The following is a 55,639-nucleotide window of genomic DNA, read 5'->3' as shown; positions in this document are numbered from 1 at the left end:
TGCTGCACCTGCTGGCCGAGCGGGGCGCGCTGGATGCGGGCCAGGTGCGGGTGCGGACGCTGACGCTGCCGGACGCCTACCAGGACCACGACAGCCCCGAGAAGATGTACGCCGAGGCCGGGCTCGATGCCAAAACCATCGTCCAGACAGCCCTCGACACATTGCCGGCAGCCTCCGGCAAGGCGGAGCCGGCCAGCAACGTCGTGAGCGTGCGCCGCCGGCCGCGCTGAACCCTGCCGTTCGGCGGAGCGAAGCGCGACAGGCTCCCTCTCCCGTGCGGGAGAGGGGACCCGCGCCTCATCCTGCGCAGCCCTCAGACTGAAGCAGGGTCGCCAAAGCCGCCCCTACCCCGGCGCCTACCCCGGCGCCTATCCCAGCGCCTGCGCCACCGCCTTGCCGCAGGCCTGCGTGTCGGCGTTGCCGCCGAGGTCGCGGGTGCGCAGCGTCCGCTCGGACAGCACCCGCTCGATCCCGCCGACGATCTCGGCCGCCGCCGCGTGCTCGCCGAGATGCTCCAGCATCATCGCCCCCGACCAGATCTGGCCGATCGGATTGGCGATCCCCTGGCCGGCAATGTCCGGCGCCGAGCCGTGGACCGGCTCGAACACGGAAGGGTGCACCCGCTCCGGGTTGATGTTGCCGGACGGCGCGATGCCGATCGTGCCCGTGCAGGCGGGCCCCAGATCCGACAGGATGTCGCCGAACAGGTTGGAGGCGACCACCACGTCGAACCGGTCCGGGTTCAGGACGAAATGCGCGGTCAGGATGTCGATGTGGTACTGGTCCCACCGGACGTCCGGGTAGGATTCGGCCACCGCTTTCACCCGCTCGTCCCAGTACGGCATGGTGATCGAGATGCCGTTCGACTTCGTGGCCGAGGTCAGGTGCTTCTTCGGGCGCTTCTGGGCCAGCTCGAAGGCGAATTTGAGGATCCGGTCCGTCCCGTGCCGGGTCATGATCGTTTCCTGCAGGGCGAACTCCCGATCGGTGCCGGCGAACATCCGGCCGCCCGCGTTCGAGTACTCGCCCTCGGTGTTCTCGCGGACCACCCAGAAGTCGATGTCGCCGGGCTTGCGGTCGGCCAGCGGGCACTTCACCCCCGGCATCAGCCGCACCGGGCGCAGGTTGGCGTATTGGTCGAATTCCCGTCGGAACAGGATCAGCGAGCCCCAGAGGGAGATGTGGTCGGGCACCCGCTCGGGCATGCCGACCGCACCGAAATAGATCGCGTCGTGGGTCTCGATCCGCGCCTTCCAGTCTTCCGGCATCATCCGGCCGTGCGTCTCGTAATAGTCGCAGCTCGCGAAATCGAACCAGTCGAGCTGGAGCGAGAAGCCGTGCCGCTTGGCCGCCTGCTCCAGCACGCGCACGCCTTCGGGCACCACCTCCTTGCCGATGCCGTCGCCGGGGATCACCGCGATGCGGTAGCGGCGCTGCGGGCTGCTGGTCTGATCGGCCATGGGTCCTCTCAAGAGTGTCGGATACCGGGCCTTGCAGCAAGCTCCGGTCGTGGGCGCCAGGGTGGCGGAGAAGGGTCTCCGGTCAACAGGCCGGCCTGACAATCAGTCGGTTTCGCCGGCCATCGCCCGGCGTTGGCGGTCGAGTTCCTCGCTGTAGCGCTTGAGCGTGTGGCTCTCGGTGAGCAGGCCCAGCACCTTCCGGCTCTCGACGCTCTCGACCACCGCGAGCGCCTCGCTCTCCGTCCGGTCGAAGGCGGCGGCGGCGTCCTTGGCGTTCATGCCCGGCGTGAGGAAATCGTCCGCGTGCAGGAGCAGGTCGGCGAGCACGGGCTGCGCGTCGGCGGCGGAATCCCGGGCGGCCGCGTGCGCCTCCGGCACGTTCACGATCCCGGCATAGCGTCCGCGCCCGTCCACGACGATCACCCGGGAGGGCGAGCCGAGGGGGTGCGCGCGCAGGAAGGTGGGCAGCGGCGTGTCCAGAGCCACGGTGCCGGGATTGCGCCGCATCAGCCGGCCGACGGTGAGCGAGCGGATCCAGCCGACATCGTGGGGGCTGCGGATGCTCTCGCCGCGCAGGTGGAAGCGCCAGGTGGCGAAGGAGTAGCCGAAGGTCTTGCGCACGGTCAGCGAGGACGCGATCACCGCCGCCAGCACGACGCCGGTGATCGGCAGGCTGCCGGTGACCTCCAGCGCCAGGAACGTCATGGTGAGCGGCCCGCCGATCACCGCCACCGCCAGCGCGCTCATGCCGATCACCGCGTAGGCGAGCGGCGTGAGGCCGAAATCCGCGAGCGGCGGCACCAGCACGGGGGCGAGGGCCGCGAACAGCTTGCCGGCGATGGCGCCCAGGAACAGGGAGGCGAAGAACAGGCCGCCCCGGAAGCCCGAGCCAATCGAGATCGCCGAGGCCGTGGCCTTGGCGGCGAACAGCCCTGCCAGGACCGCGATGCCGTGCCCCTGCCCCTCGGCGGCGAAATGCATGTGCAGGGCGCCGTGGCCGCCCGAGAGCACCTGCGGCGTCGCCAGCAGCGCCAGCGCGCCGACGCACAGGCCCCCGAAGGCGGGCGCCGCCACCCGCGGGACGCCCGATGCCTGGACCAGGCGCTCGACCAGGGTGACCCCGCGCATGATCAGGATCCCGAGGCCCGCGCAGACCAGCCCGAGGGCGAGGCTCGGCAGGATCTCCAGGCTGGTGACATGCGAGGTCGTGACCGCCTGCATGTCGCCGAGGTCGACCAGGGGCTGGGCTGCGATCAGCGACCGGGAGATCAGGTTGCCGCAGAGCGCGGCGACGACGACGGGTGTCAGGGTGGCGATGGAATAGGTGCCGATGATCAGCTCGAAGGCGTAGAAGGCCCCCGCGAGCGGCGCGCCGAAACCGGCCGCGATGGCCCCGGCGGCGCCGCAGCCCACCAGGGTGCGCAGGTCGCTGCGCCGCACCTCGAAGGCGATGCCCAACCGCGAGGCGAGTCCGGAGGCGATCTGGGTGTAACCGGCTTCAAGCCCCACCGAGGCTCCGGACCCGTTCGAGATGACGTTCTGGAAGGCGAGATAGAGGCTGTCGCGCAGGGACATCCGGCCGCCATGCAGGGCGTTCGCCTCGATCGGGTCGATGGCCGGGCGCTTGCGCGGGCCGCGGATGTAATTGGCGGCGATGATCACCAGGCCGAGGACGGCGCCGCCCAGGCATGGGCCCACGAGCAGGAGCACGGGAGACACGGCATCGACCGCGCTGAGACGCGCGCCCGCGGGCAGCTGGTAGAGGATCTCGCGCAGGCTCTGGGTGATCCAGGTCATGGCGGAGACCGCCACGCCGGCGACGCAGCCCACCAGGGTCGCGAGGGCGACGAGCCCTCCTTCACTGCGGCGGACGAGGCTGCGCAGCCGTCCCGGTGCCTGGACGAGGCCGATGCCGGCCCAGCGCCGACGAGCCCGTCGGCCCGGCCGGACAGCCGCCCGAGCCGGGACATCGGCCGATCCGTCGCCGGGTGCCCTGCCCCCACCGGCGGCGCCCGCTGGCTGTCGCGCGCTCACGGTCCGCTTCTTCGCCTCCGGTCCGTCCGATGGGCCAGGCCGACGCATCGGCCTTGACGCCGCAGTTACAGCCGGGCCCGATCCCGTTGCAAACGGGGGCGTGCCCCGGGCCGCGCGTCTCCCGGGCGCAGGGGCCCGGAGGGCTCTATCCGCGGAGTCCAAATCCCGTGCACACATCGCCTTGAAAACTGCCGCGGCCCACGATACACCCCGCGCCAGTGCCGCCGTAGCTCAGTTGGTTAGAGCACCAGATTGTGGATCTGGGGGTCCCCCGTTCGAGCCGGGGCGGTGGTACCATCCATTCAGCTCGACGGCGCAAGGGGTTGGCGGATCGCCAGCCCCTTTTGCTTGCGCGGGCATGCGGCCATCGGTCGGATCGGGCCCGTGCCAGCGCGCACCGAACCCGATGACGCGGGTGCGCCGCGCCGAAGCCGAACTGGACACGGCCGGCCTCCCAAGACGTGCATGTTATAGAATCGCCCTATTTGGCCGCATACAGTCATCAATGGGAGCTAATTATCTTCGTTGGCGTGAAGACTGACATGAAGACCACGACACAGCAGGATCAGCTCGAAATCGTGAGCGCCCTTGCGGCCTCGCTGGCCGACCGGATGCTGATGGAGCGCCTGAAGCAGGGGACATTGCCGCTCGCAAATGCCGGCCGGCTCTGGACCGCCTCGCTGCTCCTGGAGGAGCATGCGCGCCCCATCCCCCGCATCGTGACGGACGTGCTGGAGCAGGTCCGGCATGGCGAAGCGAACGAGCGTGGCGAGCCGAACGATGCGAATGGGCCGGAGCCGCACACCGGCAGGACCCCGCCACGCAGGCGCCGGCTGACCCGTCTGCTCCGTCCGTTCCGGCCGGCGGCCGAAGCCTGACACCGCCATCGCGCGGGTCCCGGCCGCACCGCATGACGGCGCCGGGTGGTCGTTTCGGATCCGGAGTTTCCCGCGCGCGCCCGGGACGCTAAGACCGTCTCCGAGCGCGGCGGATACCGCCCCGCGACCGGGCTTCGGGACACGAGAGATGAGCATCCCTGAACGGCGCGTCCGAACCTTGTTCGACGAGGCGGCCATCGCCAAGCGCAACGACGAGCTCGCCCGCGAGATCCAGGCCGCGCAGCCCGAGAACCTCCTCGTCGTGGCGGTGCTCAAGGGCAGCTTCATGTTCGCAGCCGATCTGCTCCGGGCGCTGCACCGGGTCGGGCTCGCGCCGCAGGTCGAATTCGTGCACCTGTCGAGCTACCGCACGGGGACCGTCTCCAGCGGACAGGTCGAGATCCTGCGCGACGTGCAGAGCGAGGTGCGCGGGCGGGACGTGCTGCTCGTGGACGATATCCTGGAATCGGGCCGGACCGTCGTCTTCGCCAAAGACCTGCTGATGGCCCGGGGCGCCCGGCGCGTGCTCACCGCGGTGCTGCTGGAGAAGCCGGGCAAGCGCGCCGTGACGATCGACGCGGATTTCGTCGGCTTCACCTGCCCCGACGTGTTCGTCGTGGGCTACGGGATGGACGCCGCCCATGCGTTCCGCCAGCTGCCCTTCGTCGGCGTCGTCGATTACGGCGACAGCGCCCCGGATCTGTTCGACGCCTGATCGCCTTCGGCGGCGCGGCATTTTCGCCCCGCGACGCGATGCCAGGGCTATTTCGACGCGCGGCGTCTTGACAGATGGCGAGCGCGTCTGTGTCTGTCGGCGTTTGGGCGCTCGCGTCATCCCAGCGGGATGCCGCCTGATTTCGAGGACGGTTACGGAACCACATGGCGCGCATCCTCCTGGTGGATGACGAAGAGACCGTCCGGGGCTTCCTCAAGCGGGGACTCGAGATCGACGGCCACGCGGTCGTCACGGCCAACGACGGCAGCGACGGGCTCGACCGCCTCAACGAGGCCGATGGCGGCTTCGATCTGATGCTCACCGATATCCGCATGCCGCTCATGGACGGCATCGCGCTGGCCCTCGCCGCCAAGCGCGACTTCCCCGACCTGACCATCCTGCTGATGACCGGCTTCGCCGATCAGCGCGAGCGCGCGCGCGGACTCGATGCCATCGTCACCGACGTGCTGACCAAGCCCTTCTCCCTGGCGGATCTGCGCGCCACGGTGAAGCGGGCGCTCGCCGCCTGAAGCGCGGCCGCCCGTTCAGCCGAACTTAAACATTTCCCTTAGGTTGGGCTTCACGAAAGCGTGGCAGTCTCGGACTGACTTGATCAGACCGAGCACACGATCGCCATGTATCGCCGGGACCGGGACATCGACGCGGCGTATCAAGCGGACCGCTATGCCTGGGAGCCGGATGACGGGGCCTGGGACGAGGATCGGGAGACGCGGCGTCCGCGCAAGAGCGTTTTCGGACGGCTCGTCTCGCTGATGAAGCTCTCGGCCCTCGCGGTGCCGGCGGCGCTGTTCCTGTACGGCAGCTTCGCCGATTGCAGCGCCCCTCCGGCGGCAGGCTGGCTCGGGCTCGTCGGGACCGGCGCATGCGCGCGCACCGAGATGCTCGGCAACGTCCTCTCGATTCAGGAGAATCTCGCGCTCCTGAAGCGGCTTATCAATTGAGTCCCGGGCGCATCGCGCCGCGCCGATCCACCCCGAACCGTCTCCTGTGAGGCCGCCATGTCCAGCCGCCCGCTCCTCCCGGCCTCATCCAGCCGCGCGCCGGATGCCATCGAGGAGGCCCAGTTCCGCGCCCGCATGGCGCGGGTCGGTCCGGACGCGGCGAACCGGCCGGCCCGCCGGAGCCGGGCGCCCGCGCGGGTGCGCGGCTTCCGGCTCGGCTGGAAGGGTTGGCTCGTCGTCGACTGCCTGGTCGTGCTGCTGGTCGTCGCCGGGGTGGTGGCTTGGCCGCCGATCCAGTCCTGCCGGGCTCAGGATCAGACGGTCGGGTTCTACGCGGGCGATTCCGTCGGGAAGTGCATCCGGCGCGGCATCGCCGAGCGCCTCGATACCGCCGACCAGCGCCTCAAGAGCCTGATCCGCCGCTCGGGCCGGTGAAGCCGGGCCGCGCAGGTCCGGCGCCGCCCGGGTTGAGCGGAGGGCACGGCAGCCGATAGCCGGCGCGTGGCGAGCCCATGTCGCACGGCCTGCGTGCCGCAAGCGTGTCCACCGGATGCCTGTCGCGCGCATCCCCGCACCTGCCTGTTCGATCCGTGCGCGCGCCGCGGCGTGACGGCGGGTCCCGCGCTCCATCGCGGCCCTCGGTGATCGCCGTGTCCGGCCACACCTCGGGCCCCAAGCCCGGGCGGTAACGTCAACGTTTCAGGGGTGGAGGATCCCTATGCGGGCCGTCGACATCTATCGTTCGTCCGCGCGGACGCTGGCCCTGTTCTTGGGATCCTGCGGCTTCGCCGCGGCCTGCGCCTGGATCATCTTGGCTCATTCCGGCAGCGGAGATCAGGTCGCCACACGCGGCAGCTTTCGCGCGTTCGAGATGTATCTCGGCCTGGTGTTCTTCGGCTTCGGCGCGATCGTGTGGGGCTCCAGGCTGCGTCAGCGCGGACCGGTGGTGTCTGTCGGGCCCCGCGGCATCTATGATCGGCGTCTCTCAACGGACTGGATCCCCTGGACGGCAATTCGAGCCGTCAAACCGACGAGGGTCCTGACCGCCCGCTCGTACCAGTTGGAGATCGATCCTGAAGCGGATGCCGATCTCCCGTGGACGAGGCAGGCCCGGTTTGTGTCCGGGCTGAACCGGATGTTCGGGCGGCGCTACTGGATCGGCACGGCCGAACTGACCGGCGGCTTCCCGGCATTGGCAGAGGTGATCGGACGCAACCGGCCGCTTCCGTAGCGGTCAGTACCGAACGCTGCGGAAGCCGCTCTCACCGCCGCCGACGACGCTCCGGATCACCTCCTTGGTCGACGGGCTGATCCCGCCATCGCCGCGCAGACGGCGCCCGTCCGCCCGTTCGAGGCGAGCGACGTCGTCGGAGCATCGATCCAGCGCAGAGCGGATCCTGGCCGAGAGGGGAGCGCCCTGGTGCGGGCCGGCGCCGTTCATCTCGAACCGCAGGCAGGACGCCAGATAGCCTTTCAGGTCGTCGAAGGCGGCGGCTTGTGCGCTCGACGTGAGGACGATGACGAGCAGTGCGGATCGGGCGAGCATCGAGGACTCCAGGCGAAGGCGGTCCGCACCGACAACGCGCGAGCCGAGCGTTCGTCGCCAGGCGGGTGGCTGCACCGCCGGTCTCCAGGCGGCCGATTGCGCGCGCCTGAAGGTTGGTGCGGAGCCGCTGCGGCCGGAATGTGCCGAGATCGGTGCCTTGACGAAGCGCCCTCAAACGTAGTCAAAAGCGCCTCTGACGCTCCGAAACCGCGAATTTCCTCAATGGTTTCAGAGCGCCTGCCGGTGTAGCACAGCGGTAGTGCAGCGGTTTTGTAAACCGAAGGTCGGGAGTTCGATCCTCTCCACCGGCACCGCTTGACCAGCATTTTGTGTCGTTCGTGGAGGAGCTTAAGGGGCTCTGAGACGTGTCCCAGGCGTGACTTTGGGTGTCCCCTTGCTCCGAAGTTCCTCGACACCGGATGGCCGGTGGTAAAAATCCGCTCCGTCGCTGGTGTCACGGGCGATGTAACCTGACCGGTATTTTGGACCGGGCGCCCCGCGCGACGCCAGATGCCCTCATGGTGAGCTTGTCGAACCATGGGCCCGGTCCTTCGCCACCCGCCAGCCCGCTGCCTGCGGCAGCGCGGTGACACGGCGATAGTCGTAGCGCCCGTACTCGGACGCCGGGGTGATGACGGCGCGGCCTTCGTCGTCGCTTCATCCCCAGCTCCTCCGATCCAGGCTGATCCTCTCAAGCAGCCCGCTTCAAAGCCAGCCGGTCAGGCCAGCGACTTGCCCGCTGAAATGGACTTCCCGGACGGATTCTCAGAGGTGTTGAGCGGGCGGATGCCGGGGCGGCCTTGATGCCCCGCCGGGCGACGCGATCGCCGCGAGCCTCTTTGCGAGGCCGAGGGCGTCCTCTGGGCGTGACACCCCCTTAAGATGTTGGCGGGCGCGCGGGACGCGGCAGCGGGCCGCAGGATATCGGAACCACTCCGGGCTCCTCAGGGTTTGTGCCCATACGCCCGATCCAGAACCGCCCGTTGGACAGAGTGCCCATGAGTGCGCCTGTAAAGCCGTTCCTTGGCCTGATAGCCGCCTTCGCGGGTGGCGTTGCTATGACGGGCGCCTTCATGGGCCGTCCGTCCACCGCACCGGAACCAGGGGCGGCGTCTAAGCCTGCAAAGATAGCTGCGCTTGAGACCCCACCACGCCATTCTGACGAACATCCTGCGACAGGCTCGCAGCCACCTTCCGGCGCGAATGGCTGGGTCGATCCTATCAAGCGAGGCTCGGAGGCGCACCCCACACGCACATCTCTGCCTCCGCTGGTGTTTCATCTGGATGAGAAGGCGGATCACGCGAAGAGCGCCGTGTCGCAGGAGGGTGCGCAGGATGGAGCACGACAGGCTCCGCGTTCCATTGCGGCCCAGGTTTCCCCACCTCCTCGGCCGTCCCTGTCAGAGCTGAAGGCGAAGCCGGAGGCATCGAGTCGTCCCGTCCTGGCCGCAAAGCCGACTGAACGGCCTGCACCGTCGAAGCCCTCTGACGACCTCGCAGCCCGCAAGACGCAGGCTCACCAAGTCACGGCAAGGCTAAGCCATAAGCATGAGACTGCGCGCGTAGCCTCAAACGATGACGCCGAGGACGATAAGAGCCCCGCAGTGGAGCGGCAGGTTCGCCGTGTCTATGTTCCGAATCGTAGCTACGGTTATCCGGCAGAACAGCCTTATGGACGCCGCTATGTCGAACTCTCTGACCGTTATGAACGTGATATAGACGATCAGCCAAGACAGCACCGGGAGGAGATGACGTCGACTCAGACCAATGGCGTCATGCGTTGGCTTGTGGAACGTTGAAGCTCCTTAGCTCACAACGGACAGGGACTGGCATGGCAAACTTTAGGGCACTGCTGATTGGCGCGGTCGCCATTATGGCTGTTTCACCCTCATACGCCGTTAGTCCCCAGGAGATGAAAGAGCGCACCGCGTTTATCGCTGACCGATATCTCCAGATCTGGTCCTCAAGCAATGTGAGCCCGGTGGCGGGCGTGCCCTACATGTATGGGCGAACGGTCCTCTTCTATGGGAAGCCATACACCCAGGCGGACCTACAGGCGGAGAAGCAGCGCGCCATCTCGCAGTGGCCTGTCAGGCACTATGCGCACCGCCCTGGCACCCTGCGGGTGATCTGCAACACTGCTGCTCGGAAGTGTGCAGCCCGCTCCACCATCGATTTCACCGTGGCTAATCCCAAGCGCGGGACGCGAAAGAGCGGATCGGCCAAGTTTGACCTCGGGGTCAGCTTCGCGGGCCCACATCCGGTCATCCTCTACGAAGGCGGCAGCCTGAACAGGCGACGCTCCTACGAGAACGCAGAGGGCAACGGCTAGTCGCTTCAAGTGTAACGTCAGGTTTATCGCACGCCCTTGAGCGCAGACCTGCCCCACTACAGAATGGTGATCTAGGGCGTCATACCGCATCATTTGGCCACTTCCGCCGGGACCATATCGATCACTTGCCCAGCCTCGTTTTCCTCCTGGCCGCCACCTGCGTCGGCCCGCCAGGGTAATGGCCGAGGCGGTGCGCCGGGGGGCCTGTAGAAGGCACGCGTGGCCTGCCTGAGGCGTGGACATCATCCGGCAAAGCTCGCTCGCTACTGCCGAGTTTGTCGGCGGCCTAAGCCCCCGCCGGCCGTCCGCGCCCGCCCGCAGACTGCCCCTCACTGTCGGGGCGGGCGTGGATGCCGCCTCTTGCCGATGCCCCAGGAAAACGCCGGCATCGCTCGTGAGGGCATCAAATGAGAGCGAACCGCCAAGTTTCGTCGTCCTATCTTTGACGCGTCGATATCGCTCGACCTCCACGCCCACCCGCCTGGTGGGCCCCTCAAGCCGTCAACGGGCGGGCGTGGATGCCTGAATGTCCGAGCGGCTTCTCGCGTAAGTGAGAGATCGCCCGATCCGAGCCACGATAGCGTTGATGGTCGGACTTACCTCCCGACCTCCGTGCCCGCCCAATGCCCTCCTCCAGATGCGCGGGCGGGCGTGGATGGAGGGGCCAGGGCGACGCCCGCATCACCGCATCGCGGTCGGCAGCGGCAGGTCTGTCCGACCGGCCAGAGCCTCACGAAGGCGGCCGCCTAACGCAGGCCATTGATACGGAAGCGCCGCGAGCTACCCTGCCGGAGGACGCACACTGCGCGACGTGGGGCGATGATGAGACGCGCGACGGTCAGGTGGCTCATAGCGGTGCTCGCGGGATCGGTGAGCCTTCCTGCCGAGGCTCAGCGCGGTCGGGCTCATCGGGCGGCGCCGCGTGCAACGACCGAAGCCCCACCGTTCGGTTACCCGCGTCTGCCGACCACGACGCTGCGGCCTGCGGATGACGGCATCATCCATTGGAATACGCCGAACAAGGACGGCAATCTCGGCGGTCCCGGGACGGGCGGAAGTGGCGGCGGCGGAGGCTGATCGACTCCGCCTCTGCCATTGGCCGCAGGTCGTTCTGCACCAGGCGGCCGAAGAGATCCCGATGGCGGAGGGATCGGGCCCAGGAACAGGCTCGCGAGCCGCGGGGTTGCCCGGTCAGCTCATGGAGTAAGACATGCTGACTGGTAGCCTGCTGTGGCTCTTAGGGGTGCCGATCCCCGTCCTGATCCTGATCTGGTTCTTCTTCCTGCGGGGACGATAGCGCCCAGCACGGCACAGAGAAGCCCGCGCCGGCGGACCGGGCGGGCTTGCTCGGATCAGCCTGGCAGGGGAAGCGATCAGAAGCCGCCGCGACGCCCATATCCATAACCGCGACCATAACCGCGGCCATAGCCATGACCGTAACCGCGCCCATAGCCGTAGCCGCGACCATGGAAGCGGGGCCCACCATAGCCGCGGTGACCGTAACCGCGCGGCCCGAAGCGCGGTCCGCCGTAGCCATACTGGATCTCCTGCACGGCAGTCGCGGCCTCAGGAACGGCCCCGATGCCGATCTGAGCCGCGGATGCCTGGACAGGTGCGAGAAACAGGCTGGCTGCGAACAGCCCAGCCGTCAGTGTCGGTACCTTGAGCAAACGCTTTCTCCTGGCCACCTCCGCGGGCATGCGGCGCTGGCTTGGGTAAACCCGACAGCGTCTCACACCGTTCCCGTTTGCCCCGCCTTCGCCCTCTGCCGGCCACGGTTCTTCAGGAGGGCGCGGAAGAGGTTGCCGCGGACCGATGTGGGCCCTCGATCCCGGGTAATTCAGTAAATTGCTGCGCCGCTCTGTCACGATGACAGTCTTTTCCCCTTCCGGCTGGCACGGAGCCGGAGCAAGATGCGTCCGCAAGCAGATTTGCCGGAGCCGCTGAAGCGGTCGTGATTGGCTGTGACTTGCGGTGCGCGGATGGCTTCGATCTCCGGCGCGCGAGGGGAGGGAGCGCATGTTAAGCAGGAGAATCTTCACCGGCTGCGCGATCTGCGCGGCGATTGGCTTGGTGGCAGATGACGCGGCGGCACAGACGCCGAGCGGCATCAAGCGAACGATCACCTCACGGATCGACGGCCCGGTCCCGGGCTACGAGACCCTTCAAGTGATCGTCGATGTGGAGCCGAACGTCGTCATCGATTGGCACACCCATCCCGGCACCGAGGCGGGCTACGCGCTGGAAGGCGTGAGCGAGCTGCAGGTCAAGGACAGGGCGACGCAGATGTTGAAGCCCGGCGCCTCCTGGGTGACCGCGCCGGAAACCCCGCACGCGCTCAAGAACGGTGCGCAGGCGACCAAGCTATTCGTCACCTTCACGGTGCAGAAGGGGAAGCCCCTCGCAACACCGGTTGCGGCGCCGACATAAGCCTCGCTGCTCGTCGCTGTTGCCGGAGGCGGAGGTTCATTCCGCCGTCGCCCTCTGCCGCCCGCGATTCCGTCGGACGTTGCGGACGCGGTTGCTGGCGGCCGAGGCCGCGAGTCGGCGCGCGCACTTACCAGTCGTTCCGGGCGCCGGGCTCGGCGACGGCGAACCTGTCGCCGCCTTGTCGCCAGTCGTCCGCGGACCGACCGGTGATTTTCGCGACGTAGGCTCTGGTCTCCTGCGGCAGCGCTGAGCGCCCCGCGAGCCAGTTCCGCACGCGCTGCGGGCCTGCATTGTAGGCGGCGGCTGCCAAGCCCAAGCTACCGAAGACGGCCCGCTGTTCGCACAGATACTCTGCGGCCTTCGGTATGGCCTCAAACGGATCGAAGGGATCGACCAAGCCGCGTTCCGTCGCGGTTGCCGGCATGAACTGCGCGACGCCCTGTGCTCCCGTACGGCTGACGGCGCGGTGATCGAGTCCACTCTCCTGCTGGAGGAGACGCAGAAAGAAGTCGATCGGCAGGCCGCGGGCGTCGGCTGTGTGCGCGATGAAATCCCGCAACCTCTGCTTGTCACCGTAGAAGGTCTTCAGCCAAGTGTCCTGGAGCGTGCCGAGAAGCGGAGGAAGCCCTTCTGCCTCGCGCGTGGCTCTCAGGTTGTTCCGGATGAGATTGGCGGTCGCGCCTTCGAGAGCCATGAGCGTCACCATGCTCGGAGCCCGTGACGCCAGACCGGAATTGGCAAGGCCTGACGAGACCATCTCGGGTTCGGGCCGCGACGGAACAATCGCACCGGTGGCGCCGAGAACGAGGGCACTCAGCAGGACGGACGATCTGGTGCTGGCCCGGACCAATCTGCGCGCGTTCCGACGAAAGGCGCTGCGGTGAGCCCGAGCCCGGAATGCATGCACGCTGATCGTCGACAGGTCCTGCATTCTGCCCTGATGCGCGTGCTCCCGGGACCTGTCCACGGCCCTGCCGCTCTGGAACAGGTTGATTTATCGCATTTCAGAGCATGAAAACAATTTTCGTGCAAGATTGACCCGAGGGCCTGTCTGCGAATCCTGTTATCTTCGGTGAAATGATGCGTGCGTGTCGGGCCTGCCAGAAACGCTTTACCCTCCCTCCGCCCCGGCCATCATCCGTTCCCTCCGAAGCACGACAGTCTTGACGTGATTGCCGGCCGCCAGGGTGCGGCTGTTCATGTCTGGACCCGGCGTCTGCACGGCGACGCGCACCGAGCCGGTGTTCTCGACACGCGGGCCGCCCACGAGACCGGCTTTCCCATCGCGGCCGGAACCGATCCGCCGCTCGCGTGTCTACCGGATATCCCCATCCAGAAGACACCTATGCCCGCCCGGCCCCACGCCGCAGCGGGCGTTTTGCCTTGGGTCGATCAGGAATACCGTTTTGGCACGTTTTACAGTTTCATACGCAATCAGAGCGGGTGAAATCACCACAAAACACGAAACCACAAGGTCTGCCTTGGAAGAAGCGCGCGAATATCTTCGAAAGGGCTACCACGACGTCTCTCTGACAGACCTCGGAACGGGAAGGCGCAGCAGCGCGCGCGAGATCAAGAAGAGCCTTGATCGTGTTGATGAGTTCTACCGTGATGGCTGGTGACCCCGGTGCCCGGGCGCCCTCGCACCATTCTGGATCGGCACGGGCTTCGCGCGTGCGTCGACGGCATCCGTCGCCCTGTTCGGGGACGTGTCGCTGAACGGGGTGCGGATGACGGCTCTCGGTTTCGGGGAACAGGCCACGGACTCGTGGGTCTACGAAACAGATCCTGTCGCGCGGCCTATTTCCCGCACGCTCGGTTCGCTCGGGGGCCTATTGGCAGCGGAGCCTCCAGTTATGGAAGCGTATTCGTGGACTGACAGCCCACATATCTCCGAGATGTTGAGGCTTTTCAGCGATCCTCCATGCCTGCCCGGATTGAGGCAGGAGGAGGCCCTCTTCCAGAGACTTATTGCGCTCGAAGAAGAAGCGGCACGCGCGGATGTGCCGGAGGCCACGCGCAAACTGATTGCAAATGTCCGGCGCACGGCCGGTAAAGCGGCGCTTGCCCTGGGGCCGCCTGTTGCTAAGTGCATTCGCGGTGACTGACGGCCCGGATGCCCCGGGACGGGTTTCCGACACATCCTCAGCCCGCCCGGCTCGACGCCGGAACGGGCTCCTCTTGAGCCGACATACGCCTGGCCCATCCGCGCGATCCAGGGCGTGCGGTCGTCCTGGCGGGCGATCTTCGCACTGATCTTCGCCATGCCTCGGAGCGTCGATAGCGCCGCTCTCAGGCCCCGGTACGGTTCCGGCTCTCTCGTCACCGGGAGGATTGTTGCGGCTGGAAAACGTCACGTCCGCGCAGTGCCGCATTCTCCCGCGCGCCACGCGGGAGCGGGCCGATATCCGCGGGACCGCCTCAGGCCCGGACCGTTCGGCGGAGCCCTGAATGATGATGGACGGGCGCCCGGGCACGCCGGATCGGTCGCCATCCGCGATGGCGCGGTCGCGCGGCTGACGAAGGTCGAGCAATCCGCCGTCGCTATCCGCGCCCGGTTGGAGGGCACGCACCGATGCCGGCCGCCTGTTCATGGTTTGACATGGGATATACCCAGCCGAAGGCGGGTTGACCCTACGCGATGACAGCGGTTGGGCCACTATGGATTTAGATCTTGCCAATATCCTGAAGGTGATCGGGCCAGCGGCCTCGATTATTTTTGCCGCATGGATCTTCATGGGATTTCTGCAGACCCGCTACGATTCTGCGATCGATCGCTATCGCGACCTGATCGACAGATACCGGACTTCCGAACTGTCCGGAAGCCGCAAGGCGAACATGAGAGATCAAATCATCTGCTACAAGCAACGTTGCGAATTGATGGGTCGAGCAAATACCCTCGGGCTCATATCCGCGATCCTGTTGATATTGACGCTGATTGCAGGCGAGATGGCGCTTGCCCTGCCGGGGGTCCCGGTCTTGAAATTTGCCAGTGCCGGTTTCGCGTTACTGGGCTTTTTTCTTGTCATCGCCGCCACGATTGTCGTGATTCTGGAGGGACGGATCACGCACCGGCAAATTTACAGCGAGTTGCTGGACGTTCCGGATCTGGCACAGGGCATAGGTCAGGAGGCCGGGGATATCGGCGACCCGAAGCGCGGCAGCCGTTCCCCTCCGAGGTAGAAGGCCGACACACAGTTCCACGCAGAACCGGCGAGGCTCGCGACCCGTCGATTGCTTGGCGCCCCCGCTGCGACGTCATTCACCCAGCAGCGTTTCGCTGCGGGCGGCGGGAGCGGTATTCCTCCGCGCCCGGTGAGCCACGCCTGCGGCTACAGAAATAATGTTCATGAGAAATCCGGCAATAATCTGATGGTTATGGCAGAACATATCTGAACGACTAGCCTATTTCGGCCGTGCCTCACCGTCCCGCCAGTCTTTGTAGGTCAATATACCACCGAACAAGATAGAAATGCTAAAGTACAAGTGTAGGCACATAGATCGAAGAGGAAGCTCGTCGCCCCGGCCTCCGTTGGAAGCGGCGCAACGTGCGGCCGGGTTCGGAGGGGGCGGGAAGCTTGGAAATCCGCAGCCGAGACGGGTCGGCAGGAGGACCGGCCTCCGCGGGACCGTGCCGTTCGGCTCCCATGGTCCTGCGGGTTCGGTCGCCCACCGTGTTGGACTGAGGCCAGGATCCCGGCCGCCCCAATGATGCGGCCGGTCAGCTCGATATTCTGGCCGCGGAAGTTCGGTTTCGCACAGAACTCACAAGACAAAGACGGGTTGTCTCATTGTATCCGTCAGATCGTTTTCGGGCGCGATCGCCATCGCAACCGTTTCGGGTGCGTATTCTCCAGATCAAGAAAGCTAACATGCGCTATCTAACAACGGCCTTTGTCGCACTGATACCGCTGTCGCTCATGAGCAGCGCGTTCGCTCAGTCGCCGGCCATGCTCGGGCCGGACGGCGAGGCTCCGGGCACCACCGGCACCATCATCCAAGGCCAGCCCAACACGACAGGCAACGTTCGTGACGTGATCATCGCACCGGGCGCCACCGGAGCTGAAACCATCACCACGAACTCTGCGGCCGGCGGCAATGCCAGTCACCCCGAGCGGGCGGTGCCGAATGGCAGTGCTGGCGGCGGTAACGCGACCCAGGGCGGCGGCTAGGACCAACGCGCCCGCTCGAGCCGGTCGGCAACGCGCGGGGAGAGCTCCGCACAGTCAATGTCGGGGCCGCCGTGCGCAGCATCCTTCGGCAGACCAAGCGGGATATCTTGGTCTGCCGCATCGCCAGGGAGGCTCTGACGGGGGGCGTAGGGCCCTTGCCCGGGATCGCCGATCCAGGAGCCGCTGCCTGCATCGGTGCGGATCCCGTCCAGCAAAGACGGCGGCCCTCCATGCTTCTGCGTGGCGCGAAGGTATGCCGGCCAGAAGCGACTTCAGCGGAGTTGTCCCAAGACCTCGGCAGGTTGTGACAAACGCAGGTCCGGCACCGCCAATGCGGACCTGACCTGCGTTTCCGGCTGCGGCGCAACATCCGAGCGTACAGGCCGTTGGCGGGAGAAGGTCTCGCACGGCTCGGCGAGGGATGGCTCGGGTCGTTCGCTCGTCGAGCGGGCCCCGGCTCGTCTCGGGCTACCTCTGCGATCCGACACAAACCCTCGTTGGCTCCGCGAATGCGGGATCGACCCACGCCTGGGGCGAGGTTTACCTGCCCGGGGGCGGCTGGATCACCTTCGACCCCACCAGCCGCCGAATGGGTAGCGCGCACCTGATCCCGCTCGTGGTCGTGAGAGACCTGCGGCAGGCTATGCCCGTGGTTGGTAGCTTCACCGGACCAACCGGCAGCAATCGGAACATGACGGTCGAGGTTCGGGTCACCGCGACCTGAGGCAGAGGCGAAAGGCAGCGAGAGGCTGTGGCGTCCTGTCCAACCGGAGCCCAACCCCGACCGCACACGCGAAGGCATGAAACAGCCGGGACGTCCCGGCCTGATGCTCAGATCTGTCCGTGAACGAGGTCATGGATGAAGCCGAGCTTCCGGATGACGCGCGGCGAAAGCACGAACGGGTAGAGGTCGCGATTGCCCATGGCACGGTTGACGCTGTTCATCGCGAAGACGAAAGGCAGCCATGCGTCGATGATGGGCTGGATGCCCGCCGCCCCATAGGGATCGAAATCCACGCGGACCGCCAGGTCCTGGCTGCCGCCGAGGCGCGGCTTCACCTCAAGCCCGAACGCGCTTGCCATCTCCAGCGTGTCGACGATGTGCAGGTAATGAGCCCAGGTCTCGGCGAAATCCTCCCACGGATGCGCGGTGGCGTAGGTGGAGACGAAGTGCTCCTGCCAGTCCGGTGGTGCGCCTTCTGCGTAGTGCCGCTGGAGTGCCGTCCCATAATCCTGATCGTCGTCGCCGAACACGGCGCGGCACGCATCGAGCTTGCCGCCGTCCCGCACGAGGACGTCCCAGTAATGGTGGCCGATTTCATGACGGAAGTGCCCGATCAGCGTGCGATAAGGTTCGCCCATACCCTTGCGTCGCTTCTCGCGTTCGACATCGTCGGCTTCCACGAGGGCGATGGTGATCAGACCGTTATCGTGTCCGGTCAGGACCTTCGGGCCCTGTGTCTCCGGCGGATCGGACAGGAAGTCGAAGAGGAGGCCGTGTGCGGGATCCTCGGTGCGGGTCTTGAGCGGCAGGTTCCAGCGCAGGAGCGTGTAGAACAGGCGATGCTTGGCCACTTCGATCTGCTGCCAAGCCGCACGCTGGGGCGGATCGGAGACGTTCGGGATGGTGCCGTTATGCCGACATGCGACGCAGAACGTCTGCTCTGAGCCCGGTGCCACAAGCCAGTTGCAGGCCTCATAATCCGCATTGGCGCAGAGGCGGCCCGGGCGATCCGGCGCGGCCAGCGCTGTCCACGTGTCGCCGGCGGCGGGTTCAAGGGCCGAGAGGGTGCCGAGTTCGGGCACGTACGCGAGCCGGTGCTTGCAGCGCTCGCAGGTGCGGTTCTCGAAATAGAGGACGTTGTCGCAGACCTGACATTGGAACAGCTTCATCGAAGATCCTGGCCGAAGATCCTGGCCCGAGAGGCCGCGCTTGCATGGGGCGCTCGATGATGAAGGACCTCGTTTCTGCGCGATAGTTCCGGGGATCCGGGAAAAAGCTTTCTGGAAACGGCGACACACCCGCAGAGCGGCTGCAGGCGCCCGAGACTTGGGTGCGACACCACACCGAAACCGTCGCACGCCGCAGCGGTTGTCGGGATAGGAGCCGTTCCCGGAGACGCTGGTGCCGCGCTACTATTTCGACGTTCAGAACGGCGACATGGTGTGCGACGACAGAGGCACCGAATGTCCGGACCTGAACGGTGTCAAGCGACATATGAAAGAGCTCATTGCAAGTTTGATTTGGAATACTATTCAATCGCACAGGGATCAGCTGGTCTGCAGGATCCTTGTTCGCGACCAGAATGGCAATGTCATCTATATGAGCGCCGTTTCCTACAACGGCGCCTGGGTCGATTTCAGCACACGGGCCGCATAACGCGCGAGCCCTGGGTAACATTCGAGCAGCCCAATACCGCGCCCGACGCCGGCGCGATCCGAGACGCGCCATCAGGTGCTTGGTCAAGCGCGCCACAGGTGAGGACTTCATGAACCGGGACACCCTATCGGCCCTATCGGCGGACGTTCGCGACAAACCTGAAGAGGCCATCGCGGCGGCATCTCCGTCATTGCGGGACCTGCATGACGCGATAGTAGATTTGCAGAAGCGAATGCTTCGGCTTGAGGGGCGCCGACCCGACACGGAGGGCCGCCTTCTGATGCAAGCCGTGACCGCGGATCAGGCCCAGAAACAGATCTTCCCGTCGGGCCGCTGAGGCGCCTCCGCCGGGATTGGATCCGGTCGCCATGTCTACATCCGACATCACGCGCCAAATGCCTCGGCGATCGAGTCCGACGGCAGGTCCATACAGAGCGTGCCCGATACGAAGAAGTACCGACAACCTGCGTGGAAACACGATGCGGATAACGGAACATCCAGATCAAGAGGCGGACCCCGCCCGCGTCAGACGGCGAGATTCCGATATCTGCCTGCATAGAGCGTCACAAGTTCGGAGGGCGGCCAGTCTGGCCCGCAAGCGCGGCGCAGACATCGAGGCGGCCGTCCAAGTCGCACACGAGTGCCTGCGACGCTCGAGGCACTACAACTTGGCTGCGCGTCATCTGGGATGGCGCCTTCCGGACTGACAGGCTGAGTGTCCGATCCCTCCGCGGGATCGATGCGCCCCTGTGCGCTTGCGGCCGAGGCTCATCCGCGTTGCATCCTGCGCGCGAGGGACCCTTTCGACACTTCGCGTTCGATCGGCATCTTGTTGCGAACGCGTCGCGTCTTGTTGGACCGAAGGTAAATCCTGAATGCGTCTCGAATCGATGGCGTTCCTAGAAGCCCTTGCGAACGTGCCGTCACCCAGCGGCTACGAGCAGCGCGCGGCAAAGCTCTACCGGGAGTATACGCAATCCTTCGCCGATCAGGTGAGCACCGACGTTCATGGCAACGTGGTGGCCGTGCTGAACGCCGGAGCGCCGATGAAGATCATGCTCACGGCCCACATGGATGAGATCGGGTTCATCGTGCACTACATCGATGAGGCGGGCCTTCTCTACATCAGCGGCATCGGCGGGCACGACAGTGTCATCCCGTTGGGCCAAAGGGTTTGGGTTCATGGAACGGAGCGGGTTCCTGGTGTCGTCGGCAGCAAGGCCATCCACCTGCTCGATGAAGACGAGCGGAAGAAGAAGCCGAAACTGACGGATCTGTGGGTGGATGTCGGCGCGACGTCGCGCCAGCAGGCCGAGGCGGTCATCCAGCTGGGCGATGTGATCACGTACCAGTACGAGTTCCAGACGTTGATGGGCGATCGGGCGACGGCGCGCGGGTTCGACAACAAGGCCGGCCTGTTCATCGTCGCAGAGGCCTTGCGCAACCTCAGCCAGGAAGGTGGCCTCGAGGCAGGCGTCGGCGTGTATGCGGTGGCCTCGGTGCAAGAAGAGATCGGCTCGCGCGGCGCGCGGACCGCTGCCTTTCGCATCGCGCCCCAGACGGGGCTTGCCGTCGATGTCGGTCACGCCATCGACTATCCCGGCGTCACCAAGGAGCGATACGGCCGGCTCGACATCGGCAAGGGCCCGAGCATCGCGCGCGGCCCAAACACCAATCCCAAGGTGTTTGCGCTCCTGACCGAGGCGGCCCGAGCGGAAGGGATCCCGGTCCAGGTGAGCGTCTTCCCCAGCGCGACACCGACGGACGCCAATGCGATGCAGCTCAACAGGGACGGAATGGCCGTCGGCCTGCTGGGTGTTGCAATCCGGTATATGCACACCCCCTGCGAATTGCTGAGTCTGGAGGACTTGCAGCACTGTGCCCGCCTGATGGCGGCCTATTGCCGGCGCGTGACCGTCGACACGGATTTCACCCCTCAACTCGACTTTGGCCGATCGGTTTGATCCCGGGGTCTGATGGTATCGCTTTCCGCCGATACACCCTGCTGCCGCTCGACGAGTGTCTAGATGCCCTCCAGGCCGCCATCCGCGTCCAGGCCTCATCCGAGAGCCAGGACAGCCCGGCCATCGCAAACCTCCTGAGCCGGAAACCTCGAACGCAGCAAGAAGACTCAGGCGACGGAAGATGGCGGTGCGAGCCCCCTGGCTAGGGATTCCGGTCCTCGGCGAGCCGAAGCAATTCCTCGACCTTCGCGACATTGCGCTCCGCCAGAGCGAGAATCTTTTCGGCCGCGGACAGGACCTCGGGTTCGGCAGCCAGCCTTTCGTCCGGCGCTTCCAGCACACGCCTGAGGCCGCCGGCCAACGCCCGCATCGCCGCCGCGCTCTGACGGATCTGCGCGACCCGGGGGCCGATATCCTCGCCTGCGTCGAGGCGCTGCCGCAGGTCGAGCAGCATCGAACGGGCATCCGCCGCGCCCGGGACGGCGCCGAGTGGGATGATGTCGGCCATGGCGGTCATGCCTGTCCGACCGGGAGCGGCCCGCCGCGCCGGTGACCCGGCACGGCCTGTTCCGGGCGCCCCGCCCTGGACGGGATGCCGGCCGGGCAACGAGCCCGCGCGATCACGCCGGTCCCGGTTGCGAGGACCGTGACGCCGAGGCTCGCCAGCGTGGGCCGCCCCACGGCGCGGGCCAGCCTCATGGCGTTGGTGTCCGCCTTCCCCTTCATCAGGGACTCCTCAGGCCGCCCGCACGGTGGCGAGGAAGCGGGTCATCTCCGCCGAGAGTTGCTCGGCGTGCCGCGACAACTCACCGGACGACGACAGGACCTGGGTCGCCGCGGCGCCGGTGTCCTCCGAGGCTTGCGCGACGCCGGCGATGTTGCTCGTCACCTCCGCGGTGCCCGTGGCCGCCTGCGCGACGTTGCGCACGATCTCCTGGGTCGCCGCGCCCTGCTGCTCGACGGCGGCGGCGATGCTGGCGGCTACCGTATTGATCTCGCGGATGCGCCCCGTGATCGAGCCGATGGCCGAGACCGCTTGGCCCGTCACGCCCTGGATGCGGCCGATCTGGCCGCCGATCTCGTCCGTGGCCCGGGCCGTCTGGGATGCGAGTTCCTTGACCTCGGCGGCGACCACCGCGAAGCCCTTGCCGGCCTCGCCGGCCCGCGCCGCCTCGATGGTCGCGTTCAGCGCCAGCAGGTTGGTCTGGCCGGCAATGGCCGAGATCATCGCGACGACGTCGCCGATCTTCGCCACGGCGGCGGTGAGTTCCTCGACGAGCCGTGCCGTCTGGTCAGCCTCGCCGACCGCGGCCTGCGCGAGGGAGGCCGATCCCTGCACCTGACGGCCGATCTCCTGAACCGAACTCCCCAGTTCTTCCGAAGCCGCCGCGACGGTGCCGACGTTGGAAGCCGCCTGCTCGGCGGCCGCCGCCACGGTCGTGGATTGCGTGGCCGTCTCGGTCGCCGTTGCCGTCATCGTCGCGGCGGTGGCTTGCAGCTCCGTCGCGGAGGCCGAGACCATGCCGACGATGCCGCCGACGGCGCGCTCGAAGCCGTCCGCGAGATCGACCATGGTGCGGCGGCGTTCGGCCACGGCCGCCTCGTCGGCGGCGCGCTTGGTCTGTGCTTCCTCGGCGGCCTTCCGGGCGACCATGGCCTTGATGCCCTCCACCGCCTTGCCGACCTGGCCGATCTCGTCGCGCCGGGCCGCTTCCGCGATGTCGGCGTCGATGTCGCCCTTGGCCATGCGCTGCAGGACGGAGACCAGGTTCTTCAAGGGCCGTGCGAGGCCGAAGTGGACGATGGCGAACGCGCCGGCCAACGCCGCGAGCAAGCCGGCGACCGCGGCCGTGACGAGGACAGTCGTCGCCCGCTCGGCGCTCGCCTGGGCCTCGCTCTTCGCCCTGGCGAGCTCGGCCGTCAGGTTGTCGATGCGCGGCTGGACGAACTCGCGCACCTTGTTGCGGGCGGCAAGACCTTCGACAAGGACGATCTTTCTTGCCCCCTCGGCATCCTGGTTGAGGCTCGCCGCGTTCGCGCGGTCTACGACGCTGAAATAGGCTTCGACGATCTCGCGCAGCTTCTGATTGATCGCGCGCCGTTCGGGCGAGTTCGACAGCGCGATCAGGTTGTCGACCGCGCTGTAGGCCTTCTTCACGGCGTCATCATAGCGTGTCTTGAAGTTGGCTCGTTCCGAAGCGCGGTCATCGATCAGGATGTTGCGGTTCTGAACCGTCGCCTCGGTCACGTTGATGCGGACATTGAGGATGTTCTCAAGCCGCGCGGATTGTACGTCGACGATGTGCTGGGTCTTCTCGCTCAGCTCGTCGAACACGCCATGCGCGCGATACACGAGCCAACCTGCCACGGCCGCCACCAGCAGCAGAGGTATTGTGATCTTTGTAACGATCTTGAGATCGGAAAGGCGCGTCATTTATTGCTCCCCGCACTGTTTTAAACCTCTGCCGCCGCGCCATTTAAACATCCGTTGCTTGGGAATTGAATTTCCGCTGCATCTTTCTAGGATAAGACGGGTTATCTGTCTTTCGGCGGTGAGACGGTGCGCGTCGCCGGCCCGTCGCGAGGCGCGTGCCGGCGGCAGGGCCGGGTTCTCCTCGGTTCTGTCCCGGTTGGATGCGCGTTCCCGGCTGCCGGAATCTCAAGCCGATTGTTGAAAGACGGGTACGATCGCGGGGTTCTCGATCGTATTTCATGTCTTTCCGGCGCTCAGTCCTCGAAGCTCGATCGCAGTGGAATGCTTTGTTTCATTCCCTGTGCCGCCGGCACAGGCATGGGCCCCGCCGTTACCGAAACCGGAACTCGGCCGTCGCGCGAATCGCGTGCAGGCACGGACACCGCGTCCTGGCCGCATCATCGGCACTTCGTAACTGACAAAGATCGGCGAATGTCAGTCAAATTGGTGCAGATTCTGTCTCCTTAACGCTTGCGGCACCACGATGATGGCATGCCGTCTACCACTCCATTCGGCGCTGGCGACGGAGGGCGAGGCGATGCCGACACGTGCACTGATGCGTCCGCAGGCGCAGGCGGAGGTCGCCGCCGCCCCGCGCGGTTTTTCTTCGCGCCACTATCTGAAGCTGGTCGAGGATACGGGAAAGATCGGCTTCTGGTCGGCCGACCTCCGCTCCGAGCGGCTGGACGCGTCGCCGGGCCTGTACCGGATCCTGGGCCTCGACCCGGCCTCCGAGATGACCTTCGGCTTCGGGCTCGACATGATCCATCCGGAGGACCAAGCCGCGCACGGTGACCAGATCGCCGTGCTGCGCGCCGGTCAGCCGATCAGCCGGGAGTTCCGCATCATCCGGCCGGACCGAACCCAGCGCTGGGTTCTGCACCATGCCGAGGTGATGATCGGCGCGGATGGGCGTCCGAACCAGGGCATGGGCGTCGTGTTCGACGTCACGGCGCAGCACGAGACCAAGAACGCCCTCATGCAGCGGCATGACCGTCTGAACGCGCTGATCGCCGCGACAGCCTCGGTCTTCTGGGTCAACAAGGCCAACGGCGAGCCCAGCGAGATGCCGCAGTGGATGGCGCTGACCGGCCAATCCTACGCGCAGATGCAGGGTCTGGGCTGGCTTGACGCCGTCCATCCGGAGGACCGCTCCCGCACGCTCGCGGCTTGGACCACGGCGGTTGAGCACACCGCGCCCTACAACACCGATTATCGCGTCCTGTGCGCGGACGGGATCTACCGCTGGTTCAACGCGCGCGGCGCGCCGGTGCTGAACAAGGACGGCTCAGTCCGCGAATGGGTCGGGGTCTGCCTTAACGTGCCGGGACGGACCCGTTACGGGACCCCGCCGCCCGAGGCCGCGATGCCGCAGGTGGCCGCGAAGGCGATGCCTGCCGAGGAGTCCCTGATCCCGAGCCAGATCCGGGCGGCCCGCGCCATCACCGGGTTGTCGAAGGAGGAACTCGCCGCGTTGGCCAACGTCTCGGTCTCGACCCTCAACCGGCTGGAGGATCCCGATTCGGCGGTCCGGTCGCGGTCGGAAACGCTGCTCGCCGTGCGCCGTGCCCTGGAGGAAGCGGGAGTCGAGTTCACCTTCGAGGCCGGCAAGAAGCCCGGTATCCGCGAGGCGTGACGGCGCCCACCATGCGCTCTGCGTGCGGCGGCACCTCGGCCGCTTCTCCGGCCGAGAGCCTGCCGTCTCCATTTGCACCGCCGCCCGCGGGCGCTTCACCCCCTTGTCCGGGATGAGTCTCGGGAACATCATGCTGCCGGTTCAGGCGCGCCCTGCCCAGATCTGGCCAGATCTGGTTGCCGGACGGGCCAGAGACCGTGAGCCCCGGTGTTTGACGCGTTGAGCCACTTCTCGGAGACGGTCTGACGGCGTCGTGCGACGCCTGCCACACGGCCGGCGGCGTCTCCGCCATACCATCCGGACGCCCGCCCACCGGCCCTTCACGAACCGGCTTTTCCAAGTCAGCGCGCAGGAATAGCGCCAGCCGGCGAGTGCGGTGCGATACGGCCCGGTCGTCTCCGACGGCGCGGCGGCCGGCGCAATCCGGATCCGCCGTCGATCAGGGCACGATCTCCGGCGGCATTCCGCCCGGGATGCCGAGCGGCTCGTTCGGGGGGGGAACGTCGTCCGGCTCGGTTGCGGGCACGCCCATGGGCTCCGGGAGCGGGGTCTGCGCCGGCTCCGGCGTCCACGCGGGTGAGGGGAGCGGGAAGCCTTGGTCAGGATCGCCGGGGTTGCCTGGATTGGCCATCGATATCCCTCCCGTCAGTGGCTCATCAGGCTGCAGACCGATGCTTCGGCGAGGAGGTCACGGGTCACCCCGCCGAAGAACCATTCCCGCAGGCGACTGTAGCCATAGGCGCCGGTCACGATCAGGTCCGCATCGGCCTCGACCGCCGCCCTCTGGAGTGCCGCGGCGGCCGTCCAGCCCGAGGGCGCGATCCGGCGGGGTGTCGCTTTCACATCGTGGAGGGCGAGATACCGGGCAACGTCCTCGATCTCGGCCTGGTCCTCGTCCTCGGTCACGCGCAGCACCTGGACCGTCTCCGCGCGCCTGAGCAGCGGCATCGCGTCGGACACTGCCCGGCGCGTCTGCGGCGTGTTCTTCCACCCGATGACGACCCGTTTCGCCTCGACGCGCTCGACGCCGGGCGGAACGACCAGCACCGGACGGCCCAGCCGCATCAGCGCGTCGCCGAGGTCGACCGCCGCGCCGAGGGACACGCCCTCGTTCTTGGCGTAGCGACCGACGACGACGAGGTCTGCGGCCCGCGCCTGCTGCTCCAGGAATCGCACGGGATGGTCGAGGTCCGACCGCCACTCGACGCGGTCGCATCGGCTCGCAGCCTCGCGGAACACCTGCTCGAAATCTCCGAGCGTCGCGAGGGCGACCTGACGGATGTCCTCGATGGCCGTCCCCATGGGCACGGCCGTCTCGCCGTATCCCCGGGGATAGTCCGGCTGGCATGCGGCGGCGCCGACGAGCCGCGTGCCGAGGCGATGCGCGAGGTCCGCGGCGAGCCGCACCCGCTGTGCGGCGTGCAGCCCGTCGTCGACTGCGACCATGATGCTGGCATAAGACATGGGAAGGTCCTGCGACGGAGAACGATGAACCCTGTCCACCGTGCGTCCGCCGTGGGTGCTCGACCTTGATCCATCTCAAGTCCAGGACAGAGCCGTGAGCGAGCGATGCTTGCGGCGTTCCCCTTCCGAACCGCAGATCAGCTCATCGGGACGAGGTTCGGAGAGGACGGTCGGCCTGGATACGCCGAGGATGCGGCATGCCGCCCCTCCCGGCACGGTGCGAGCGTCACTGTGCAGCACCTGCCTGCGGGCGTGGATCTTCGGAAGTCTCGTGCGCGACGTCCTCGACCGCGCACTCTGGAGCCTGGTGTGCCGCCGACGGGTCGGCGGCGACTCCCTGCCGGAATGGCGATCGGCATGAGCCTGCCATCCCGCAACGTCACAGGCTCGGGTGTCCGCGCGGCCGCCCCGGCTGTCACGCGGTCAGTCCGGGGCTAGAGCCGGATGCGCGCAGCGCCGCCTCCCGGTTGATCTAGCGCAAGGCATACCGAGCCTCCCTGCAACACCGTTCCGATGACAAGGGCGCCGCTCGCGCCGCGCCGGTGGAGAGAGCGCAGGATGCGCACCATCGACAATCAGCCGGAGGACTTCCTCCTCAACGGGTGGAGCCTCCTGCTCGGCGCCGGCCTGATCGCGGCGCCCTGGGCGCTCGGTTTTCAGCAATCCGCCGGGGCGAGGGGGTCGCATGTGAGCGTCGGCGCCGCGCCGATCAGCGCGGCGCGTTCCGAACTCTGGCGCCTGAGCGGATCTCCGTCGGCCCATGAGGTCTGAACGGTTTCGCGCGCCCAGCCGGCACGCCGCGAAGATCGCGGTGGGCATGGATTCAACGGTGCCCGGAGCGGGCTCAGGATCGAGGTCCGGATGATCGTCGCGCCGTCCGAGCTTCCTCCGTCGCCGTCATGGACGCAGCGTCTGCGTTGGCCGCTTCGTCCGGCGCGTTCCAGTCCGCATCCCATCCCAGCCCAGGTCCCGGATTTCTGGACAGCGACCCCTGAGGCCCTGGCCGCGACGCTCGGCTGCGCAACCGGCGGCCTCTCGACCGCGGAGGCCGATCACCGCCTGGTCCGATATGGCGCGAATGTCGACGCGCCTGACGCCGCCGTGACCCGTCTCGGGGCGATCCTGCGGCGGATCCTCGAGCCCCTCTCGTTGATCCTGCTGGTGGCCGCGCTGGTCTCGGCCGTGTCCGGAGACTGGATTGGCGGCGCGATCATCGCGTCCATCCTCGCGCTGTCCATCGGACTCGATACCGTTCAGGAGGGGCACGCGCTCAGGGCCGCGGAGGCCCTGCGCCGCTCGGTCGCCCTCAAGGCGGAGGTCCGCCGCGACGGCGTCTATACGACGATCCCGGTGGAGGACGTCGTGCCGGGCGACCTCATCCGCGTCAGGGCCGGCGACATCGTCCCGGCCGACGCCCTCATCGTCGAGAGCAACGCCTTCACGGCCGCGGAAGCGGCGCTGACCGGCGAGCCCTATCCGGTGGAGAAGCGGCCTGGCGCCATCGCCGCCGCGAACCCTGCCGAGGCCTCCAACGCCTTGTTCCGCGGTGCGGTGGCGCAGACCGGGGAGGCCGTCGCGCTGGTCGCCGCCACGGGCCGGGCCACGATGTTCGGCGCGGCCGCTGCGGCCCTTGGGGCGGAGCCGGAAGCGTCGCCGTTCCAGAGGGACCTGCGCGCGTTCGGTCTGGTGGTCGCCCGGATGACGATCGCCCTCGTCGTCGCGGTCCTGGCCTTCCGGGTCGCCTTCGGCCGTCCCGTCCTCGATTCGCTGCTCTTCGCAGTGGCCCTGGCGGTCGGGCTCACCCCCGAACTTCTGCCGATGATCACCACCGTGACCCTGTCCCGCGGCGCGCTGCGCATGGCCAAGCGCAAGGTGATCGTGAAGCGGCTCGCGGCCATCCACGATCTCGGCGCAATGACGATCCTGTGCACCGACAAGACCGGCACCCTGACCGCCGCGGAGATCGCCCTGACCCAGAGCCTCGACGGGGCCGGCCGCGACGATCCGCGGGCCGCCCGGCTCGCCGCCATCGCGGCCGATCTCGGCGGCGACCGCGGTTCGCTCGATGCTGCCCTCGTCGGTGCCGCTCCGGGCGCTGCCGCCGGCTGGCGGCTCACAGGCCGCCGCGCCTTCGACTTCGCCCGGCGCTCCGGCTCGGTCCGAGTGGACGGTCCGGAGGGCCCGCTCCTGATCGTGAAGGGTGCACCGGAGGCGGTGCTGGCGCTCTGCATGCACCGACGTGCGGGTGACGCCCAACGGCCGATGACGGAGGCGGAGCGCGCGGAAGCGCTCGACCGCGTCCGGGCGCTCGCCGGGGACGGCTTGCGCAGCATCGCGGTGGCCTCGCGCACCGGCTCGACCGGCGCCGCGGAGACGGACGAGAGGGATCTGGTCCTGGAAGGTTTCTGCGCCTTCGCGGATCCGCCCAAGGCGACCGCCGCGGCCGCCGTCGCCCGCCTCGCGGCGGCGGGCGTGCGCGTGAAGATCCTGTCCGGGGACGATCCGGTCGTGGTGCACCGCCTTGCCGGCCTCGTCGGCCTCGCGGGCGAGACCACCCTGTCCGGGGCCGAGGTCGCCGCGCTCAGCGACGAGGCCCTCGCCGTGCGCGTGCGCGCGGTCGATGCGTTCGGGCGCCTCACCCCCGACCAGAAAGTGCGCGTGGTGCGCGCGCTCAAGGCCGACGGCGCCGTGGTGGGGTTCCTCGGCGATGGCATCAACGATGCGCCCGCCCTCCGGCAGGCGGATATCGGCTTGTCGGTGGAGGGCGCCACCGGCGTCGCCCAGGCGGCGGCCGACATGATCCTGCTCGCCCCCGATCTGGAGGTCGTGGCCGACGGCGTGGCGGAGGGACGCCGGACCTTCGCCAACGTCCTGAAATACGTCCGCATGGGCGCGAGCTCGAATTTCGGCAACATGCTGTCCATGGCCGCAGCCTCGGTGGCCCTGCCGTTCCTGCCGATGCTCCCGACTCAGATCCTCTTGAACAACCTGCTCTACGACCTCTCCGAGGTCGGCATCCCCTTCGACGGGGTGCGGCCGCAGGCCAGTGCCCAGCCGCAGATCTGGGACATGGGACGCCTCGTGCGTTTCGCCTCCGTGATGGGCCCTCTGTCGTCCGTGTTCGACCTCCTGACCTTCGCGCTCCTGCTGGTCGTCTTCGGCGCGGCGCCGGAGACATTCCGCACGGCCTGGTTCCTGGAATCGATGGCGACGCAGATCCTCGTGATCTTCGTCATCCGCACCAACGGGCGGCCCTGGCGCGACCGGCCCAGCGCCGCGCTCGCGGTGTCCTCGCTCGCCGCCCTCACGGTCGCCCTCGCGCTGCCGTTCACGCCCGTGGGACACTGGTTCGGATTCACGCCGCCGCCGGGCCCCGTCCTCCTGGCGATGCTGGCGATCACGGTGACCTATCTGGTCCTGGCCGAGCTGGTGAAGCCCTTCGCGCTCGGCGGCCGCGCCGCGCCCGGCCGGGGTCCCATCCTGCCGATGTCGCGGCGTCGATCCAGACTGGCATGACCCAACAGGGGATCGCTCCGATGCCGTACGAAGACCAGAACGCGGTCGTGACGTTCCTGAAGCGGGCGCTGGCGGAGGCGGGGCCGGTTGAGACCGTAACCACCCACATTTCCCGCCTCTTCCTGGCGGGGGATCGCGTGCTCAAGCTGAAGCGTGCGGTGCGCTTCCCCTATCTCGATTTCTCGACCCCCGCGCGGCGCCTCGCCGCCTGCACGGCCGAGGTTGCGCTCAACAGCCGGACCGCGCCGGCGCTCTACCGCGGCGCGCGCCGGATCACCCGCGAACCGAATGGCGCCCTGACCTTCGACGGGGCCGGAGACCTCGTGGACGCCGTCGTGGAGATGCGCCGCTTTCCGGAAGCCGACCTGTTCGACGCGATGGCGCGGGACGGGCGCCTCGGGCCGAGCCACATCGTGGATCTGGCGCAGGCCCTGGCGGCCTTCCATGCCGGAGCGGAGATCCACCGCGCGCATGGCGGAGCCGCCGCCATGGCGGCGCTCGTGGAGATGAACGACGCCGCGCTCCGGGCGACCGGCCTCGTCCCGGCGAACATCGCGGAAGCCCTCGCGGTCCGGTTCCGGGCCATCCTGGCGCGGCACGTCCCACTGCTCGACGCCCGCCGCGCCGCCGGCAAGGTCCGCCGCTGCCACGGCGATCTGACGCTGCGCAACATCTGCCTGTTCGAGGGCCGGCCGACGCCGTTCGACGGGATCGAGTTCAGCGAGTCCATCGCGACGATCGACGTGCTCTACGACCTCGCCTTCGTGCTGATGGATCTCTGGCACCGCGACCGCCCCGACCTCGCCAACCTCCTGTTGAACCGCTACCTCGACGCGGCGGACGAGACCGAGGGGATCGGCCTGCTGCCGTTCCTGATGGCGACGCGCGCCGTGATCCGCGCCCACGTCACGGCGGCCCAGGCCGAGGGTGCCGAGGACGCGGCTGCCAGGACCGCGGAGGCGCGGGCCTATCTCGACCTCGCCTGCAATCTGCTCGCGGATGCCGATGCAGGCCTGCTGGCGGTCGGCGGCTTCAGCGGTTCGGGCAAGTCGAGCGTCGCCGCGGCGGCCGCGCCCTGGATTGGGCCGGCACCCGGCGCCCGCATCCTGTCGAGCGACCGGATCCGCAAGCGCCTGCACGGGGTCGGCGCCCTCACGCGCCTGCCGGACTCCGCCTACGATGCCGCAGCGTCCGAGCGCGTCTACGCGACCCTGCGGCAGGAGGCGGGCCGTGTCCTGGCCGCGGGCCACGCTGCGGTCGCGGATGCCGTGTTCGACCGTCCCGCGGAACGGGCGGCGATCGAGGCGGTGGCGCGGACATGCGGCGTGCCGTTCTGCGGCGTCTGGCTGGAGGCCCCGGCCGCGACCCTCGCGCGCCGGATCGAGGCGCGCACGGGCGACCCCTCGGACGCCACCGCCGCCATCCTGGCCGCCCAGGTCGCGCGGGGCTGCGGTCCGCTCGCATGGCAGCGCCTCGCGGCCGACCGGCCGCTGCCGGCCCTGCGCGCGGATATCCTGTCCCTCTTCAACCGCCGCGGAGCGACCGGGATGCCGGCTCCCGCGATCAGACCGGCTCCGGCAAGCCGGGCACCAAGCGATTGACCGCCCGGGCGATCGGTGCCTCCTCGTCGGCCGGAACGACGTAGACGGCGACCGCGGATTCCGCCCGGCTGATCCGCCCGCGCCCGGCGGCGTTGCAACTCTCGTCGAGGACGACCCCCGCCCAGGCCAGCCCGGCGCAGATCGCCGCCCGGACCGCGGGCGCGTTCTCGCCGATCCCGGCCGTGAACACGAGCGCGTCGAGTCCGCCGAGCGCGGCCATGAGCGATCCGGCCTCCCGCACCGCCCGGTAGGCGAACAGGGCCAGCGCTTCCGCGGCGCGCGGATCGGCGCTCGCCTGGAGCACCCGCACGTCGTCGCTGAGGCCGGAGACGCCCAGCAGCCCGGATTCCGCGTTCAGGAGGTGCGCCACGGCGTCCGGGTCCAGGCCGCGCTCGCGGATGAGGTGGAGCACCAGCCCGGGATCGACCGCGCCGGAGCGCGTGCCCATCATCAGCCCGTCGAGGGCCGTGAAGCCCATCGTGGTCGCGATGCTGCGGCGGTCCTTCAGGGCGCAGAGGCTGGCGCCGTGCCCGAGATGGGCGACGATCACCCGGCCGTCCGCCCTGTCGCCCGCGATCCGCGGCAGGGTCTCGGCGATGTGCTGGTAGGACAGGCCGTGGAAGCCGTAGCGGACGAGTCCTGCATCGGCGAGGGCATGCGGGATCGGGAAGAGCTGCGCGAGCCGAGCTTGCGTGCGGTGGAACGCTGTGTCGAAGCAGGCCACCTGGGGCAGGCTGGGCCAAGCCCGCGTCACCGCCCGGATCGCCGCGAGGTTGTGCGGCTGGTGGGCCGGCGCCAGCGGCGTGAGGCGATCGAGCGCGGCCAGCACCGCGTCGTCCACGCGGACCGGCTCCGCGAAATCCGGTCCGCCATGGACCACCCGGTGCCCGGCGGCCGTCAAGGTCAGGTCGGGCGCATCGTCCAACGCGTCGAGAAGCCAGGCCACGCTCGTCTCGTGGTCGGCATGGGCGATCGCAGGAGTCGCGGCGAGGAAGGATGTGTGGGTTCCGGAGGCGTCGATCTTCGCCTCGCCGCCGATGCCCGAGACGCCGCCTCGGCACAGGGGCGTCTCGGTGCCCGCCGCGTAGAGGGCGAATTTGAGGCTCGATGAGCCGGCGTTCAGCACGAGGATCGTCGGCGTCATCAGGGTGTCCCGGCGCGATGGGCGAGGAGCTGCGCGAGAGCGCAGGAGGCCGAGCATGGCGGCGGGCTGTCGGCCCGGCTCGTCAGGATGATCGAGACGCGCGCGCCGAGCAGGATGCCGGCTGCATCGGCGCCCGCGAGATGGATCAGCTGCTCGGCGAGCATGGTGCCCGGCAGCTCTGCCGGGTCTCTCACATCCGCGTCGAGCATGCCCGATCTCCTGCGATGCCGCGGAGCTTACGGCAGGGGCGGCCGCAGGCCCCTGATCCAGATCAAAGCCTGGCTACGGCCGAAGCACCTGGACCGGATGACCCGCCTGCCACGTCATCGGTCAATGGGCAAGAAACAGCGGGACCGGGCTTCGGGTCAGGAGCGACTGGGTTACGCCGCCGAGAAACCATTCCTGCAGGCGTGAATGCCGGTAGGCGCCCATGACCAGCATGTCCGCGCGGAACAGTCCGACCTGGGTCCTGAGCGTCTCCGCGACGTCCTCGACAACCGGCAGGACGTTCACCGACACGTTGACGCCATGGCGCGCGAGGTGCGGGGCGAATTCGGCGCCGGCCACCGAGGCCGGCCAGTCCTTCTCGCCGACGACGGACACGATCTCGACCGCCTCGGCCGCGCGCAGGAACGGCAGCGCGTCGTTTGCAGCCCGCGCAGCCTGGGCGCTGCCGTCCCAGGCGATGACGATCCGACCTGCGCGGCATGCGGAGCGTCCCGCCGGTACCACGATGAGCGGGCGACCGCTCCCGAACAGGACCCCGTCGATCAGATCGCGATCGAGATCGATCTCCCGCATCTCCGCATCCAGGACAGTCAGGTCGGCGAGCCGGGCGCGGGCCGTGATCCGCGCGACCAGATCCGGGTAGGCAAGGGCGGGAGCCTCGGTCGTACAGATCACGCCCGCCGTCGCGGCGTCGCCGGCGATGCGTTCGGCAAGCGCCTGCGCGAGGCTGCGCAGGCGCCGGTTCTCATCCGCGACGAGGTCGTTGACGAATCCCAATCCCGCCCCTCCGACCATGGTCAGCCGGCGGGCGGCGGATTGCACGGTCAGGTGAGCGCCCGCCGCGGCGGCGAGCACGAGGCCATAGGCCAGCCCTGTCTCGGGCTCGTCGCCACGGCCCTCCTCGGTAACGGCAACCAGGATATCGCGGAAAGCGGCGAGGGGAGAGGAGGATGGAAGGGACATGAGGGCTCCGGGCTGGCGTCCGCCCGAATCTCGACCCACGCAGCCGGCCCGCCTTGATCCAGCGCAACGTCGCGCCGTTCGACATGCGCGCTCCGTCACCCGCGCCCGGACCGGTCATGACTTGCGGAAGCGGGACAGGAAACGCTCGATCGCGCGAGCCGCCGCTTCAAGTCGCGGCTTCAGCGCCGGGATGTCCTCGCTCAAGAGGGCGAGACCAAGGGGCAGCATCCAGAGGCCGAGAACCGGCAGGAACGAGAGCAGGCCGCCCCCGATCAGGGCAAGGGCCGCCGCCAGACGCGCCGGACGCCGAGAGGGCTTTCTCAGCCACGTGACCGTATCGCGCAGGTGCACGGGAAGGCGGCCGGTCAGCCGCTCGACCCGTTCGTCCCAATCCGCTGCAGTCGGGGCCATCGCTCTCCTGTCCGAGGTTGGACGCTTGCAGGGATGCTCGCATCGTCCGAGCGGCGGAGCCGCCGGACTTCACGTGGGGCAGCCACCGGATATCGAGGGCCTGAAGGCGCCGGCGGCCAGGGTTCCGAGTTGGACCACCAAGAGTGGTGCGAGACTCGCCGAGAGAACAAGGGCCCAACTGGTCCTATCAAGTGGGACGAGACCGAGCACGGCACCAATCGGAGGAAGGTGGGCCGGGCCGACGAGCAGCGCCGTGCACACGAGCAGGGCCGCCCAGACCCAGGCGTTGCCCGTGACCTCGTTGCGGAAGGGCTTCGATCCGGAGGCCCGCATGTTGAAGATCTGCCAGAGCTGCGCGAAGGCGAGCGTCAGGAAGGTGACCGTGACGACCGACGCGCGGTCGAGCGTGAGCCAGAATTCGGCAACGGCTAGGCTTCCGAAGGTCGTCGCCGTCATGAGGCCGGCATGCAGGGCGATCCGCATCCATTGCGCGCGTCCGAGGATGGGCTCCTTCGGGTTCCGCGGGGGGCGCCGGAGGATGTCGTCCTGCCCGTCTCCCATAGCCAGCGCGAAGGCTGGAAGGACGTCGGTGACGAGGTTCAGGTAGAGGATCTGCAACGGCAGGATCGGCAGCGGCAGCGTCGACATGACGGCGAGCCCGACGACCATCACTTCGCTCAGGTTGCAGGCCAGGAGGTAGGTGACGAACCGGCGGATATTGTCGAAGATAACCCGCCCCTCGCGGATCGCGCCGACGATCGTCGGGAAAGCATCGTCCAGGAGGATCATGGCCGCGGCCTCGCGCGCCACATCTGTTCCCCGCCGGCCCATCGCGATGCCGATGTCGGCCTGCTTCAAGGCCGGGGCGTCATTGACGCCGTCGCCGGTCATCGCGACGACCTCGCCCTTCTCCTGGTACGCGCGGACGAGCGCCAGCTTCTCGGCCGGGCTCACGCGGGCAAAGACGGCGACATTCTCCAATCCATCCGCCAGGCCGGTAGCGGGTATGCCCTCCGCGACGCGTAGCTCCGGGCCGGCCAGGCCGACCGCGAGGGCGATGCTTCGGGCGGTCACCGCGTGGTCGCCGGTGACCATGACCGCGCGGATGCCTGCGCCGCGGCAGGCCGCAACCGCCTCTGGCACGTCCTTGCGGGCGGGGTCCTCCAAACCGACCAAGCCGAGGAAGGCAAGCTGCTCGAAGGGAGGGGATCCCGGATCCGCCACCATCCGCTCGGCACAGGCTATGACCCGCAGGCCCCGCGCGCACAGATCCTCGACGCGGCGCCGCCACAGCTCTCGGGCAGCCTCGTCGAGCGGACGGTCGCGCGCGCCATCGCTGGCGCGCCGCGAGGCGGCGAGCACCGCCTCCGGCGCGCCCTTGATCGCCACCATGTGGCGCGGCCCGACCGCGTGGACCGTGGCCATCATGCGAGTCGCCGCCTCGAAGGCATGTTTCCGCACGAGCGGCTGATCGCGAAGGAGGGCCGCACGGTCCAACCCGACGGACCGGCCCGCCCGCAGCAGCGCCTGTTCCATCGGATCGCCGCTGCCGAGGTCAGGCCCCGGTCCGAGCGATGCGTCGTTGCAGAGGACCGCGACGCGAAGCAGCCGTTCGGCCTCGGGCGGGAGATCCGACCCCGGCCTGGGGCCGTCCAGGTCGCCGGAGGGCAACGACAGCTGCTGCACCGTCATCCGGTTCTCGGTGAGCGTGCCGGTCTTGTCGGTCAGGATGACGGTCGTGGCACCGAGTGTCTCGACGGCCGACAGGCGCTCGATCAGCGCGTTCCTCCGCACCATCCGCCACATGCCGCGCGCGAGCGCCAGGGTCGCGACGATGGGCAGGCCTTCCGGGATGGCCGCGACCGCCAGAGCAATGCCGGCCTCGGTCATGAGCCGGAAATCCTTGCCGGTCGCGACGCCGAGCCCGGCGAGGATGGTCGCGATCGCCAGGACGACCCACACCATTTGGCTGGACAGGCGCTCCAGCCGACGCTCCAGGGGTGAAGTGTCAGGTGTGGCCTGCTCCACGAGCCGCGAGACCCCGCCAAGCTCGGTTCTCGTGCCGGTCGCGACGACGACACCGGTGCCGCTACCGCGCGTTACCAGGGTGCCCCGGAACAGCATCGACGCGCGCTCGGCGTGGCGCGCATCCTCGGCAACCGGCTCCGCCGATTTGTCCACGGGAACGGATTCTCCCGTGAGCGTGGATTCGTCCGCGCCCAGGTTCGACGCCTCGATCAGCCGAATGTCGGCGGGGACCGCGTCACCGCCCTCGATCAACACGATGTCGCCCGGGACGAGATCCTCGGCGGCCAGCACCCTGGCGTGCCCGTCGCGACGGACGCGCGCCGAATGCGTCCCGAGCGCCCGCAAGCCCTCGACGGACCGGACCGCCTTCAACTCGGTGAAGAAGCCGAGGGCCGTGTTGACGACCAGGACAGCGATGACCGCAGCCGCCTCCTGCCAATCGCCGAAGAAGAAGGAGAGCCCGCCAGCTGCCGCAAGGAGATAGACGACGGGGCTTGCGAGCTGGTGCAGGAGCAGGGTGAGCTTGCCGGCCCGTCTCGTTGCAGCGATCGCGTTGGGGCCGATCCGCGCCCGCCGTTGCCGAGCCTCCGCATCCGTCAGGCCCAGGTTCAGGGACGTCCCAAATCGCTTGGAAACCTCTGGGACCGGCAGCGCATGGGCCGATTTCGCCAATGCGGGAAGGCGAGGGGCCACACCTTGAGGTCCGGACCGTGCAGCTTCCTGCGCGGAATCCGACTCAAGCATGGCGCAACTGGTCGAGGCGTGCGGCGTTCGGGCAGAAATCCGGGTGGGTGACGCCTGCAGTCCCGGCCCACAGCTCGCGTGCGCAGCGACTGCGGTTCTGGCAGCCGAGGCACGCAGCTTCAAGCTGCCGCATGGCTTCCGGGTGCCGCTGCCGGACGGCGTCGGGATCAAGGTCGAGGCTCCGCATCATCTTGGCGATGCTGCGGAGCTTCGTGGCGGCTTCAGGGGACAGAGCGGCGGGGGCCGGGTCATCGGCCGCCATCATCGTCTCCATCATCTCCTGGTCGACGTCCCGAAGCTCCTGCGCTGCCTTCAGCAGGCAGCACCATTCGTTCATCGCGGCGGCGAGACCGAACGGGTCGAACGGGTTTGGCTCGTTGGCTGATCCTGCCATTGCGGCCTCCTCAAAGGCCCTGGATGCCCCATCGCGGCGGCAAATCCCTTGATCCAGCGCAAGCCTGTCGCGGGTCACATGAGGGGCCGAGGCTGGCAGGAGCCTATGCGGGTCGAGGCCGGCATCGATCCAAGCCGCGACCTACAGCGGAGGCGGCGCTCGAGCGTTTCGAGGCCGGCGCGGCAATCCGGTGAGGGTGAGCCGAGCCACGCGCATGCGCTTGATTTGCGTCAAGGCCGGCCGCCGTAGCCGGTCGGAGGATGGCCGATCCGCAGCCGGCACGGTCCGGGACAGGGCTCAGGAGGGGATTTCCATGACCACGACATTCGAAGAACGCGAGCGGGCTGCCGAACTCCGCTTCGTCCGAGAGGAGGAGGCGCGGTTTCACGCCCGCAATCGCCGCAACCGCCACCTGGCCACCTGGGCCTGCGAGCGGATGCGCCTGACCGGCCAGCCGGCGGAGGCCTACGTGAACGCCTTCACCGAATCCGCCATCCTGACCGACGACGCGTCCCTGATCGAACGCATCCTGACCGATCTGAAGTCGGCGGGCATCGAGACGACCATCCCCCACCTGCGTACGGAGATGGATCGGTGCGCGGCACTCGCCCGGGCCGAGCAACCCGCCGGCATTGCCCCGGATCAAGGCTCCTCCGTCTAGACCGCGCAGGATCATGCGGCGTCTCGACGCTCCGGCACGAACCGACGAGACGCCCTGAGGAAGGACGCCAGGACCGACAAGGATCTACGCCTCTCAATCGGCGTTCGCCGACGATGCGACCTTCCCGCTCCTCGATACCCGCCCCACAGGGCGGATGTCTCCGGGGACGATGCGGTGCCGGGCTGCAGACGGCACTGAGGGGCGTCGCGGGAACAGCCCGCCGGCGGCGGTTGCGCGGTTGGCTGCCGAGGGACGCTGGTCGTGCGAGGCGAGGCCGTCGATCGATGTCGGCTCGTCCGTGCCAGTCCGGACGGGGACACCGCGGAGGCGGAAGGCGCCGGCGTCCAGGACGCCGGTCACCGTCCGTCCTCAGCGATGATCATCAGCTCATCGAGGTCCCGGCCTCTCCGGTCTCGTCCGCTTCGACCGGGCCGCACTGCATGATGTCGCCCTCGATCCGGCGGCTGTGGTCCTCGGGCGCGTGCCGTTCCGGCCACGCCCAGTCCCGCACCTCCGGCAGGTCGTCGCCGGTCCGGCGGACATACGCGCTGTGGGCAGCGAGCGCGTCCCGGAGCGCCTCCTCGGCATGCTCGCCCCGGGCTCCCAGATGCGGTGCGGCCCGCAGGGCAGCCTGTGCGAGGTGGAACCGGTCGAGCCGGTTCAGCACGCACATGTCGAAGGGTGTCGTCGTCGTGCCCTCCTCGATGAAGCCGTGGACGTGGAAGTTGCCGTGGTTCGTCCGCTTGTAGGTCAGCCGGTGAATGAGCCACGGATAGCCGTGATAGGCGAACACCACCGGACGGTCGCGGGTGAACAGGCTGTCGAAGGTCGGGTCGTCGAGCCCGTGCGGGTGCGTCTCGGGTGCAGGCAGCGTCATCAGGTCGACCACGTTCACCACCCGGATTTTGAGGTCCGGGACATGCCGGCGCAGCCAGTCCACTGCGGCGAGGGTCTCCTGGGTCGGCACGTCGCCCGCGCAGGCCATCACGACGTCCGGTTCCGCGTCGCCCTCGTTCGAGGCCCAGTCCCAGATCCCGACGCCGGCCGCGCAGTGGCGAAGAGCCTCGTCCAGAGTCAGCCATTGCAGGGCAGGCTGCTTGCCGGCCACGACGACGTTGATGCGGTCATAGGTGCGCAGGCAATGGTCCGTGACGCACAGAAGGGTGTTGGCGTCCGGCGGCAGATAGATCCGCGCCGTGTCGCCACGCTTGTTCGCCACGAAGTCGATGAAGCCCGGATCCTGGTGGCTGAAGCCGTTGTGGTCCTGTCGCCAGACATGGGACGAGAGCAGGATGTTCAGGGACGGCACCGGTCGGCGCCAGGGCAGGTCACGCGAGGATTTCAGCCACTTGGCGTGCTGGTTCACCATCGAGTCCACGACATGCGCGAAGGCCTCGTAGGTCGCGAACAGGCCGTGCCGTCCGGTGAGCACATAGCCTTCGAGCCAGCCCTCGCAGAGGTGCTCGCTCAGCACCTCCATGACCCGGCCGTCGCGCCGGAGGTGGTCGTCGCCCGGCAGGATCTCCTCCTGCCAAGCGCGGCCCGTCACGTCGAACACCGCGTCGAGGCGGTTCGAGGCGGTCTCGTCCGGCCCCATGATGCGGAAGTTCCGAGCCTCCGCGTTCAGGGTCAGGACCTCCCGCAGGTACCTCCCGAGCGCGCGGGTGGCCTCCGCACGGGTGCGGCCCGGCTCCGGTACCGCGACGGCCACGCGGCTCAGGTCCGGCAGACGCAAGGGCGCGCTCTTGTGCGCGTTGGCGTGCGGATTGGCCGAGATGCGCCGCGGTCCCTTGGGAGGCAGCGCAGCGAGGTCGGGCATGAGCGAGCCGTCTGCGGTGAACAGCTCCTCCGGACGATAGGAGCGCATCCAGGCTTCCAGGATCGCGCGGTGCTCCGCGTTCTCCCGCACGGCCGCCACGGGCACTTGGTGCGAACGCCACGTGCCCTCGACCGGGTTGCCGTCCACCCATTCCGGTCCCGTCCAGCCCTTGGGGCTGCGCAGCACGATCATGGGCCACCGCGGTCGGCCGGCCTCACCGGAAGCGGCGCTCTTACGGATCTCCGCGATCGCATCGAAAGCCGCATCGAGGGCCGCGGCCATGGCTTGGTGCATCCGGGCCGGCTCGTCGCCCGCGACGAAGGTCGGCTCGTAGCCGTAGCCGACGAGGAGGCTGCGCAGCTCGGCTTCCGGTATGCGGGCGAGGAGGGTCGGGTTGGCGATCTTCCAGCCGTTGAGGTGCAGGATCGGCAGGACCGTGCCGTCATGGCGCGGATCGAGGAACTTGTTCGCGTGCCATGCGGCGGCGAGCGGCCCCGTCTCGGCCTCGCCGTCCCCGACGATGCAGGCGACGGTCAGGCCCGGGTTGTCGAGGGCGGCGCCGAAGGCGTGCGCCAGAGAGTAGCCGAGTTCCCCACCCTCGTGGATCGAGCCGGGAAGCTCGGGCGAGGCGTGGCTGGGTATGCCGCCGGGAAACGAGAATTGCCGGAACAGGCGCGCCATACCGTCGAGGTCTCGGGCCACGTCCGGGTAGATCTCGCTGTAGGTGCCCTCCAGGTAGGCGTTGGCCACGAGCCCCGGGGCGCCGTGGCCCGGTCCCCAGACCGCGATCATGTCGAGGTCCCGCTGCCGGATGACCCGGTTCAGGTGCGCGTAGATGAAGTTGAGGCCCGGCGTCGTGCCCCAGTGCCCGAGAAGCCGCGGCTTGACGTGCTCCAACTTCAGCGGCTCGCGCAGGAGCGGGTTGGCCATGAGGTAGATCTGGCCGACCGACAGGTAGTTGGCCGCGCGCCAATAGGCATCGATGCGCCCGAGGCTTTCGGGTCCGAGGGGGCCCGGCACGAAGGCCAAGTCGTGCCTGCCATCCGCTGAGTCGCCGTCGCGGCGTTCCTCGCGGAGTTTCTTCGGCTCGCGCCTCACGTCCATGTCGGTCTCCCGGTTGCGGATGTCGGGAGACCGTGCAGGCGGCCGAGGCCCGTGGCGTTGAGGTGGATCAAAGCGGCTTCGGCTTCTGTCGGCAGGATGTCTCCGGTCAGCAAGACGGGAGAGAACGATGGCCCTGGTGCTTCGAACCACCTTCATCACGACGGTACGCCGCGGGCGGGTGCCGGTCATGCTGGCGCCGAAGAACGATGCCGGTCCCCGGGTCGTCACGGACGCGGCACGCTACCGGTCCATCGGCAGCCTGCAGGCGCTGGCGCTCGCCATCGGAGCCGCGATGGTGACGCCCGCGCTGCTCTGGCTCGCGCTCTGAATCCTGCCGCAACATCAAGGAGACGGGCGATGGACGACAGGAACGTGCACCAACATGTGCTCGACGAGCTGGCATATGCGCCGATGATCGACGCGGCGCAGATCGGCGTCACCGTCGAGAACGGCATCGTGACCCTGACGGGGCATGTTCGGAACTACGCCGAGAAGAGCATCGCCGAGCGCGTCGCGCTCCGGGTTCGCGGCGTGCGGGCCGTGGTCGAGCGGATCGAGGTCCGCTACCCGACGAATCCGAGCGTCGGCGACGAGGCCCTGGCCGAGCGGTGCGCCCGGGTGCTGGAATGGGACGTGCAGATCCCGGAGCGCTCGGTCTCCCTCAAGGTCGAGAAGGGCTGCGTCACGCTCGAAGGCTGCGTGCCGCACTACCACCAGAAGGCGGCGGTCGATAAGGCATTGCGGCGCTTGGCCGGGGTCACCGACATCGTCAACCTCATCGCCGTGAAGCCGCCGGTCCAACCCGCCGAGGTCAAGGACAGGATCCTCGCGGCCCTGAGGCGCAGCGCCCGGGACCCGGACACGATCCGGGTGCACGTGGACGGCGACACGGTGACCCTGGACGGCTGCGGCGACCTCTGGAGCGAGCGCGAACTGGCCGAGCGGGCCGCATGGTCGGCGCCCGGCGTGCGGGCCGTCGAGGACCGCCTGACGCTCGCGTGAGGTCGGTCGGATGCTGGCGATGGTCCTGCGCGAGGTCGGCGCGCGCCTCGTTCCGGAGGAACGGCCGGATCCGGAACCCGCTCCGGGAGAGGTTCGCATCCGGGTCGAGGCCTGCGCGGTGTGCCGCACCGACCTTCACGTCATTGACGGCGAACTCCCGCAGACGGTCTACCCCATCGTGCCGGGCCACGAGGTGGTCGGCATCGTCGAGGCGGTCGGCGCGGGCGTGACTAGCCGAGCGCCCGGCACGAGGGTCGGCGTGCCCTGGCTCGGGCACGCCTGCGGCCGCTGCCCCTACTGCCAGACGGATCGCGAGAACCTCTGCGACGCCCCGGGCTTCACCGGCTGCACGCGCGACGGCGGGTTCGCGACCCATCTTCTGGCAGAGGCCGCCTTCACCATCCCGCTCGACGCCGGCCTGGACCCGGTCGCGACCGCGCCGCTCCTCTGTGCCGGACTGATCGGCTGGCGAACCCTGCGGATGGCCGGCGCGGCCGGCACCGTCGGGCTCTACGGCTTCGGGGCGGCCGCCCACATCGTCGCTCAGGTCTGCCGCTGGCAGGGCCGGCGCGTGTTCGCGCTGACGCGACCGGGGGACCGCGAGGCTCAGGACTTCGCGCGCGCGCTCGGCGCTGCGTGGGCCGGCGGTTCGGACGAGGCGCCGCCCGAGCCGCTGGACGTCGCCCTGATCTTCGCCCCGGACGGCCGTCTCGTGCCTGCCGCCCTGAAGGCGGTGCGCAAGGGCGGACGCGTCGTCTGCGGCGGCATCCACATGAGCGACATCCCCGCCTTCCCCTACGATCTGCTCTGGGGCGAGCGCGCCGTACTCTCGGTGGCGAACCTGACCCGCGAGGATGCCCGCAGCTTCTTCGAGATTGTCCCGCGTGCCGGCATCGTCACGCACACGCGCGCTTACCCGCTGGCCCGAGCCAACGAGGCGGTCGCGGCCCACCGATCCGGCGCTCTCCGCGGTGCGGCGGTACTCGTACCGTAATGTGCGGCTCCGGATTCCACGCCGAGCCCAGTAACGCGCCCCGGGAGCAGGGCATGCTCCGATGAGAGCCCTGCGCAAGCGCGCGTGCACCCCGATGGACGCTTTCGCCCCAGCCAAGCACCGGGGGGGCGGTGACCTCCTTGACGGAACGCCGTCCTAGGCGGCCTGACGCGAGAAGCCGTCCAGGGCCTGTCGGAGCAGGCCGTACTTCGCCTGGGTGACGCGCAACTCGCGGAACCAGTCGACCAATCCGCCCCACGGGTCGTTGAGCTGCCTCAGCCCCGCGACGAAGGCGACGACGGTCCCGAGTTCCGTTGCACCGTGCACGACGAGGTAGCCGCCCAGACCCAAGGTCAACGCCACGCCGGAATGGTGCATCAGGTTCATCAGGAAGTTCATCGAGAACTTCAGCTTGAAGATGCCCATGTTGAGCCGGAATACCCGTTCGATCCGCGCCGTCTGTAGCCTCGATGGCTCGTGTCGCCCCTGGCCGATGATGCCGCCACTGATGCTGCGCAACGTGCCCGTCCGCTGGACGACACGCCGATTGATCGCCTGCTGCATCAGCGGCACGAAGACCGCTTGGGGCGCGAAGACCGCCAGCGCCAGGGCCGCCATCAGCGGGTCGAGGTACAGCATGTACCCGAACGTTCCCGCGACGATGCCGCCCTGCAGGACCGGTTCCGACACGCTCACCCCGACGAAGGCGCCGACCGGCTCCGCCTCCGCCAGGACGAGCGAGACCTCCACACCCTCGACCTCGGCACGGTCTTCCGGAGCCAAGCTCCCGAGGTCGTCCAGCAGTGTCTTGCGGAGCCGGCGAACGGCGCTCTCGCCGAGGTAGCTGCGGTACAGGTTGAGCCCGAGCTTCAGGGCACCCATTGCGGCGGCGGCCGTGATGTAGAGCAGCGCAAGCAGGACGATCGTACGGGCGTTCCCGCCGGGGAGAGCGGCGTTGACGATGCGCCGCTGCAGCTCAAGAGGCGCCAGGTCCGCCACGAACAGGACGATGGCCATCACCACCAGCGCAAGCTGATGGAATCCGCTCGCATCCTTGATGAACGCCAGGAGCGTCTGCGGCGTCGCGAGCCGGTGGCGCTTTTGCCGGAGGCCGGGCACAGCCGAAGCCAGGGTCGCGATTGCGGGCGGCATGAGACCTCCATGCCGAACCTCATGGTCCCATCCGGCAAGGGCCGGCATTGCGCTCGATCAACCGGTCCGGAGACCGCCTCCCGCCGCGCCCCGAAGAACTCGCCCCGAAGAACGCGCCCCGGTCGGGTTGGACCCGGTTCCGTTGAGATGGATCAAGGTCAAGACCGCAGGCCCGGGCGACGGTGCCTCAACCAGGGCGGCAGGCCCGGGCACGAGAGGCGGTCATGCGGATCTCAAACATCATGGTCTCGGTCGACCTCGGGGCCGCGGCGGCGGACCGGGTCCAGCTGGCGGCCGGCCTCGCGGCACGGTTCGGGGCCAAGCTGACCGGCGTCGCCGCACGGCCGGTCCTCGGACCCATGCCGGTCGGCGACATGCTGGAGGTCGAGCGTGTCTGGACCCTCGAGGAGCGCCTGACCGACGAGCAACTCGCGGAGGCCAAGGCCCTTTTCGAGCGCGAGGCCGGGCAGGCGCCCAAGACGGGCTGGCGCTCCGCACCCACCGATCCGTTGGCTTACCTCGGTGCGCAGGCGCGCACCGCCGACCTCGTGGTCGTCGGCCGGCAGGGGCCTGCGGACGGTGACCCTGGTCCGATGGCGGCTTCCACCGGGGGCCTGCTGATGGAGGTGGGGCGTCCCGTGCTGGTGGTCCCACCGGGCATCGAGCACCTCGCAGCCAAGCGGGTCGTGGTGGCCTGGAAGGACACGCCGGAGGCACGCCGCGCCCTTCACGACGCCCTGCCGGTCCTGGGACATCCCGAGCAGGTTTGCGTGGTGGCCGTGGGGCCGGACGCGCAAAACGTGGGCGCCGAGGGCGCGGCCGAGTACCTGTCCGGGCACGGGATCAAAGCCACGACCCACCTGCTCCGCAAGCCGGAGATCGACACCGCCGACGAGATCCTCCACTTCGCCGGACGCGAGGATGCAGATCTCATCGTGATGGGCGCCTACGGCCACAGCCGCCTGCGCGAGTGGGTCTTCGGCGGTGTCACGCGTCGCGTCCTGCAAGCGGCCCCTGTTTGCTGCCTGATGAGCCACTGATGCGCCAAGCTGCCATCCTCCTCACCGGCGTTCTGGCGCTCGAACTCGTCCTTCCCGCCGCGCCCGCGGCGGCCTGGGACCGGCATGTGCGACAAGGCGAGACCATCGCGCGGACCAATTGCGCGCGATGCCACGCGGTCGGCCGCGTCGGCGACAGTCCGCTGCGGGCCGCGCCGCCCTTCCGCGACCTGCACACGCGCTATCCCGTCGACGATCTCGCCGAGGCGCTTACCGAGGGCATCCGCACCGGTCACCCGAGCATGCCGGAGTTCCGGTTCGACCCGGACCAAGCCCAAGACCTGATCGCCTACCTGAAATCGCTGGAACGCTGAGGGAGAACCCCAATGTACCTCCGCTGCCTTCTCGTCCCCACCGGCCCCGGCATCGACGCCACCCGTCGGCTGGACGCCGCGCTGCGGCTAGGCCGGCGCCTGCACGCGCATATCGGCGTCGCCTTCATGGCGCCGGGCCCGGAGCATGTGCTCGCCGGCATGGCGAGCCTCGCGCCCGTGGACGGCACGACCATCGAGGCCATCGAGCAGGGCGTCCGCGAGGCGGCGGCCGACGGCAAGGCTGCCGTTCAGGCGTGGTGTGAGCGCGAAGGGGTGCCGTTCGCATCCGCGAACGGCCGGCTGGACACCACCTTCGCGACCTGGACCGAGCTCTCCGGCGAGGTCGAGCCCCTGCTGACGCTCGCGGGCCGGGTCAACGACCTCGTGATCGTCGACCGGCCCGACCCGAAGGTCCCGTTTACCGGCCGGGCGCTCGACACGGCCCTGTTCTCGGTGGGCCGGCCGACGCTGATGATCGGCGACACCGTACCCTATGACCTGCTCGACCACGTCGTGATCGCCTGGAACGGCAGCCTGGAGGCGACGCGCCTGATCGGGCAATCCATCGCGCTGCTGCACGAGGCCACGCGGGTCACGGTCGTGCATGCCAGGACCGAACGCTTCGACGAGACCCGGGCCGCCGACCTCTGCGGCTACTTGCAATGGCACGGCGTCGTGGCCGAGGCCGTCACCCTGCCAGTCCATGACGGGATCTCGGTCGGCGAGGCGATCCTGGCCGAAGCCAAGCGGCAGGGCGCCTCCATGCTGGCCCTGGGCGCCTACACCCACAGCCGGGTGCGCGAGTTCCTGCTCGGGGGCGTCACCCGGCATATGGTCGAGCACGCGCGCATTCCGGTCCTCATGGCCCACTGATCCATCGGGCATGCGAGGTGGCGCATGGCGGCCGGACCGCCGTGCTGCCCCTCACCGCCGCGGGTCGTGGCATGTATGCGCGGGGCGTCGACGGGATCGACGGCGATCTTCGCGCCGATGCGCTGCGTCCGTGCCTCGGGAGCGTCGTCGCCTTCCCTGTGCGTCCGGTCGAGCGTCGCGGCCTTTTGCATGAGAGTGGACCTTCGGCCGACCCCAGCCGTACAGACCCGCGTCGGCGCTTCCCGAAAGCAGCCATTCGTCGGCTACCCGGCTGCTTTGGCTAGCAGCCAGACCTTGACCCCTTGTCCCGAAGCAGACGCGCGGCTCGCAATCTAACCTCGCTATGAAAGCCATCCTACGCCACCCTCGTGGATAGGTGTTGGCTACCGGCCGTTCGGTCCCCGCTCGCCGCAGGTGCCAGGCCGCGCTGAGCAGGTCTGCATCCAGCAGAAGCTGATCAAGCTGCTTGCTGCTCCAGATGCAGGTAGGTGGGGTCAAACTCGGAGACCCGCATCAACTCGTCCCACGCCTCGATCACCAGCGTGTGGCTCCGGAGCGTGATCAGGGTCTGGCCGCGCATGTCTTTCAGCACGCGGTTGACGTGTACAGATGTAAGACCCAGCGCATCGGCGAAATCGGTCTGGGTGATGGGCATCGGGCAGCGGTAATCCCCAGCTAGTCCAACGGCCTGGAGCTTCAGGTACATCTCGCAGAACAGATGGCCGATACGCTCGAAGGCCGAGCGCCGCCCGATGCCGATCATCCATTCACGGAAGATCCCGGCATCGATCAGTGTGTTGCGCCATAGGAGAGCGGCGATGCCAGGATGCTGGGCCGTAAGCTCCCGCAGGTTCTCGTGCGGAATGAAAGCCAAGGTGGCCTTCGTCACCGTCGCGAGGCTGTGGTCCATGGTGTGGATGTGCAGGCTCTGGAGATCCGGGATGTCGCCTGCGATGTGGAACGACAGGATCTGGCGTTTGCCCTGGCTCAACAGCTTGTACCTGCACGCCCAGCCGTCGAGGATGAGGCAGCAATGCGAGGGTTTGTCGCCGTCGCGCACAATGTCATGCCGGCCGTCAAGGCGGTTGATCCTCACAGGCAGGCGCTCGATGGCCTGACGTTCCTCATCAGAGAGGGTCGCGATGCTCTCCAGCTTGCGGACGAGCATGGTTGTGGCGTGCGGGATAGGGGCTGACGGCATGTCGCTCCACCTTGCATTGCAGGCGGAAGCGCGGGGCTCTCCCAGCCACCGGCGCCTGTCTCGGACCGGCCGATGATACGACGAAAGTAGAGCGGAAATCAGCAGCGGCAACAAACATAAATTTGGTTATTTCCCGGGCGGGGGAATAAATTGCAGCGAGAACCCGGGCTCCTGCGGCCGGATTTCCTGTCTTATGGACGGTACAGGACAGCGCATGCCTCGCTTCTTCATCGATACCGACGACGGTGATACCTTCGTTGAGGATGACGAGGGTCTGGATCTACCCGATTCAGAAGCGGCCCGAGAAATCGCTCTTAGGGCACTTCCGGACATAGCTCGGGACAAGATGCCGGACGGGGACGACCGAACCTTCCGCGCCAGCGTCCGGGACGAGACAGCGGCGGTGATCTACGAGGCGACGCTGACGCTGGCGGGTGGGTGGAAGGTGGATCGACCCCCGTCGTGATGATCTGACGCCCAGGCGCATTGCGCGCGCTCAAGCTGCGGAGATCCGTTTTACCGGGTGCCTGGAAGCGAACCTTCCGAGCGCCTGCGTCGGGTCGTCAGCGGGCGGGGCCGCGAAGTCCGCCATGATGCCTTTGCCGCTCGAAAGCCGTCAGGCGGGTATCCACCCCTCTGACACAGTCACGCGGGCCTGCGCGATGACCGAGGCTGGCTGGGAGCGGTTCGTCCGCTTCGGAGGACCCCGCCGCGCAGGCGGACGCGCGGCGTCCGACCGGAGCCTCCGTTCCTGAGCGAGCCAGTTCGTCCCAAAGCAACCGACGACGGCCACTCATCGGTCCCGCCAAGCTTTGCTGATCTGATCCATCAGCGGCTTCGTCAGATAGGACAGCACCGTGCGGTCACCGGTCTTGAGAAAGGCGTCGACCGGCATGCCCGGCACGAGACGGATCTCGCCCAAGCGCGCGCGCTCGGCATCGGAGACCCGGATACGCGCCTTGTAGAAGCTCAGACCCGTCTTCGGGTCCTGCGTCACGTCCGCCGCTACGCGATCCACGAGCCCGCTGATCTCCGGCGTTGTGCGCTGATTGAGCGCCGAGAAGCGCAGAGTCGCGAGCTGATCGATCTGCACGTGGTCGATATCCTTCGGGTCCACCCGCACTTCGACAGCGAGTTCGTCTGACTCGGGGACGATCAGCATCGCGGGTTCGTTCGGGGTCACGAGGCCGCCCACCGTGTGCACCGTCATCTGATGAACGACGCCATCCTGTGGCGCCCGAAGATCGGTTCGCCGCAGCTGATCGAGGGCGGCCGTCCGCTTCTCCTCATATTCCGACCATTTGCTCCGAATGTCGGTCAGGTCCTTGCTGACCTCGTTCCGCATGTCCTCGTCGACCTGCATGATCTGCAGTTCGACCTCGTTGATCTTGCCCTTGGTCTGTGCGATCGAGGCGGCAAATCTGCCGCGGTCACCGTCGAGCCTCGCGGCCTCGCGCTCGAGGGACGTCAGGCGGGGAAGCTGAATCAGGTTCTTCAGCCAAAGCTCACGGATGCCCTTCAGCTCCTGGTCCACAGCGGAGACCTCCCGCGTCTTCGCGGCCATCTGATCGTTGATCCCGGCGATCTCCTGGCTGAGCTGGGCGACGCGTTCGCGCAGCTGGGCCTTGCGGCCCTGCCGTGCCTTGCTGCGCGCCAGGAACAGGCGGGTCTCGCTGTCGATGAGGCGGGCGACCGCGTCGTCCGAGGATGCGCGGGCCTGGAGATCGGAGGGAAAGTTGAGGGCGATGTCGCCATCGCGCTCGGCCTCCTCGCGCGTCCGCTTGGCGGCGAGCGCATCCATCGCGCGGAGAACGGTGTCGAGGATCGCCCGCGGCTGCGTCTCGTCCAAGCGCACCAGGATGTCGCCGGCCCTGACGTGCTCGCCTTCGCGCACGCGCAACTCGCCGACGATCCCGCCGATCGGATGCTGGACCTTCTTCACGTCGCTCTCGACCACGAGCCTTCCGGACGCGATGACCGCGCCGCCGATCTGCGTGAAGCTCGCCCACCCGCCGACGCCGCCGACGAGCGTCGTAACCAACAGGGCGGTGAAGCGGACCTGTCGTCGGATCGCCGCCCGGGACGCATGACCGAGGGGCGGCGACGCGTGCTCTGGTGCGACGCGCATCGGAATGGCGGTGGGCATCCTGTCCCCTCCTGGGGTGTGAGGTGTGCACGACGTCCCGGCGCGACGGCCGGGTGCGCGGCTGACCGGCGTTGCGGGCGTGGTGCGGTCTCGACGGGATGAGATGGTGTCGCACGCCCGTGCCGCGGGTCCGTGAGCAAGGTCACGCAGCGGATCGAGGTCGATCCCGGCAACGCGCTACGGCAGCGTCCCGACGAAGCGGTGCCCGATGACCACCCGGCCGCCGCGTACCACCTCGAAGGTCGCCTCGTAGGTCCCCGCGCGGAAGCCCCCGGCCGGACGCCGCCTCCCTGTGAAGACCAGAGATTGTGCGCGTGGATTGGCGAGGGGCGGCAACTGGTTCTCAACGAGGATCTGTCCGTCCGGACCGCGGACGACGAGACGCTGCACGTCGCCGGCCTCGAGGCTGATCGCCCGGACCCAGGCGACCAGTGTCTCGGCGCGAGCGCGGAGGGGACTGGCGGTCTCGGCCTCGACGGCGGCCATCGTCACGGGGCCGTCGGAAAAGCCGGAATTGAGGACCGACCCGGTCCGGTAGCGAAGGCTCGCGCGGACCGCTTCATCCCAGAGGCTCGCTTGGCGGCCGGGATGAGCTGAACCGTCGATCGCGAAGGGATCAACGGGCCGATCGGCGCGGCGAACGGTAAAATGGAGATGTGGAAACTCCGTTGCGCCGGAGAGGCCGACATGACCGATGACTTGGCCGGCCGCCACGGCTTGGCCGGGTCGCACCGTCACGCTGCCCTGGGCCAGATGGCAATACTGGGTCTCGTATGATTCCGCATGCGCGATGACGAGACCGTTTCCGCATTCGGCGCCGGCCACCTTCGCCATCCCAGTCTCGCGAACCGAGACGTCGGGCGCGTCCGTACGGATTCGGAGGACAGTGCCGGCAGCTGCCGCCCGCACGGCTCCGAGCGGTCCGGCCGCTGCGACGGATGAAGCAAGGCGGAAGTCCGTTCCGTCATGCCGATCGTAGGTCTGCGAACCGCCGGTGAAGTCGCGAGCCTCGGGACCGGGGTCGCGATCTACATAGTACTGGACGAAGCAGGTTCGGCCCGGATCGCAGGCGAGCGGAAGCTGCAGTTGGAGAGAATCGGCACCTGCTCGCATCGACCACAGAGTCGTCGCAAGGAGGCAGGCGAAGACGCGTGACGCTAGCATGACCGGCTCGCTTTCCAGGATTCCCAGCTTGATGTTCTCAGGCGCATCCGAGGCGGATTTCCCGGCATCGCCCGGGCGACGCGACGAAACATCCGGCGGCCTCGCCGCGCGCCGAGCCGCGGGCTTCGCGACTGCCGGGACCGGCCTGCTTGAGGCTCCCGCGGATCCAATTCGGTGGCAGCAGGTCACCATCTGCGGTGACGATCCAGGGTTGCCGATCGGGATGAGTCAGGACGGCAGCCGCCGCAGCGATCGCTTCGCGCAGGCTGTCGAACTGCTCGGGATGCCTTGAGAGGAAGCGGGCCGCTCCTTCGTGCCAGACCTTGAGGGACGCAGGACGTTCGAGGATTTCGACTTCCATCGCTCGGGTTCCTTGGGCGGTGGCGGCACGCGGCCTCTCAAGGGGATCCGGCGGCCTCAGGTGCAGTTCACCTGCTCCTGTTCTGGCCCTGAATGTTCCACCCTCCCGGATCGGCGACTGTGAGCGAGATCACCGATCCGGTGCGTCGGACAGGCGCCCGGACGGGCGCATCCGGCGGTGACGGTCGGGCCGGTTCGGCGGGCAGGCCGCCGTCACCGCCAGGGAGGATCGGAACTCCCGTGCGGAGCGACGGCCGATTCGCCAGGCCGGCCGGATCGCGCAGCCACCTGCCGTTGCTGATGGCCGGGATCGGGGTTCCTCGTCCGCACAGCCCCGCAGAGCCGCGACACAGCGGTCGCGGGAGACCGGCGGAGCCGACGTGATCCCGATCACAGTCCGGCGCGGGACCGCCGGCTCATATCGGTCTCACGACACGCGGCGGACCCGAGCCCGTCGCCACGATGAGGTCGCCGAAGCCTTCCCGAGGAGACGGAACATGTTCGAATTCCTGAAGAAGAGACTCCAGGCTCAGTCGTCCAAGCGGGTCACCGAAGTGGGCTGGACCATCACCGATACCAAGGCGGCCCTCATCTGGGACGACCCGGAGCCGTTTCGGCGAGACCTCGGCCGGGCAGCATCGGCCAAATCAGTCCAAGGCTGCCCGGCAGCGGTCGATTTCGATGCCCGTCACATCGTGATCCGATGCCCCGTCGACCTCCATCTGCGCATCAACCTGGAGGAGGGCCGTGCCCCGGTCCTGGAGAATGTGGACGGCGCCCGCAGCACGATCCGCCCCAAGCACATCGGCCAGATGGTGAGCATCGTGAGCCCGGCCGAGTGGCGCCACCCGAAGCGGCCCATCCTGCAGATCATCACGCCCTACCTCTTCCTCTCGGACGAGGTCGCCTACATCAACCAACTCCCGCCGTTTCTCGACTATCAAGCCGACCCACTTCCAGGGACGCTGATCAGCGGCCGCTTCCCGGTCCACATCTGGCCGCGTCCTTTGATGTGGGCCTTCGAGTGGCACGATACGTCGAAGAACCTGATCCTGCGCCGCGGCCAGCCCTGGTTCTACGTACGCTTCGACACACTTGATCCCTCGAAGCCGACGCGCCTCGTGGAGGCGGAGATCACGCCGCAGGTGCAGCGCTACATCGACGATATCAGCGGCGTCACGAATTACGTGAATCGCACCTACGCGCTGTTCGAGAGGGCCAAGAAACGCCGGCCCGAGCAATTGCTCGTTCCGCGCGCGGACCGGAAGGCAACGCGTTCAGCCGCCAAGTGCCCGATGGCCGCTTGAGCACAACCGGATGAGGCTGGTCAGGCGTACATGTTGTCCGGCCCAGCTCGCTCGAACGCTCCCTGTGTGAGCCTGCTCACGGCTTCTCGGCCCTGTCGATCGCAGATTTAGCCATCCGGGCCCGGCTGGCCGCTCGCTCTCGGAATCTCCGGCCCGGGGCCTTGCCGGGCTTCTTCGGCCAAACGATCCAGCAGAGGGATGATGTGCGATGAAACCGGCGTCCGTCGAACTCGGCGCGGCACTGTCGAGCTGCCGCTCGGCCCTGGCCAGCCTCATCGTCACCAGCGGCCTCCTCAACATCCTGTATCTGACAGCCTCGTTCTTCATGTTGCTGATCTCCGACCGTATTCTCCCGAGCCGGTCGGTGCCGTCCCTCATCGGTCTCGTCCTCCTGGCTCTGATGCTCTACGCGTTCCAGAGCGCCCTCGAGGCGCTCAGGGGCCGCATCCTGAGCCGGATCGGTGCCGTCCTCGATGAATGCCTCAGCCCCCGCGTCTTCGACGCGCTCGTGCGCGGTCCTCTGGAGGGCGGGGCCGCCACCAACAGCCAGATGCCGCTGCGGGATCTCGATCAGGTGCGCGGCTTCCTCGGAGGCTCGGCACCAACGGCACTCTGCGACCTGCCCTGGATGCCGCTCTACTTCATCATCTGCTTCCTGTTTCATCCCCTGATCGGCTTCGCCACCGTCTCGGGAGCGCTCCTCCTCGTCGCGATCACCCTCGTCGCGGACCGCCTCACGCGCGGCCCGTCGAAAGTCGCGACCGAGCACGGGCAGCGCCGGAGCAGCGTGACGGAGGCCAGTTGCCGCAACGCCGATGTCCTGATCGCCATGGGCATGCAGGGCCACTTCGCGGCCCGGTGGCACGATGCCCACTCCCAATACCTCCTGGCGCAGCAGCGCATGAGTGACGTCGCGGGCGCTTCGAGCGCTGTCTCGAAGGCGGCCCGTATGGCGCTGCAGTCGGGCGTCCTGGCGCTCGGCGCCTATCTGGTGATCCGCGGCCAGAGTTCGCCCGGCATCATCATCGCCTCGTCGATCCTGCTCGGCCGCGCCCTGGCGCCGCTCGATGCGACGATCGCGAACTGGAAAGGTGTCATCGCCGCGCAGCAGAGCTGGAGCCGGCTCGCCGACACGATCACCAAGGCGTCGGCTGCGCGGCCCATCTTCACCCTGCCGGCGCCCATGCAGGTGCTCAAGGTGGAGGGCGTGAGCGTCGCCCCCCCCGGCAGCACGCGCCTCACGGTGAAGGAGGTGCGGTTCAGCCTGAAGGCGGGGCAGGCGCTCGCCGTCACCGGCCCGAGCGGATCTGGCAAGTCGACCCTGGTCCGAGCGCTCGTCGGCATCCTGCCTCTGGCCCGAGGAACGGTCTGGCTCGACACCGTGCCGATCTCCCAGTGGCAGGCCGCGGATTTCGGACGCCACGTCGGATACCTTCCGCAGGAGGTCTCGCTCTTCGCCGGCACGGTGGCGGAGAACATCGCCCGCTTCGCGCCCCACGCGGACCGTGCTGAAATCGAAGAGGCCGCGCGACAGGCGGGGGTCCACCAGCTGATCGAAAGTCTGCCAGAGGGCTATCAAACGGTTCTGGGCGACGGTGGCACGGGCCTGTCCGGCGGCCAGCGGCAGCGCATCGGCCTCGCCCGCGCCCTGTTCGGCTCGCCTTTCCTCCTCGTCCTCGATGAACCGAACGCCAACCTGGACGGCGAGGGCGACGCCGCCTTGACCCGAGCGATTCTCAGCGTCCGGGCCCGCGGCGGCATCGTCATCATCGTGGCCCACCGGATGAGTGCACTGACTGCCGTCGACTTGATGCTGACGATCGAGGCCGGCCAGGTTACGGCTTTCGGGACCAAGGACGAAGTGCTCCGCAAGATTCGGGGACAGTCAGGCGGCGAGGTGAAGAGCGCGCGGGCCGATACCGGTCCCGGCCGCACGGCGGCGCACCATCCCCCGATGCACATCGTGAAGGAGAGCGCCTGACATCGTCCGGCGAAGAGGCGGGGATGCGGCCAGGGCCCGGTGGAAGGCCCTCTGAGCGGGCGGTCCGGTCATCCGGGCCGCCCGCGCCGTTCTGGAGAGGGCACGGTCGGGAGGGCGGCCGTGGCGCCTGGCCCGGCTGCGCGCAGCCCGCGCCCTGCTGTCGAGCGGCGCCGGCCAAACCACGCGGCGGCCGTGGCATCGGGCCCTGCGTGATGGCGACCTGCTTCGGACCGGCGGTCGCACGCTCGTTCCCGAGGCGACGCCGCCTTTCGACAGGCCGGGCTGCCTTCGCGCCGATCCCCAGCTCCGATCGGGACCGGTCCTGAATGGAAAACCGGACGGGCCGGCAAGGCTATGGAACGGGAAGACGACCCGAATTGCGGGTCCGGAGAGATTGCCATGCCCGCCGCCGCGCCAGGAGGCTTCCGGGGCGAGGGCGAGTGGGTCGGTTCGGACCGGCAGCGGAGCGGGCTACCAAGATACTGCCGCATCGGCCGAGCGGCAGGCGCAACGAGAAACACGCGGTTAACCGAAGCGTTATCGCAACTCTCGTGAAAGTTTCGATAGACGGTCGATGCTGAGCCGAGACGGCGCGACATGCATCAACTGGGCGTCCGTCGACCGGATCGATGGAAGAGCACTTCTGAGCGGCGCTGAAGGCGGGGCACCCGGATGGTACCGGCGGCAAGAGGCCGAGGCTCCTTCCGGCGACACGCCTGTGGGCCAGGGGTGATCCTCCACTCAGTCACCGAGCGGTCCATTGTGATCTTCATCACGGTATCCACCCCGACATCATCGTAAAACAAAGTCGACTTCGACGGGGAAACCTCCGGATCAAGTCTCATATATCGCAGAAAAAACTGTGCAATCCATAGATAAACCGTTGGGCGGCGAGGCGCCGTCCCACAATTGATGGAGTGACGGACATGGCTAAGATCTACGGCACCTCTGGCAACGACACCATCTACGGTGGCGATGGCAACGACACCATCTACGGTGGCGGTGGAAACGACACCATCTATGGTGGC

At 68.2% G+C, this 55,639-nt stretch carries 51 protein-coding genes, 2 tRNA genes and 3 pseudogenes (1 of these 56 cut by a window edge); 34 read left to right on the top strand and 22 right to left on the bottom strand.

Annotated elements, in window-relative coordinates; translation table 11 throughout:
- On the top strand, positions 1–230 hold part of the coding region annotated (locus BLT59_RS27305) for a transketolase C-terminal domain-containing protein (protein WP_280141088.1) (this coding region is incomplete at its 5' end). Its footprint begins 649 nt before the window's first position; 230 of 879 annotated nt are visible.
- Between the two features lie 138 nt (positions 231–368).
- Here the strand turns inward: BLT59_RS27305 and BLT59_RS27300 are convergent.
- Positions 369–1,460, bottom strand: a complete 1,092-nt coding sequence (locus tag BLT59_RS27300) for a tartrate dehydrogenase (RefSeq protein WP_091788427.1) — start codon at positions 1,458–1,460, stop codon at positions 369–371.
- 102 nt (positions 1,461–1,562) lie between these two features.
- A complete protein-coding gene (locus BLT59_RS27295; RefSeq protein WP_244514172.1) occupies positions 1,563–3,494 on the bottom strand; it encodes a chloride channel protein in 1,932 nt (643 codons plus the stop codon).
- A gap of 220 nt (positions 3,495–3,714) precedes the next feature.
- Here BLT59_RS27295 and BLT59_RS27290 point away from each other — a divergent pair.
- The 7 genes from BLT59_RS27290 to BLT59_RS27260 all read left to right on the top strand — a co-directional run bounded on the left by BLT59_RS27290 (position 3,715) and on the right by BLT59_RS27260 (position 7,280).
- A tRNA-His gene (locus BLT59_RS27290) sits at positions 3,715–3,791 on the top strand.
- Positions 3,792–4,036: 245 nt separating this feature from the next.
- The gene (locus tag BLT59_RS27285; RefSeq protein ID WP_091788424.1) at positions 4,037–4,372 is read left to right on the top strand and encodes a hypothetical protein; all 336 of its coding nucleotides are present in this window, start codon (positions 4,037–4,039) and stop codon (positions 4,370–4,372) included.
- A gap of 148 nt (positions 4,373–4,520) precedes the next feature.
- The gene (gene hpt, locus BLT59_RS27280; protein WP_091788421.1) at positions 4,521–5,087 is read left to right on the top strand and encodes a hypoxanthine phosphoribosyltransferase; all 567 of its coding nucleotides are present in this window, start codon (positions 4,521–4,523) and stop codon (positions 5,085–5,087) included.
- Positions 5,088–5,251: 164 nt separating this feature from the next.
- The gene (locus tag BLT59_RS27275) at positions 5,252–5,617 is read left to right on the top strand and encodes a response regulator (RefSeq protein ID WP_010687322.1); all 366 of its coding nucleotides are present in this window, start codon (positions 5,252–5,254) and stop codon (positions 5,615–5,617) included.
- Between the two features lie 105 nt (positions 5,618–5,722).
- Entirely contained in the window at positions 5,723–6,049 is a 327-nt protein-coding gene (locus BLT59_RS27270; protein WP_091788418.1) for a hypothetical protein, read from the top strand.
- Between the two features lie 57 nt (positions 6,050–6,106).
- Positions 6,107–6,484 carry a hypothetical protein gene (locus BLT59_RS27265; protein ID WP_091788415.1) on the top strand — a complete coding sequence of 126 codons (378 nt, stop codon included), beginning with the start codon at positions 6,107–6,109 and terminating at the stop codon, positions 6,482–6,484.
- Positions 6,485–6,767: 283 nt separating this feature from the next.
- On the top strand, positions 6,768–7,280 hold the full coding sequence (locus tag BLT59_RS27260; protein ID WP_244514171.1) for an STM3941 family protein: 513 nt from the start codon (positions 6,768–6,770) through the stop codon (positions 7,278–7,280).
- Between the two features lie 3 nt (positions 7,281–7,283).
- On the opposite strand, the gene BLT59_RS27255 is transcribed toward BLT59_RS27260, so the two are convergent.
- Positions 7,284–7,670: a hypothetical protein gene (locus BLT59_RS27255; protein WP_244514170.1), complete on the bottom strand. Its 387-nt coding sequence runs from the start codon at positions 7,668–7,670 to the stop codon at positions 7,284–7,286.
- A 164-nt stretch (positions 7,671–7,834) separates the two neighbouring features.
- Here BLT59_RS27255 and BLT59_RS27250 point away from each other — a divergent pair.
- Positions 7,835–7,906, top strand: a tRNA-Thr gene (locus BLT59_RS27250).
- A 232-nt stretch (positions 7,907–8,138) separates the two neighbouring features.
- Here BLT59_RS27250 and BLT59_RS30860 read toward each other — a convergent pair.
- Positions 8,139–8,252 (bottom strand): annotated as a pseudogene (locus tag BLT59_RS30860) (IS3 family transposase); the annotation flags it as partial.
- Between the two features lie 1,174 nt (positions 8,253–9,426).
- On the opposite strand from BLT59_RS30860, the gene BLT59_RS27245 reads away from it, so the two are divergent.
- Positions 9,427–9,927 carry a hypothetical protein gene (locus BLT59_RS27245; RefSeq protein ID WP_091788409.1) on the top strand — a complete coding sequence of 167 codons (501 nt, stop codon included), beginning with the start codon at positions 9,427–9,429 and terminating at the stop codon, positions 9,925–9,927.
- Positions 9,928–11,300: 1,373 nt separating this feature from the next.
- On the opposite strand, the gene BLT59_RS27240 is transcribed toward BLT59_RS27245, so the two are convergent.
- A complete protein-coding gene (locus BLT59_RS27240; RefSeq protein WP_091788406.1) occupies positions 11,301–11,597 on the bottom strand; it encodes a hypothetical protein in 297 nt (98 codons plus the stop codon).
- 349 nt (positions 11,598–11,946) lie between these two features.
- On the opposite strand from BLT59_RS27240, the gene BLT59_RS27235 reads away from it, so the two are divergent.
- Positions 11,947–12,357, top strand: coding sequence for a cupin domain-containing protein (locus tag BLT59_RS27235; RefSeq protein WP_091788403.1), 411 nt, complete (start codon positions 11,947–11,949; stop codon positions 12,355–12,357).
- 127 nt (positions 12,358–12,484) lie between these two features.
- Here the strand turns inward: BLT59_RS27235 and BLT59_RS32285 are convergent, their stop codons facing one another.
- The gene (locus BLT59_RS32285) at positions 12,485–13,288 is read right to left on the bottom strand and encodes a transglycosylase SLT domain-containing protein (RefSeq protein WP_091788436.1); all 804 of its coding nucleotides are present in this window, start codon (positions 13,286–13,288) and stop codon (positions 12,485–12,487) included.
- Positions 13,289–13,525: 237 nt separating this feature from the next.
- Here BLT59_RS32285 and BLT59_RS30855 point away from each other — a divergent pair, with 237 nt between their 5' ends.
- The 5 genes and pseudogenes from BLT59_RS30855 to BLT59_RS27215 all read left to right on the top strand — a co-directional run.
- Complete coding sequence (locus BLT59_RS30855; protein WP_139174126.1) at positions 13,526–13,804, top strand: hypothetical protein; 279 nt, start codon at positions 13,526–13,528, stop codon at positions 13,802–13,804.
- A 409-nt stretch (positions 13,805–14,213) separates the two neighbouring features.
- The gene (locus BLT59_RS30850) at positions 14,214–14,465 is read left to right on the top strand and encodes a hypothetical protein (RefSeq protein WP_139174125.1); all 252 of its coding nucleotides are present in this window, start codon (positions 14,214–14,216) and stop codon (positions 14,463–14,465) included.
- A gap of 520 nt (positions 14,466–14,985) precedes the next feature.
- Positions 14,986–15,540: a DUF2721 domain-containing protein gene (locus tag BLT59_RS27225; protein WP_139174124.1), complete on the top strand. Its 555-nt coding sequence runs from the start codon at positions 14,986–14,988 to the stop codon at positions 15,538–15,540.
- Positions 15,541–16,307: 767 nt separating this feature from the next.
- A complete protein-coding gene (locus BLT59_RS27220; RefSeq protein ID WP_244514175.1) occupies positions 16,308–16,529 on the top strand; it encodes a hypothetical protein in 222 nt (73 codons plus the stop codon).
- 448 nt (positions 16,530–16,977) lie between these two features.
- Positions 16,978–17,253, top strand: a pseudogene (locus tag BLT59_RS27215) (transglutaminase family protein); the annotation flags it as partial.
- A gap of 107 nt (positions 17,254–17,360) precedes the next feature.
- Here the strand turns inward: BLT59_RS27215 and BLT59_RS27210 are convergent.
- Positions 17,361–18,422, bottom strand: coding sequence for a zinc-binding metallopeptidase family protein (locus tag BLT59_RS27210; RefSeq protein WP_091788391.1), 1,062 nt, complete (start codon positions 18,420–18,422; stop codon positions 17,361–17,363).
- Positions 18,423–18,654: 232 nt separating this feature from the next.
- Between BLT59_RS27210 and BLT59_RS27205 the strand changes: the two genes are divergently transcribed.
- Entirely contained in the window at positions 18,655–18,909 is a 255-nt protein-coding gene (locus tag BLT59_RS27205) for a DUF6894 family protein (protein WP_091788388.1), read from the top strand.
- An 875-nt stretch (positions 18,910–19,784) separates the two neighbouring features.
- Positions 19,785–20,873 carry a M42 family metallopeptidase gene (locus BLT59_RS27195; RefSeq protein WP_091788382.1) on the top strand — a complete coding sequence of 363 codons (1,089 nt, stop codon included), beginning with the start codon at positions 19,785–19,787 and terminating at the stop codon, positions 20,871–20,873.
- A 202-nt stretch (positions 20,874–21,075) separates the two neighbouring features.
- Here BLT59_RS27195 and BLT59_RS27190 read toward each other — a convergent pair whose 3' ends face one another.
- The 3 genes from BLT59_RS27190 to BLT59_RS27180 are packed head-to-tail and all read right to left on the bottom strand — an operon-like array spanning position 21,076 to position 23,307.
- A complete protein-coding gene (locus tag BLT59_RS27190) occupies positions 21,076–21,327 on the bottom strand; it encodes a hypothetical protein (protein WP_139174123.1) in 252 nt (83 codons plus the stop codon).
- Between the two features lie 59 nt (positions 21,328–21,386).
- Positions 21,387–21,599, bottom strand: coding sequence for a hypothetical protein (locus tag BLT59_RS27185; RefSeq protein ID WP_091788375.1), 213 nt, complete (start codon positions 21,597–21,599; stop codon positions 21,387–21,389).
- A gap of 10 nt (positions 21,600–21,609) precedes the next feature.
- Positions 21,610–23,307, bottom strand: a complete 1,698-nt coding sequence (locus tag BLT59_RS27180) for a methyl-accepting chemotaxis protein (RefSeq protein WP_091788372.1) — start codon at positions 23,305–23,307, stop codon at positions 21,610–21,612.
- A gap of 577 nt (positions 23,308–23,884) precedes the next feature.
- Here BLT59_RS27180 and BLT59_RS27175 point away from each other — a divergent pair.
- Positions 23,885–24,982 carry a PAS domain-containing protein gene (locus BLT59_RS27175; protein WP_244514169.1) on the top strand — a complete coding sequence of 366 codons (1,098 nt, stop codon included), beginning with the start codon at positions 23,885–23,887 and terminating at the stop codon, positions 24,980–24,982.
- Between the two features lie 645 nt (positions 24,983–25,627).
- On the opposite strand, the gene BLT59_RS27165 is transcribed toward BLT59_RS27175, so the two are convergent.
- A complete protein-coding gene (locus tag BLT59_RS27165) occupies positions 25,628–26,446 on the bottom strand; it encodes a universal stress protein (protein WP_091788364.1) in 819 nt (272 codons plus the stop codon).
- Between the two features lie 558 nt (positions 26,447–27,004).
- Between BLT59_RS27165 and BLT59_RS27160 the strand changes: the two genes are divergently transcribed.
- From BLT59_RS27160 to BLT59_RS27150, 3 genes are all read left to right on the top strand, one after another.
- A complete protein-coding gene (locus BLT59_RS27160; protein ID WP_175544151.1) occupies positions 27,005–27,217 on the top strand; it encodes an SPW repeat protein in 213 nt (70 codons plus the stop codon).
- 183 nt (positions 27,218–27,400) lie between these two features.
- A complete protein-coding gene (gene mgtA, locus BLT59_RS27155) occupies positions 27,401–29,962 on the top strand; it encodes a magnesium-translocating P-type ATPase (protein ID WP_244514174.1) in 2,562 nt (853 codons plus the stop codon).
- Positions 29,963–29,982: 20 nt separating this feature from the next.
- A complete protein-coding gene (locus BLT59_RS27150; RefSeq protein ID WP_091788355.1) occupies positions 29,983–31,563 on the top strand; it encodes a bifunctional aminoglycoside phosphotransferase/ATP-binding protein in 1,581 nt (526 codons plus the stop codon).
- On the opposite strand, the gene BLT59_RS27145 is transcribed toward BLT59_RS27150, so the two are convergent.
- From BLT59_RS27145 to BLT59_RS27120, 6 genes are all read right to left on the bottom strand, one after another.
- Positions 31,526–32,707 carry an acetate/propionate family kinase gene (locus tag BLT59_RS27145; RefSeq protein ID WP_091788352.1) on the bottom strand — a complete coding sequence of 394 codons (1,182 nt, stop codon included), beginning with the start codon at positions 32,705–32,707 and terminating at the stop codon, positions 31,526–31,528. The genes BLT59_RS27150 and BLT59_RS27145 overlap by 38 nt on opposite strands.
- Positions 32,707–32,916 (bottom strand): hypothetical protein, encoded by a 210-nt coding sequence (locus BLT59_RS27140; RefSeq protein ID WP_210185995.1) that lies wholly within the window; start codon positions 32,914–32,916, stop codon positions 32,707–32,709. The genes BLT59_RS27145 and BLT59_RS27140 overlap by 1 nt, the downstream gene beginning before the upstream one ends.
- A gap of 121 nt (positions 32,917–33,037) precedes the next feature.
- On the bottom strand, positions 33,038–33,898 hold the full coding sequence (locus tag BLT59_RS27135) for a universal stress protein (protein WP_091788349.1): 861 nt from the start codon (positions 33,896–33,898) through the stop codon (positions 33,038–33,040).
- Between the two features lie 114 nt (positions 33,899–34,012).
- Positions 34,013–34,309, bottom strand: coding sequence for a hypothetical protein (locus BLT59_RS27130; protein WP_091788346.1), 297 nt, complete (start codon positions 34,307–34,309; stop codon positions 34,013–34,015).
- A gap of 69 nt (positions 34,310–34,378) precedes the next feature.
- Entirely contained in the window at positions 34,379–37,030 is a 2,652-nt protein-coding gene (locus BLT59_RS27125) for a cation-translocating P-type ATPase (RefSeq protein ID WP_244514168.1), read from the bottom strand.
- Between the two features lie 43 nt (positions 37,031–37,073).
- Positions 37,074–37,475, bottom strand: coding sequence for a DUF6455 family protein (locus tag BLT59_RS27120; RefSeq protein WP_091788340.1), 402 nt, complete (start codon positions 37,473–37,475; stop codon positions 37,074–37,076).
- A 313-nt stretch (positions 37,476–37,788) separates the two neighbouring features.
- Between BLT59_RS27120 and BLT59_RS27115 the strand changes: the two genes are divergently transcribed.
- Positions 37,789–38,136, top strand: a complete 348-nt coding sequence (locus tag BLT59_RS27115) for a DUF1476 domain-containing protein (protein WP_091788337.1) — start codon at positions 37,789–37,791, stop codon at positions 38,134–38,136.
- Positions 38,137–38,518: 382 nt separating this feature from the next.
- On the opposite strand, the gene BLT59_RS27110 is transcribed toward BLT59_RS27115, so the two are convergent.
- Positions 38,519–41,059, bottom strand: coding sequence for a phosphoketolase family protein (locus BLT59_RS27110; RefSeq protein WP_091788334.1), 2,541 nt, complete (start codon positions 41,057–41,059; stop codon positions 38,519–38,521).
- 127 nt (positions 41,060–41,186) lie between these two features.
- Between BLT59_RS27110 and BLT59_RS27105 the strand changes: the two genes are divergently transcribed.
- From BLT59_RS27105 to BLT59_RS27095, 3 genes are read left to right on the top strand one after another with little or no spacing between them, the layout of a single operon-like run.
- On the top strand, positions 41,187–41,387 hold the full coding sequence (locus BLT59_RS27105) for a hypothetical protein (protein WP_091788331.1): 201 nt from the start codon (positions 41,187–41,189) through the stop codon (positions 41,385–41,387).
- A 29-nt stretch (positions 41,388–41,416) separates the two neighbouring features.
- Complete coding sequence (locus BLT59_RS27100) at positions 41,417–42,061, top strand: BON domain-containing protein (RefSeq protein ID WP_091788328.1); 645 nt, start codon at positions 41,417–41,419, stop codon at positions 42,059–42,061.
- Positions 42,062–42,071: 10 nt separating this feature from the next.
- Entirely contained in the window at positions 42,072–43,055 is a 984-nt protein-coding gene (locus tag BLT59_RS27095; protein ID WP_091788325.1) for a zinc-dependent alcohol dehydrogenase family protein, read from the top strand.
- Positions 43,056–43,211: 156 nt separating this feature from the next.
- Here the strand turns inward: BLT59_RS27095 and BLT59_RS27090 are convergent, their stop codons facing one another.
- Positions 43,212–44,207, bottom strand: coding sequence for an ABC transporter ATP-binding protein (locus BLT59_RS27090; RefSeq protein WP_091788322.1), 996 nt, complete (start codon positions 44,205–44,207; stop codon positions 43,212–43,214).
- Between the two features lie 224 nt (positions 44,208–44,431).
- On the opposite strand from BLT59_RS27090, the gene BLT59_RS27085 reads away from it, so the two are divergent.
- The 3 genes from BLT59_RS27085 to BLT59_RS27075 are packed head-to-tail and all read left to right on the top strand — an operon-like array spanning position 44,432 to position 46,452.
- The gene (locus BLT59_RS27085; RefSeq protein ID WP_091788319.1) at positions 44,432–45,247 is read left to right on the top strand and encodes a universal stress protein; all 816 of its coding nucleotides are present in this window, start codon (positions 44,432–44,434) and stop codon (positions 45,245–45,247) included.
- Positions 45,247–45,579, top strand: coding sequence for a c-type cytochrome (locus BLT59_RS27080; RefSeq protein ID WP_091788316.1), 333 nt, complete (start codon positions 45,247–45,249; stop codon positions 45,577–45,579). The genes BLT59_RS27085 and BLT59_RS27080 overlap by 1 nt, the downstream gene beginning before the upstream one ends.
- Before the next feature lie 12 nt (positions 45,580–45,591).
- Positions 45,592–46,452 (top strand): universal stress protein, encoded by an 861-nt coding sequence (locus BLT59_RS27075; protein ID WP_091788313.1) that lies wholly within the window; start codon positions 45,592–45,594, stop codon positions 46,450–46,452.
- Positions 46,453–46,909: 457 nt separating this feature from the next.
- On the opposite strand, the gene BLT59_RS27070 is transcribed toward BLT59_RS27075, so the two are convergent.
- Entirely contained in the window at positions 46,910–47,653 is a 744-nt protein-coding gene (locus BLT59_RS27070; protein WP_091788310.1) for a Crp/Fnr family transcriptional regulator, read from the bottom strand.
- Positions 47,654–47,867: 214 nt separating this feature from the next.
- Here BLT59_RS27070 and BLT59_RS27065 point away from each other — a divergent pair, with 214 nt between their 5' ends.
- Positions 47,868–48,119 carry a DUF6894 family protein gene (locus BLT59_RS27065; protein WP_091788433.1) on the top strand — a complete coding sequence of 84 codons (252 nt, stop codon included), beginning with the start codon at positions 47,868–47,870 and terminating at the stop codon, positions 48,117–48,119.
- 327 nt (positions 48,120–48,446) lie between these two features.
- Here BLT59_RS27065 and BLT59_RS27060 read toward each other — a convergent pair whose 3' ends face one another.
- Together BLT59_RS27060 and BLT59_RS27055 are read right to left on the bottom strand one after the other, a co-directional pair.
- A complete protein-coding gene (locus tag BLT59_RS27060; RefSeq protein ID WP_175544150.1) occupies positions 48,447–49,799 on the bottom strand; it encodes an HlyD family type I secretion periplasmic adaptor subunit in 1,353 nt (450 codons plus the stop codon).
- Between the two features lie 177 nt (positions 49,800–49,976).
- Entirely contained in the window at positions 49,977–50,912 is a 936-nt protein-coding gene (locus BLT59_RS27055; protein ID WP_280141087.1) for a M23 family metallopeptidase, read from the bottom strand.
- A 49-nt stretch (positions 50,913–50,961) separates the two neighbouring features.
- Here BLT59_RS27055 and BLT59_RS31530 point away from each other — a divergent pair, with 49 nt between their 5' ends.
- From BLT59_RS31530 to BLT59_RS27035, 4 genes and pseudogenes are all read left to right on the top strand, one after another.
- A complete protein-coding gene (locus BLT59_RS31530; protein WP_175544149.1) occupies positions 50,962–51,255 on the top strand; it encodes a hypothetical protein in 294 nt (97 codons plus the stop codon).
- Between the two features lie 565 nt (positions 51,256–51,820).
- On the top strand, positions 51,821–52,630 hold the full coding sequence (locus BLT59_RS27045) for a hypothetical protein (protein ID WP_091788304.1): 810 nt from the start codon (positions 51,821–51,823) through the stop codon (positions 52,628–52,630).
- Positions 52,631–52,838: 208 nt separating this feature from the next.
- Complete coding sequence (locus tag BLT59_RS27040) at positions 52,839–54,611, top strand: type I secretion system permease/ATPase (RefSeq protein ID WP_091788301.1); 1,773 nt, start codon at positions 52,839–52,841, stop codon at positions 54,609–54,611.
- Between the two features lie 926 nt (positions 54,612–55,537).
- Positions 55,538–55,639: pseudogene (locus BLT59_RS27035) on the top strand (calcium-binding protein); the annotation flags it as partial.

Source organism: Methylobacterium sp. UNC378MF (assembly GCF_900103195.1).
GTDB lineage: Bacteria > Pseudomonadota > Alphaproteobacteria > Rhizobiales > Beijerinckiaceae > Methylobacterium.
The sequence above is the reverse complement of the archived record's forward strand: the minus strand, read 5'-3'. Positions and strand labels throughout refer to the sequence as shown.

Bases quoted from the DNA above. Each gene is read 5' to 3' on its own strand.
- BLT59_RS27300 (WP_091788427.1), bottom strand. From the start codon at position 1,460: ATGGCCGATCAGACCAGCAGCCCGCAGCGCCGCTACCGCATCGCGGTG.
- BLT59_RS27285 (WP_091788424.1), top strand. From the start codon at position 4,037: ATGAAGACCACGACACAGCAGGATCAGCTCGAAATCGTGAGCGCCCTT.
- hpt (WP_091788421.1), top strand. From the start codon at position 4,521: ATGAGCATCCCTGAACGGCGCGTCCGAACCTTGTTCGACGAGGCGGCC.
- BLT59_RS27275 (WP_010687322.1), top strand. From the start codon at position 5,252: ATGGCGCGCATCCTCCTGGTGGATGACGAAGAGACCGTCCGGGGCTTC.
- BLT59_RS27270 (WP_091788418.1), top strand. From the start codon at position 5,723: ATGTATCGCCGGGACCGGGACATCGACGCGGCGTATCAAGCGGACCGC.
- BLT59_RS27265 (WP_091788415.1), top strand. From the start codon at position 6,107: ATGTCCAGCCGCCCGCTCCTCCCGGCCTCATCCAGCCGCGCGCCGGAT.
- BLT59_RS27260 (WP_244514171.1), top strand. From the start codon at position 6,768: ATGCGGGCCGTCGACATCTATCGTTCGTCCGCGCGGACGCTGGCCCTG.
- BLT59_RS27245 (WP_091788409.1), top strand. From the start codon at position 9,427: ATGGCAAACTTTAGGGCACTGCTGATTGGCGCGGTCGCCATTATGGCT.
- BLT59_RS27235 (WP_091788403.1), top strand. From the start codon at position 11,947: ATGTTAAGCAGGAGAATCTTCACCGGCTGCGCGATCTGCGCGGCGATT.
- BLT59_RS32285 (WP_091788436.1), bottom strand. From the start codon at position 13,288: ATGCAGGACCTGTCGACGATCAGCGTGCATGCATTCCGGGCTCGGGCT.
- BLT59_RS30850 (WP_139174125.1), top strand. From the start codon at position 14,214: ATGGAAGCGTATTCGTGGACTGACAGCCCACATATCTCCGAGATGTTG.
- BLT59_RS27220 (WP_244514175.1), top strand. From the start codon at position 16,308: ATGCTCGGGCCGGACGGCGAGGCTCCGGGCACCACCGGCACCATCATC.
- BLT59_RS27210 (WP_091788391.1), bottom strand. From the start codon at position 18,422: ATGAAGCTGTTCCAATGTCAGGTCTGCGACAACGTCCTCTATTTCGAG.
- BLT59_RS27195 (WP_091788382.1), top strand. From the start codon at position 19,785: ATGCGTCTCGAATCGATGGCGTTCCTAGAAGCCCTTGCGAACGTGCCG.
- BLT59_RS27190 (WP_139174123.1), bottom strand. From the start codon at position 21,327: ATGCTGCTCGACCTGCGGCAGCGCCTCGACGCAGGCGAGGATATCGGC.
- BLT59_RS27185 (WP_091788375.1), bottom strand. From the start codon at position 21,599: ATGAAGGGGAAGGCGGACACCAACGCCATGAGGCTGGCCCGCGCCGTG.
- BLT59_RS27180 (WP_091788372.1), bottom strand. From the start codon at position 23,307: ATGACGCGCCTTTCCGATCTCAAGATCGTTACAAAGATCACAATACCT.
- BLT59_RS27175 (WP_244514169.1), top strand. From the start codon at position 23,885: ATGCCGACACGTGCACTGATGCGTCCGCAGGCGCAGGCGGAGGTCGCC.
- BLT59_RS27165 (WP_091788364.1), bottom strand. From the start codon at position 26,446: ATGTCTTATGCCAGCATCATGGTCGCAGTCGACGACGGGCTGCACGCC.
- BLT59_RS27160 (WP_175544151.1), top strand. From the start codon at position 27,005: ATGCGCACCATCGACAATCAGCCGGAGGACTTCCTCCTCAACGGGTGG.
- BLT59_RS27150 (WP_091788355.1), top strand. From the start codon at position 29,983: ATGCCGTACGAAGACCAGAACGCGGTCGTGACGTTCCTGAAGCGGGCG.
- BLT59_RS27145 (WP_091788352.1), bottom strand. From the start codon at position 32,707: ATGACGCCGACGATCCTCGTGCTGAACGCCGGCTCATCGAGCCTCAAA.
- BLT59_RS27140 (WP_210185995.1), bottom strand. From the start codon at position 32,916: ATGCTCGACGCGGATGTGAGAGACCCGGCAGAGCTGCCGGGCACCATG.
- BLT59_RS27135 (WP_091788349.1), bottom strand. From the start codon at position 33,898: ATGTCCCTTCCATCCTCCTCTCCCCTCGCCGCTTTCCGCGATATCCTG.
- BLT59_RS27130 (WP_091788346.1), bottom strand. From the start codon at position 34,309: ATGGCCCCGACTGCAGCGGATTGGGACGAACGGGTCGAGCGGCTGACC.
- BLT59_RS27120 (WP_091788340.1), bottom strand. From the start codon at position 37,475: ATGGCAGGATCAGCCAACGAGCCAAACCCGTTCGACCCGTTCGGTCTC.
- BLT59_RS27115 (WP_091788337.1), top strand. From the start codon at position 37,789: ATGACCACGACATTCGAAGAACGCGAGCGGGCTGCCGAACTCCGCTTC.
- BLT59_RS27110 (WP_091788334.1), bottom strand. From the start codon at position 41,059: ATGGACGTGAGGCGCGAGCCGAAGAAACTCCGCGAGGAACGCCGCGAC.
- BLT59_RS27105 (WP_091788331.1), top strand. From the start codon at position 41,187: ATGGCCCTGGTGCTTCGAACCACCTTCATCACGACGGTACGCCGCGGG.
- BLT59_RS27100 (WP_091788328.1), top strand. From the start codon at position 41,417: ATGGACGACAGGAACGTGCACCAACATGTGCTCGACGAGCTGGCATAT.
- BLT59_RS27095 (WP_091788325.1), top strand. From the start codon at position 42,072: ATGCTGGCGATGGTCCTGCGCGAGGTCGGCGCGCGCCTCGTTCCGGAG.
- BLT59_RS27090 (WP_091788322.1), bottom strand. From the start codon at position 44,207: ATGCCGCCCGCAATCGCGACCCTGGCTTCGGCTGTGCCCGGCCTCCGG.
- BLT59_RS27085 (WP_091788319.1), top strand. From the start codon at position 44,432: ATGCGGATCTCAAACATCATGGTCTCGGTCGACCTCGGGGCCGCGGCG.
- BLT59_RS27080 (WP_091788316.1), top strand. From the start codon at position 45,247: ATGCGCCAAGCTGCCATCCTCCTCACCGGCGTTCTGGCGCTCGAACTC.
- BLT59_RS27075 (WP_091788313.1), top strand. From the start codon at position 45,592: ATGTACCTCCGCTGCCTTCTCGTCCCCACCGGCCCCGGCATCGACGCC.
- BLT59_RS27070 (WP_091788310.1), bottom strand. From the start codon at position 47,653: ATGCCGTCAGCCCCTATCCCGCACGCCACAACCATGCTCGTCCGCAAG.
- BLT59_RS27065 (WP_091788433.1), top strand. From the start codon at position 47,868: ATGCCTCGCTTCTTCATCGATACCGACGACGGTGATACCTTCGTTGAG.
- BLT59_RS27060 (WP_175544150.1), bottom strand. From the start codon at position 49,799: ATGCCCACCGCCATTCCGATGCGCGTCGCACCAGAGCACGCGTCGCCG.
- BLT59_RS27055 (WP_280141087.1), bottom strand. From the start codon at position 50,912: ATGCGAGCAGGTGCCGATTCTCTCCAACTGCAGCTTCCGCTCGCCTGC.
- BLT59_RS31530 (WP_175544149.1), top strand. From the start codon at position 50,962: ATGACCGGCTCGCTTTCCAGGATTCCCAGCTTGATGTTCTCAGGCGCA.
- BLT59_RS27045 (WP_091788304.1), top strand. From the start codon at position 51,821: ATGTTCGAATTCCTGAAGAAGAGACTCCAGGCTCAGTCGTCCAAGCGG.
- BLT59_RS27040 (WP_091788301.1), top strand. From the start codon at position 52,839: ATGAAACCGGCGTCCGTCGAACTCGGCGCGGCACTGTCGAGCTGCCGC.